General features: G+C 65.5%; 60 protein-coding genes (2 of these 60 cut by a window edge). 33 read left to right on the forward strand and 27 right to left on the reverse strand.

What is annotated here, in order from left to right:
• Together uvrB and C7I84_RS11335 are read left to right on the forward strand one after the other, a co-directional pair.
• Positions 1 to 3,127 carry the 3' portion of an excinuclease ABC subunit UvrB gene (gene uvrB / locus C7I84_RS11330; protein WP_106772379.1) on the forward strand. It extends 71 nt beyond the left edge of the window, so only the last 3,127 of its 3,198 coding nucleotides appear in the window; its start codon lies off the left edge, out of view; the stop codon is at positions 3,125 to 3,127.
• Positions 3,128 to 3,246: 119 nt separating this feature from the next.
• A complete protein-coding gene (locus C7I84_RS11335; protein WP_106772298.1) occupies positions 3,247 to 4,272 on the forward strand; it encodes a fatty acid desaturase in 1,026 nt (341 codons plus the stop codon).
• 107 nt (positions 4,273 to 4,379) lie between these two features.
• On the opposite strand, the gene C7I84_RS11340 is transcribed toward C7I84_RS11335, so the two are convergent.
• Positions 4,380 to 4,628, reverse strand: coding sequence for a hypothetical protein (locus tag C7I84_RS11340; RefSeq protein WP_245428398.1), 249 nt, complete (start codon positions 4,626 to 4,628; stop codon positions 4,380 to 4,382).
• Positions 4,629 to 4,900: 272 nt separating this feature from the next.
• Here C7I84_RS11340 and C7I84_RS11345 point away from each other — a divergent pair, with 272 nt between their 5' ends.
• On the forward strand, positions 4,901 to 6,664 hold the full coding sequence (locus C7I84_RS11345; RefSeq protein WP_106772381.1) for an adenylate/guanylate cyclase domain-containing protein: 1,764 nt from the start codon (positions 4,901 to 4,903) through the stop codon (positions 6,662 to 6,664).
• Positions 6,665 to 6,849: 185 nt separating this feature from the next.
• A complete protein-coding gene (locus tag C7I84_RS11350) occupies positions 6,850 to 8,709 on the forward strand; it encodes a calcium-binding protein (RefSeq protein ID WP_106772299.1) in 1,860 nt (619 codons plus the stop codon).
• A gap of 53 nt (positions 8,710 to 8,762) precedes the next feature.
• Here C7I84_RS11350 and C7I84_RS11355 read toward each other — a convergent pair whose 3' ends face one another.
• Positions 8,763 to 9,566 (reverse strand): DUF2189 domain-containing protein, encoded by an 804-nt coding sequence (locus C7I84_RS11355; protein ID WP_106772300.1) that lies wholly within the window; start codon positions 9,564 to 9,566, stop codon positions 8,763 to 8,765.
• A gap of 374 nt (positions 9,567 to 9,940) precedes the next feature.
• Between C7I84_RS11355 and C7I84_RS11360 the strand changes: the two genes are divergently transcribed.
• A complete protein-coding gene (locus tag C7I84_RS11360; protein ID WP_106772301.1) occupies positions 9,941 to 10,429 on the forward strand; it encodes a DUF4347 domain-containing protein in 489 nt (162 codons plus the stop codon).
• Between the two features lie 37 nt (positions 10,430 to 10,466).
• On the opposite strand, the gene C7I84_RS11365 is transcribed toward C7I84_RS11360, so the two are convergent.
• Together C7I84_RS11365 and lgt are read right to left on the reverse strand one after the other, a co-directional pair.
• On the reverse strand, positions 10,467 to 11,549 hold the full coding sequence (locus C7I84_RS11365; RefSeq protein ID WP_106772302.1) for a class I SAM-dependent methyltransferase: 1,083 nt from the start codon (positions 11,547 to 11,549) through the stop codon (positions 10,467 to 10,469).
• Positions 11,546 to 12,397, reverse strand: a complete 852-nt coding sequence (gene lgt, locus C7I84_RS11370; RefSeq protein WP_106772303.1) for a prolipoprotein diacylglyceryl transferase — start codon at positions 12,395 to 12,397, stop codon at positions 11,546 to 11,548. Before lgt ends, C7I84_RS11365 begins: the two co-directional genes overlap by 4 nt.
• A gap of 132 nt (positions 12,398 to 12,529) precedes the next feature.
• On the opposite strand from lgt, the gene C7I84_RS11375 reads away from it, so the two are divergent.
• The 5 genes from C7I84_RS11375 to C7I84_RS11395 all read left to right on the forward strand — a co-directional run bounded on the left by C7I84_RS11375 (position 12,530) and on the right by C7I84_RS11395 (position 16,448).
• Positions 12,530 to 12,874, forward strand: a complete 345-nt coding sequence (locus C7I84_RS11375; RefSeq protein WP_106772304.1) for an accessory factor UbiK family protein — start codon at positions 12,530 to 12,532, stop codon at positions 12,872 to 12,874.
• Between the two features lie 302 nt (positions 12,875 to 13,176).
• Entirely contained in the window at positions 13,177 to 13,677 is a 501-nt protein-coding gene (locus tag C7I84_RS11380) for a type III secretion system chaperone family protein (RefSeq protein WP_106772305.1), read from the forward strand.
• Positions 13,677 to 14,033 carry a tRNA-binding protein gene (locus C7I84_RS11385; protein WP_106772306.1) on the forward strand — a complete coding sequence of 119 codons (357 nt, stop codon included), beginning with the start codon at positions 13,677 to 13,679 and terminating at the stop codon, positions 14,031 to 14,033. The genes C7I84_RS11380 and C7I84_RS11385 overlap by 1 nt, the downstream gene beginning before the upstream one ends.
• 56 nt (positions 14,034 to 14,089) lie before the next feature.
• Positions 14,090 to 15,169: a DNA topoisomerase IB gene (locus C7I84_RS11390; protein ID WP_106772307.1), complete on the forward strand. Its 1,080-nt coding sequence runs from the start codon at positions 14,090 to 14,092 to the stop codon at positions 15,167 to 15,169.
• 94 nt (positions 15,170 to 15,263) lie between these two features.
• The gene (locus tag C7I84_RS11395) at positions 15,264 to 16,448 is read left to right on the forward strand and encodes a TMEM43 family protein (protein ID WP_106772308.1); all 1,185 of its coding nucleotides are present in this window, start codon (positions 15,264 to 15,266) and stop codon (positions 16,446 to 16,448) included.
• Here the strand turns inward: C7I84_RS11395 and C7I84_RS11400 are convergent.
• The 5 genes from C7I84_RS11400 to C7I84_RS11420 form a co-directional block, all read right to left on the reverse strand.
• Positions 16,445 to 17,503: a glycosyltransferase family 4 protein gene (locus tag C7I84_RS11400; RefSeq protein ID WP_106772382.1), complete on the reverse strand. Its 1,059-nt coding sequence runs from the start codon at positions 17,501 to 17,503 to the stop codon at positions 16,445 to 16,447. The two genes, C7I84_RS11395 and C7I84_RS11400, sit on opposite strands and share 4 nt — an antisense overlap.
• A gap of 125 nt (positions 17,504 to 17,628) precedes the next feature.
• On the reverse strand, positions 17,629 to 19,044 hold the full coding sequence (locus C7I84_RS11405) for an ATP-binding protein (RefSeq protein ID WP_106772309.1): 1,416 nt from the start codon (positions 19,042 to 19,044) through the stop codon (positions 17,629 to 17,631).
• 105 nt (positions 19,045 to 19,149) lie between these two features.
• Positions 19,150 to 19,416 carry a DUF6074 family protein gene (locus C7I84_RS11410; protein ID WP_106772310.1) on the reverse strand — a complete coding sequence of 89 codons (267 nt, stop codon included), beginning with the start codon at positions 19,414 to 19,416 and terminating at the stop codon, positions 19,150 to 19,152.
• A gap of 99 nt (positions 19,417 to 19,515) precedes the next feature.
• Positions 19,516 to 20,220, reverse strand: a complete 705-nt coding sequence (locus tag C7I84_RS11415) for a response regulator (protein ID WP_106772311.1) — start codon at positions 20,218 to 20,220, stop codon at positions 19,516 to 19,518.
• Positions 20,220 to 20,762 carry a MarR family winged helix-turn-helix transcriptional regulator gene (locus C7I84_RS11420; RefSeq protein WP_106772312.1) on the reverse strand — a complete coding sequence of 181 codons (543 nt, stop codon included), beginning with the start codon at positions 20,760 to 20,762 and terminating at the stop codon, positions 20,220 to 20,222. Before C7I84_RS11420 ends, C7I84_RS11415 begins: the two co-directional genes overlap by 1 nt.
• 241 nt (positions 20,763 to 21,003) lie before the next feature.
• On the opposite strand from C7I84_RS11420, the gene C7I84_RS11425 reads away from it, so the two are divergent.
• The 3 genes from C7I84_RS11425 to C7I84_RS11435 all read left to right on the forward strand — a co-directional run bounded on the left by C7I84_RS11425 (position 21,004) and on the right by C7I84_RS11435 (position 23,266).
• The gene (locus C7I84_RS11425; protein ID WP_106772313.1) at positions 21,004 to 21,897 is read left to right on the forward strand and encodes a branched-chain amino acid aminotransferase; all 894 of its coding nucleotides are present in this window, start codon (positions 21,004 to 21,006) and stop codon (positions 21,895 to 21,897) included.
• Positions 21,898 to 22,044: 147 nt separating this feature from the next.
• Positions 22,045 to 22,329, forward strand: coding sequence for a hypothetical protein (locus C7I84_RS11430; protein WP_106772383.1), 285 nt, complete (start codon positions 22,045 to 22,047; stop codon positions 22,327 to 22,329).
• Positions 22,330 to 22,624: 295 nt separating this feature from the next.
• Entirely contained in the window at positions 22,625 to 23,266 is a 642-nt protein-coding gene (locus tag C7I84_RS11435) for an MBL fold metallo-hydrolase (RefSeq protein WP_106772314.1), read from the forward strand.
• A gap of 120 nt (positions 23,267 to 23,386) precedes the next feature.
• Here the strand turns inward: C7I84_RS11435 and C7I84_RS11440 are convergent, their stop codons facing one another.
• The 3 genes from C7I84_RS11440 to C7I84_RS11450 form a co-directional block, all read right to left on the reverse strand.
• Positions 23,387 to 23,845: a BA14K family protein gene (locus tag C7I84_RS11440; protein ID WP_106772315.1), complete on the reverse strand. Its 459-nt coding sequence runs from the start codon at positions 23,843 to 23,845 to the stop codon at positions 23,387 to 23,389.
• A gap of 316 nt (positions 23,846 to 24,161) precedes the next feature.
• Entirely contained in the window at positions 24,162 to 24,374 is a 213-nt protein-coding gene (locus C7I84_RS11445) for a cold-shock protein (protein WP_106772316.1), read from the reverse strand.
• Positions 24,375 to 24,897: 523 nt separating this feature from the next.
• On the reverse strand, positions 24,898 to 25,116 hold the full coding sequence (locus C7I84_RS11450; RefSeq protein ID WP_106772317.1) for a cold-shock protein: 219 nt from the start codon (positions 25,114 to 25,116) through the stop codon (positions 24,898 to 24,900).
• Between the two features lie 402 nt (positions 25,117 to 25,518).
• Between C7I84_RS11450 and C7I84_RS11455 the strand changes: the two genes are divergently transcribed.
• Positions 25,519 to 26,061, forward strand: coding sequence for a Kazal-type serine protease inhibitor domain-containing protein (locus tag C7I84_RS11455; protein ID WP_106772318.1), 543 nt, complete (start codon positions 25,519 to 25,521; stop codon positions 26,059 to 26,061).
• Between the two features lie 41 nt (positions 26,062 to 26,102).
• On the opposite strand, the gene C7I84_RS11460 is transcribed toward C7I84_RS11455, so the two are convergent.
• Positions 26,103 to 26,438 carry a hypothetical protein gene (locus tag C7I84_RS11460; protein WP_106772319.1) on the reverse strand — a complete coding sequence of 112 codons (336 nt, stop codon included), beginning with the start codon at positions 26,436 to 26,438 and terminating at the stop codon, positions 26,103 to 26,105.
• A 240-nt stretch (positions 26,439 to 26,678) separates the two neighbouring features.
• Here C7I84_RS11460 and pgeF point away from each other — a divergent pair, with 240 nt between their 5' ends.
• The 4 genes from pgeF (at position 26,679) to C7I84_RS11480 (ending at position 30,411) form a co-directional block, all read left to right on the forward strand.
• On the forward strand, positions 26,679 to 27,473 hold the full coding sequence (gene pgeF / locus C7I84_RS11465; protein ID WP_106772320.1) for a peptidoglycan editing factor PgeF: 795 nt from the start codon (positions 26,679 to 26,681) through the stop codon (positions 27,471 to 27,473).
• Positions 27,473 to 28,624 carry a M24 family metallopeptidase gene (locus C7I84_RS11470; RefSeq protein ID WP_106772321.1) on the forward strand — a complete coding sequence of 384 codons (1,152 nt, stop codon included), beginning with the start codon at positions 27,473 to 27,475 and terminating at the stop codon, positions 28,622 to 28,624. The genes pgeF and C7I84_RS11470 overlap by 1 nt, the downstream gene beginning before the upstream one ends.
• A 52-nt stretch (positions 28,625 to 28,676) precedes the next feature.
• Positions 28,677 to 29,258, forward strand: coding sequence for a hypothetical protein (locus C7I84_RS11475; RefSeq protein WP_106772322.1), 582 nt, complete (start codon positions 28,677 to 28,679; stop codon positions 29,256 to 29,258).
• Between the two features lie 217 nt (positions 29,259 to 29,475).
• Positions 29,476 to 30,411 (forward strand): ribose-phosphate pyrophosphokinase, encoded by a 936-nt coding sequence (locus C7I84_RS11480; protein ID WP_106772323.1) that lies wholly within the window; start codon positions 29,476 to 29,478, stop codon positions 30,409 to 30,411.
• Between the two features lie 42 nt (positions 30,412 to 30,453).
• Here the strand turns inward: C7I84_RS11480 and chrA are convergent, their stop codons facing one another.
• Positions 30,454 to 31,791 (reverse strand): chromate efflux transporter, encoded by a 1,338-nt coding sequence (gene chrA / locus C7I84_RS11485; RefSeq protein ID WP_106772324.1) that lies wholly within the window; start codon positions 31,789 to 31,791, stop codon positions 30,454 to 30,456.
• A gap of 1 nt (position 31,792) precedes the next feature.
• A complete protein-coding gene (locus C7I84_RS11490; protein ID WP_106772325.1) occupies positions 31,793 to 32,599 on the reverse strand; it encodes a chromate resistance protein ChrB domain-containing protein in 807 nt (268 codons plus the stop codon).
• Between the two features lie 433 nt (positions 32,600 to 33,032).
• On the opposite strand from C7I84_RS11490, the gene C7I84_RS11495 reads away from it, so the two are divergent.
• Both C7I84_RS11495 and pth read left to right on the forward strand, forming a co-directional pair.
• The gene (locus tag C7I84_RS11495) at positions 33,033 to 33,659 is read left to right on the forward strand and encodes a 50S ribosomal protein L25/general stress protein Ctc (protein ID WP_106772326.1); all 627 of its coding nucleotides are present in this window, start codon (positions 33,033 to 33,035) and stop codon (positions 33,657 to 33,659) included.
• 25 nt (positions 33,660 to 33,684) lie between these two features.
• Positions 33,685 to 34,431, forward strand: coding sequence for an aminoacyl-tRNA hydrolase (gene pth, locus C7I84_RS11500; protein WP_106772327.1), 747 nt, complete (start codon positions 33,685 to 33,687; stop codon positions 34,429 to 34,431).
• Between the two features lie 26 nt (positions 34,432 to 34,457).
• Here pth and ku read toward each other — a convergent pair whose 3' ends face one another.
• Positions 34,458 to 35,291, reverse strand: a complete 834-nt coding sequence (gene ku, locus C7I84_RS11505; protein WP_106772328.1) for a non-homologous end joining protein Ku — start codon at positions 35,289 to 35,291, stop codon at positions 34,458 to 34,460.
• Positions 35,292 to 35,423: 132 nt separating this feature from the next.
• Between ku and C7I84_RS11510 the strand changes: the two genes are divergently transcribed.
• From C7I84_RS11510 to ychF, 3 genes are all read left to right on the forward strand, one after another.
• Positions 35,424 to 35,672 (forward strand): ribbon-helix-helix protein, CopG family, encoded by a 249-nt coding sequence (locus tag C7I84_RS11510; RefSeq protein ID WP_106772329.1) that lies wholly within the window; start codon positions 35,424 to 35,426, stop codon positions 35,670 to 35,672.
• Positions 35,673 to 35,747: 75 nt separating this feature from the next.
• Complete coding sequence (locus C7I84_RS11515; RefSeq protein WP_106772330.1) at positions 35,748 to 36,107, forward strand: PIN domain-containing protein; 360 nt, start codon at positions 35,748 to 35,750, stop codon at positions 36,105 to 36,107.
• 11 nt (positions 36,108 to 36,118) lie between these two features.
• Positions 36,119 to 37,222, forward strand: a complete 1,104-nt coding sequence (gene ychF, locus C7I84_RS11520) for a redox-regulated ATPase YchF (protein WP_106772331.1) — start codon at positions 36,119 to 36,121, stop codon at positions 37,220 to 37,222.
• 47 nt (positions 37,223 to 37,269) lie between these two features.
• On the opposite strand, the gene C7I84_RS11525 is transcribed toward ychF, so the two are convergent.
• A complete protein-coding gene (locus tag C7I84_RS11525) occupies positions 37,270 to 37,704 on the reverse strand; it encodes a GNAT family N-acetyltransferase (protein WP_106772332.1) in 435 nt (144 codons plus the stop codon).
• Between the two features lie 231 nt (positions 37,705 to 37,935).
• On the opposite strand from C7I84_RS11525, the gene corA reads away from it, so the two are divergent.
• The 3 genes from corA to C7I84_RS11540 are packed head-to-tail and all read left to right on the forward strand — an operon-like array spanning position 37,936 to position 39,892.
• On the forward strand, positions 37,936 to 38,910 hold the full coding sequence (gene corA / locus C7I84_RS11530; RefSeq protein WP_106772333.1) for a magnesium/cobalt transporter CorA: 975 nt from the start codon (positions 37,936 to 37,938) through the stop codon (positions 38,908 to 38,910).
• A gap of 59 nt (positions 38,911 to 38,969) precedes the next feature.
• Positions 38,970 to 39,428: a MaoC family dehydratase gene (locus tag C7I84_RS11535; RefSeq protein WP_106772384.1), complete on the forward strand. Its 459-nt coding sequence runs from the start codon at positions 38,970 to 38,972 to the stop codon at positions 39,426 to 39,428.
• Positions 39,425 to 39,892: a MaoC family dehydratase gene (locus C7I84_RS11540; RefSeq protein ID WP_106772334.1), complete on the forward strand. Its 468-nt coding sequence runs from the start codon at positions 39,425 to 39,427 to the stop codon at positions 39,890 to 39,892. Before C7I84_RS11535 ends, C7I84_RS11540 begins: the two co-directional genes overlap by 4 nt.
• Positions 39,893 to 39,935: 43 nt before the next feature.
• Here the strand turns inward: C7I84_RS11540 and C7I84_RS11545 are convergent, their stop codons facing one another.
• Positions 39,936 to 40,481 (reverse strand): adenine phosphoribosyltransferase, encoded by a 546-nt coding sequence (locus C7I84_RS11545; protein WP_106772335.1) that lies wholly within the window; start codon positions 40,479 to 40,481, stop codon positions 39,936 to 39,938.
• Positions 40,482 to 40,632: 151 nt separating this feature from the next.
• Here C7I84_RS11545 and C7I84_RS11550 point away from each other — a divergent pair, with 151 nt between their 5' ends.
• Both C7I84_RS11550 and C7I84_RS31020 read left to right on the forward strand, forming a co-directional pair.
• Positions 40,633 to 40,986 carry a hypothetical protein gene (locus tag C7I84_RS11550; protein WP_106772336.1) on the forward strand — a complete coding sequence of 118 codons (354 nt, stop codon included), beginning with the start codon at positions 40,633 to 40,635 and terminating at the stop codon, positions 40,984 to 40,986.
• Positions 40,976 to 41,308 (forward strand): type II toxin-antitoxin system PemK/MazF family toxin, encoded by a 333-nt coding sequence (locus C7I84_RS31020; protein WP_106772337.1) that lies wholly within the window; start codon positions 40,976 to 40,978, stop codon positions 41,306 to 41,308. The genes C7I84_RS11550 and C7I84_RS31020 overlap by 11 nt, the downstream gene beginning before the upstream one ends.
• A 57-nt stretch (positions 41,309 to 41,365) precedes the next feature.
• Here C7I84_RS31020 and C7I84_RS11560 read toward each other — a convergent pair whose 3' ends face one another.
• The 6 genes from C7I84_RS11560 to C7I84_RS11585 all read right to left on the reverse strand — a co-directional run bounded on the left by C7I84_RS11560 (position 41,366) and on the right by C7I84_RS11585 (position 47,265).
• Complete coding sequence (locus tag C7I84_RS11560) at positions 41,366 to 42,232, reverse strand: cytochrome c1 (protein WP_106772338.1); 867 nt, start codon at positions 42,230 to 42,232, stop codon at positions 41,366 to 41,368.
• Positions 42,233 to 42,261: 29 nt separating this feature from the next.
• The gene (locus C7I84_RS11565; RefSeq protein ID WP_106772339.1) at positions 42,262 to 43,605 is read right to left on the reverse strand and encodes a cytochrome b; all 1,344 of its coding nucleotides are present in this window, start codon (positions 43,603 to 43,605) and stop codon (positions 42,262 to 42,264) included.
• Between the two features lie 19 nt (positions 43,606 to 43,624).
• Positions 43,625 to 44,188: a ubiquinol-cytochrome c reductase iron-sulfur subunit gene (gene petA, locus C7I84_RS11570; protein WP_106772340.1), complete on the reverse strand. Its 564-nt coding sequence runs from the start codon at positions 44,186 to 44,188 to the stop codon at positions 43,625 to 43,627.
• A gap of 309 nt (positions 44,189 to 44,497) precedes the next feature.
• Positions 44,498 to 44,812 carry a DUF6665 family protein gene (locus C7I84_RS11575; protein WP_106772341.1) on the reverse strand — a complete coding sequence of 105 codons (315 nt, stop codon included), beginning with the start codon at positions 44,810 to 44,812 and terminating at the stop codon, positions 44,498 to 44,500.
• A gap of 5 nt (positions 44,813 to 44,817) precedes the next feature.
• On the reverse strand, positions 44,818 to 45,303 hold the full coding sequence (locus C7I84_RS11580; RefSeq protein WP_106772342.1) for a GNAT family N-acetyltransferase: 486 nt from the start codon (positions 45,301 to 45,303) through the stop codon (positions 44,818 to 44,820).
• A gap of 93 nt (positions 45,304 to 45,396) precedes the next feature.
• On the reverse strand, positions 45,397 to 47,265 hold the full coding sequence (locus tag C7I84_RS11585) for an ABC transporter ATP-binding protein (RefSeq protein ID WP_106772343.1): 1,869 nt from the start codon (positions 47,263 to 47,265) through the stop codon (positions 45,397 to 45,399).
• 323 nt (positions 47,266 to 47,588) lie between these two features.
• On the opposite strand from C7I84_RS11585, the gene C7I84_RS11595 reads away from it, so the two are divergent.
• Positions 47,589 to 48,020 carry a type II toxin-antitoxin system HicB family antitoxin gene (locus C7I84_RS11595; RefSeq protein WP_106772344.1) on the forward strand — a complete coding sequence of 144 codons (432 nt, stop codon included), beginning with the start codon at positions 47,589 to 47,591 and terminating at the stop codon, positions 48,018 to 48,020.
• A gap of 62 nt (positions 48,021 to 48,082) precedes the next feature.
• Here C7I84_RS11595 and C7I84_RS11600 read toward each other — a convergent pair whose 3' ends face one another.
• Both C7I84_RS11600 and C7I84_RS11605 read right to left on the reverse strand, forming a co-directional pair.
• The gene (locus tag C7I84_RS11600; protein ID WP_106772345.1) at positions 48,083 to 49,945 is read right to left on the reverse strand and encodes an ABC transporter ATP-binding protein; all 1,863 of its coding nucleotides are present in this window, start codon (positions 49,943 to 49,945) and stop codon (positions 48,083 to 48,085) included.
• Positions 49,946 to 49,987: 42 nt separating this feature from the next.
• A complete protein-coding gene (locus C7I84_RS11605; RefSeq protein ID WP_106772346.1) occupies positions 49,988 to 50,365 on the reverse strand; it encodes a hypothetical protein in 378 nt (125 codons plus the stop codon).
• A 325-nt stretch (positions 50,366 to 50,690) separates the two neighbouring features.
• Between C7I84_RS11605 and C7I84_RS11610 the strand changes: the two genes are divergently transcribed.
• The 3 genes from C7I84_RS11610 (at position 50,691) to C7I84_RS11620 (ending at position 52,962) form a co-directional block, all read left to right on the forward strand.
• Positions 50,691 to 51,149, forward strand: coding sequence for a tRNA (cytidine(34)-2'-O)-methyltransferase (locus tag C7I84_RS11610; protein ID WP_106772385.1), 459 nt, complete (start codon positions 50,691 to 50,693; stop codon positions 51,147 to 51,149).
• Positions 51,150 to 51,234: 85 nt separating this feature from the next.
• The gene (gene soxR, locus C7I84_RS11615) at positions 51,235 to 51,684 is read left to right on the forward strand and encodes a redox-sensitive transcriptional activator SoxR (RefSeq protein WP_106772347.1); all 450 of its coding nucleotides are present in this window, start codon (positions 51,235 to 51,237) and stop codon (positions 51,682 to 51,684) included.
• Between the two features lie 24 nt (positions 51,685 to 51,708).
• On the forward strand, positions 51,709 to 52,962 hold the full coding sequence (locus C7I84_RS11620; protein ID WP_106772348.1) for a tetratricopeptide repeat protein: 1,254 nt from the start codon (positions 51,709 to 51,711) through the stop codon (positions 52,960 to 52,962).
• Positions 52,963 to 52,968: 6 nt separating this feature from the next.
• On the opposite strand, the gene C7I84_RS11625 is transcribed toward C7I84_RS11620, so the two are convergent.
• Positions 52,969 to 53,226 (reverse strand): hypothetical protein, encoded by a 258-nt coding sequence (locus C7I84_RS11625; RefSeq protein WP_106772349.1) that lies wholly within the window; start codon positions 53,224 to 53,226, stop codon positions 52,969 to 52,971.
• Positions 53,227 to 53,347: 121 nt separating this feature from the next.
• On the opposite strand from C7I84_RS11625, the gene hemF reads away from it, so the two are divergent.
• On the forward strand, positions 53,348 to 54,135 hold the 5' portion of the coding sequence (gene hemF, locus C7I84_RS11630) for an oxygen-dependent coproporphyrinogen oxidase (protein ID WP_106772386.1). It continues 127 nt past the right edge of the window; the window shows 788 of its 915 coding nt (coding positions 1-788); its start codon is at positions 53,348 to 53,350; its stop codon lies beyond the right edge, outside the window.

The following is a 54,135-nucleotide window of genomic DNA, read 5'->3' on the forward strand; positions in this document are numbered from 1 at the left end:
GACCGATTACCTCGACGCGTCGGAACCGCTGCATCGCGGCGGCTTCGACGAAGCGCCGCAGCCGCAACTGTCCGGCACGCCGCTCTCCGGGTCGGTGTCGGACTGGGCGGAGCAGATTGCCCGGGAGGCGGAGCAGGACGGGCGCCGGATCTCCCCCCTTGAGGGGGAGATGGCCGCGAAGCGGCCAGAGGGGGCCTCGGAAGGCACCTCCAGGACTCCGGGCACTGCCGAAACGACCCCACCCGACCGCTCCGCGGCCACCCTCCCCTCAAGGGGGAGGGAAAACAAGAAAATCCCCGAGCGCTCTTCCGCCCCGACAAAAACCGCACGCGGCACCTCGATGGGCGGCGCGGCGAGCGCGCGCGAGCGCACGGCGGCCGGGCTCAATCCGATCCCGGGCCTCGACATCAGCCTGGAGGACGCCGAGGCGATGCCGAAATCCGGCGTCACCGCCACGGTGGAAGCACTGTCGGCACTGATCGAGAGCGGCAATCCGCTACACAAGAACGGCCAGATCTGGACGCCGCACCGCCCCGCCCGCCCTGACAAATCGGAAGGCGGCATAACGATCAAGATGGTGTCGGACTTCGAGCCGGCCGGCGACCAGCCAACCGCCATCAAGGACCTCGTCGAAGGCGTCGACAACGCCGACCGCACCCAGGTGCTGCTCGGCGTCACCGGCTCGGGCAAAACCTTCACCATGGCCAAGGTGATCGAGGAGACGCAGCGCCCCGCCCTCATCCTGGCGCCCAACAAGACGCTGGCCGCGCAGCTCTATTCCGAGTTCAAGAAATTCTTCCCCGAGAACGCGGTCGAGTATTTCGTCTCCTACTACGACTATTACCAGCCGGAGGCCTACGTCCCGCGCACCGACACCTATATCGAGAAGGAATCCTCGATCAACGAGCAGATCGACCGCATGCGCCACTCGGCGACGCGCTCGCTGCTGGAGCGCGACGACGTCATCATCGTCGCCTCGGTGTCCTGCATATACGGTATCGGCTCGGTCGAGACCTATACGGCGATGACGTTCCAGATGACGGTCGGCGACCGCATCGACCAGCGCCAGCTTCTCGCCGACCTCGTCGCCCAGCAGTACAAGCGCCAGGACATCAACTTCGTGCGCGGTTCCTTCCGGGTGCGCGGCGATACGATCGAACTGTTCCCTGCCCACCTCGAGGACCGCGCCTGGCGCGTCACGCTCTTCGGCGACGAGATCGAGTCGATCACCGAGTTCGATCCGCTCACCGGCCAGAAGACCGGCGACCTGAAGAGCGTGAAGATCTACGCCAACTCGCACTACGTGACGCCTCGGCCGACCTTGAATCAGGCCATCAAGTCGATCAAGGAAGAGTTGCAGCAGCGCCTGCAAGAGCTTGAAAAGGCGGGGCGCCTGCTGGAGGCGCAGCGGCTGGAGCAGCGCTGCCGCTTCGACCTGGAGATGCTGGAGGCGACCGGCTCCTGCGCCGGCATCGAGAACTATTCGCGGTATCTGACCGGCCGCATGCCTGGCGACCCGCCGCCGACGCTGTTCGAATACGTGCCCGACAATGCGCTGATCTTCATCGACGAAAGCCACGTCACCATTCCGCAGATCGGCGGCATGTATCGCGGCGACTTCCGGCGCAAGGCGACGCTGGCCGAGTACGGCTTCCGCCTGCCCTCCTGCATGGACAACCGGCCGCTGCGCTTCGAGGAATGGGACGCCATGCGCCCGCTCTCGGTCGCGGTTTCGGCGACGCCGGGCGGCTGGGAGATGGAACAGGCCGGCGGCGTCTTCGCCGAGCAGGTGATCCGCCCGACCGGCCTGATCGATCCGCCCGTCGAGGTGCGTCCGGCCAAGACGCAGGTCGATGACGTACTCGGCGAAATCCGCGACACCACGCGCGCCGGCTACCGGACGCTGGTCACGGTGCTGACCAAGCGCATGGCCGAGGACCTCACCGAATACCTGCACGAGCAAGGCGTGCGCGTGCGCTACATGCACTCGGACATCGACACGCTGGAGCGTATCGAGATTCTGCGCGACCTGCGCCTCGGCGCCTTCGACTGCCTGGTCGGCATCAACCTGCTGCGCGAGGGCCTCGACATCCCGGAATGCGGCTTCGTCGCCATCCTCGACGCCGACAAGGAAGGATTTTTGCGTTCCGAAACCTCACTGATCCAGACGATCGGCCGCGCGGCCCGCAACGTCGACGGCAAGGTGATCCTCTATGCCGACAACATCACCGGCTCGATGGAGCGGGCGATGGCGGAGACCAACCGCCGCCGCGAGAAGCAATTGGAATACAACGAGGCCAATGGCATCACGCCGGAGAGCGTGAAGTCCCGCATCGCCGACATTCTCGATTCCGTCTACGAGAAGGACCACGTCCGCCCCGACATCTCCGGCTTCGCCGAGAGCGGCGCGATGATGGGCAACAATCTGAAGTCCCATCTCGAGCATTTGGAAAAGGAGATGCGCAACGCCGCGGCCGATCTCGACTTCGAGCGCGCCGCCCGGCTGCGCGACGAGATCAAGCGGCTGCGCGAGATGGAACTGTCGATCGCCGACGATCCGCTGGCGAAATACGCGGATATGGAGAGCCCGGTTTCAGGCCGAGAGAAAGGCAAGCACAACAAGGGCATCGCCAAGCACCGCACGGCCGAGGAGCAGGAACGGTTCCGCAAGCTCGATGCGGCGCGCGCCGCTGAAGCCGCGGAAAAGGCCGCGCGGCCGAACCTGTTCCGCAAACCGGAACTCGACGAGATGGGCCGCGCCGGCGACTACGCAACGCCGGCCGGAAGAGAAAAGCCGGGCAAGCCGCTGTTCCAGAAACCGTCGATCGACGACATGGGACCGGGCACCGACATGCCGACGCCGGCCGGCGCGGTGTCGCGCTCGCTGTTCAAGAAGCAGAGCGCGCGCGAGGCGCACGGCGCCGACTATGGCACGCCGGACGACGGCGGAAAGTCGCTGTTCCGCAAGAACACGCTGGACGAGATGACGGTGCGGCGGACCGAGAAGCCGGTGGAAGGCGCCAAGCCGGTGAAGCGCGAGAAGATCGGCATCGGCAGCTACGAAGATCCGGCCGAGGAGCGCGCCCACGGCCGGCGGTCGAAGAAGAGCGGCCGGCCGGGACAATAGCGCTTTTCACTTAATCGACGTTGGTGCGAGGCAGATTGCACGACGACTTGATCGGCCTTGGTGGCTTTTGGCCACCACGCGTCCTTGCGCGGCCCTCGCCATCCTGACATTAGTCGCCGATGCAATCAGCCGTCGCCAAGCCTCAGACAGACCAGGCCTCCCCCGCTTGGCCGAAAATCCTGTCCTCCTACGCCAAGCCGGATCGAGGCAGGAGTCTGTTCGAACTGGCCGTCACGATCATTCCCTTCTGCGGCCTATGGGCGCTCGCCTCGGTCGCCGTCTACTACGGATGGTGGATCGGCCTGTTCCTGACCATACCGGCGGCCGGTTTCCTTCTGCGGCTGTTCATGATCCAGCACGATTGCGGCCATCGATCCTTCTTCGCGCACCGTCAAGGCGACGACTGGACCGGCCGCGCCCTCGGCGTGCTGACGCTGACCCCCTACGATTACTGGCGCCGCGCTCACGCCGAGCATCATGCATCGACTGGTAACCTAGACCGGCGCGGCATCGGCGACATCACGACGCTCACGATCGGCGAATATCGCGCGCTGTCCCGGTTGGGCAGGCTCGGATACCGGCTCTACCGCAACCCGCTGGTCATGTTCGGCATCGGTCCGGTCTGGCTGTTCCTGCTCAAGCAGCGGCTGCCGATAGGGATGATGCGCGACGGCGCCGAGCCATGGGTGTCGACCATGGCGACCAACGCGGCGATCGTTGTCCTGGCCGGGGGCTTGATGTGGGCGATCGGGCCCTGGGCTTTCCTCGCCGTGCACCTGCCGATCGTCATTCTGGCCGGCGCGGCAGGCATCTGGCTATTCTACGTCCAGCACCAGTTCGAGGACACGCACTGGGACCATAACGCCGACTGGCGGTTCCAGGAGGCGGCGCTGCATGGGTCGTCGCATTACGATTTGCCCGGCATATTGCGCTGGCTCACCGGCAACATAGGTGTCCACCACGTCCATCACCTGTCGAGCCGCGTTCCCTGCTACCGGCTGCCGGAAGTGCTGCACGATCACCCCGAACTTGGCGGCATCGGCCGCATCACGCTGTTGCGCAGCCTCCAATGCGTGAAACTCGTGCTGTGGTGCGAGACCCGCCGAAAACTGGTCTCCTTCCGCGAGGCTCGCGTGCTTGCATGACATCCGCTTCTTGAGACGGTCTGCCACCGGGCGCCCGACCGCATCTCAAGGAATCCGGCTAAAGCAGGTCGCGTGAAAAGAATTCACGCACTTTCGGCAGACATGCCTTACGCCCCGACCGCCTCGAAGCCGGCGCTGACGAGATTGAGCGGCTGCCGCCTACCGTCCCGCCAGGTAGAGGTGATTCCGAAAGTGATCCGGGCGCGGCGCTCGTCCGGGCGCTGACCGAGGCCGAGTTCGGCGCAGACCGCTTCGATGGCACGCTCGATCTCGGCGCGTTCCACCGAGTCCAAAGTGATGTCGCGTTCGATGGCATCGGCATCCAGGCCCGCAGGCGTAATCCGGTGACGTGTCATGGCCGAGGCCTCCTTTCGCACGTTCGGCACAGGCATTTCCCCCGGCCGCTCTGACCGTCAGCCTTCCCTATAGGGAACCCCCTGATTCGGGATTTACCAAGTCCCAAAAAATCACTTTTGAAATCGTTCCGTAACCTTTCGTGACAATTGCGTTACCGCAGCGTTACCGCGAACCGTCGTCGGCGGCGTGGTCGGCCGTGTCCGCCGAATGGACTTGCCGACGGCGCGCCGATAGACTCGGCGGCCAAACGGTCCCGAAGGTGATCGCCGAGATGACCAACGAACAAGTCCGGCGCCGGCTCGCGGCCATCCTGGCCGCCGACGTCGTCGGCTACAGCCGCCTCATGGAGCGGGACGAGGCGGGCACGCATGCCTTGCTCACCCGGCGGTGGAAGGACGTGCTCGACCCGCTGGTGGAGCGCCACCAGGGCCGCGTGTTCAAGCGCACGGGGGACGGCGTGTTCGTCGAGTTCGCCAGCGCCGTCAACGCGGTCGACTGCGCGGCGGCGCTGCAGCGGGACATGGCGGCGGCCAATGCGGACATGCCGGACGAGCGGCGCATCGTGCTGCGCGTCGGCGTCAATCTCGGCGACGTCATGGTCGACGGCAGCGATCTCTTCGGCGACGGCGTGAACCTGGCGGCCCGCATCGAGACGCTGGCGCATCCCGGCGGCGTGGCGATCTCGGACGCCGTCCGCCAGCATGTCGAGGGGCGAGTCGGCATCGATTTTGCCGACGGCGGCCGCCATGAGGTGAAGAACATAGAGCGGCCGGTGCATATCTGGGTCTGGGCCCCAGGCGGGACGGCGCGCCCGCCGGCAACCGCGCTCCCGGAAACGCCCCCTGCCCTTCCGGACAAGCCCTCGATCGCCGTTCTGCCCTTCGACAACATGTCGGGCGACGCCGAGCAGGGCTATTTCGCCGACGGCATCACCGAGGACATCATCACCGACCTGTCGAAGGTGTCGGGCCTGTTCGTGATCGCACGCAACTCCTCCTTCGCCTACAAGGGCAGGTCGACGGACATCCGCCAGGTCAGCCGCGAGCTCGGCGTCCGCTACGTGCTGGAAGGCAGCGTGCGGCGGGTCGCCGGGCGCGTGCGCATCAACGCGCAGATGATCGACGGCAGCAATGGCGGCCATCTCTGGGCGGATCGCTTCGACCGCGACATCTCCGATATTTTTTCCGTGCAGGACGAGGTGACCCGCACCATCGTCGGCGCCCTCAAGGTCAAGCTCACGGCCGGCGAGGAAATCCGCCGCGAAAGCCGCGGCAAGATCGACCCGGAGGTGTACGACCTGCTGGTGCGCTCGCGCCAGACGCTGATGCAGCTCAACCCGGCTTCCGCCGTGGAGGCGCGCAGGATGCTGGAGCACGTGCTCGCCATCGACCCCGGCCAGGCGCTCGCCCATGCGCGGCTGTCCATCATCGCCTTCGCCGACTATGCCAACCAGTGGAACGGCGCCACGCCGGAAAACCTCGATCAGGCGCTGGTACTGGCGCGCAAGGCGATCGACCTGGACGAGACCGAGCCGATGGGCCACATCGCCCTGGCGCTCGCCCTGTCCTGGCTGAAGCGCCTCGACGAGGCGGCGGCCGCGGCGGAACGCGCGGTCGAGCTCGGCCCCAGCCTGGCGGACGCCTATGCCGGGCTCGGCAACGTCCGCGACTTCCAGGGACGGCACGAGGAGGCGGCGGCGCTGTACACGCGGGCGCATCGGCTTGATCCGCAGTTCGACATGGCGCTGCATTTCCTCGGGCGGGCGCTGCTGGCGCTGGGTCGCTACGACGAGGCCGAGATCGCTTTCAAGCGCCGGCTCATGCTGTCGCCGCGCTCCGACATGACGCGTTTCTATCTCGCCTGCCTCTACGGCCTTTCCGGCCGCCCGGACGAGGCGCGGCGCTGGTGGCAGGACACGCTCAAGGTGAACCCGAACTTCTCGGTCGCTCATCTGAAGCGCGCTTTGCCCTACAAGGATCCGTCGCTGATCGACCGGCTGGCGAGCGGCCTGCGCGACGCCGGGGTGGAGATTTGAGCATCCATCGGAAGTTGTGGACGCGGTATCATTGATAAACCAAGGGTTTCCAAAAAGTATCCGTCGCTTACCATGTACGCTTTTTCTTGCGTTCTGCTTCCTATGCTCTGGTAGGGTGGAGCCGGACGGGGTTCTGCACATGGCCGGGCGGCGTGACCGCGACGGCCTCTGAGGAGGATAACCCAATGGCAACTACGCTCGCTGCGGGCGACATCGCCGTCGTCAACTACAATGCCGACGATCCCGACACCTTCGCCTTCGTGTTGCTACGCGACATCGAGGCAGGCACGACCATCAACTTCACCGACAATGGCTGGAAAGCCGCCGGCGGATTCCTGGCGAGCGAAGGCACCACCACCTACACGGCCGGAGCGGACGTCGCGGCCGGCACGGTCATCGAGATCACCGCGCCGGGAATCGGCGCCGTTGCCTTCAACGTCAACGGCGACCAGATCATCGCCTATCAGGGCACGGCGGGATCTCCGACCTTCATCTATGCCGCCGATTTCGCCGACAGCAATGAAACATTCGCCGGCGACGCCACCGACACGCTGACCTCGGCGCTGCCGACCGGGCTGACGCTGGGCGAGACCGCCCTCGCCTTCGGCTCCGACAACGGCACCTATACCGGTCCGACCAGCGGCACGCGCGCCGAACTCCTGGCCGCCATAGCGGACCCGACCAACTGGACGCTCAACAGCACGACGCGGCAGCCGGCGCCGGCCGGCCCGTTCACCATCACCGGAGCGCTGGCGCAGGACGACGACGTGACGACCGCCGAGAACGCGCCGGTCAGCGGCGATGTCTTCGCCGACAACGGTTCCGGAGAGGACACCGATACCGGCGGCGGCACCCTGGTGATCGCCGAGGTCAACGGCGTCGCGGCCGATGTCGGCGCCGAGATCACGCTGGCCTCCGGTGCGCTGCTGACGCTGAATGCCGACGGCACGTTCAGCTACGACCCGAACGGCAAGTTCGACCACCTGCCCGGGTCGGCCTCCGGCGCCACCAACGCAACGGCCGAGGACAGCTTCACCTACACGCTCGACGGCGGCAACACCGCGACCGTCACGGTAACCGTGTCGGGGGTGGACACCGACGGCGACGTGCTGGCCGGCGATGCGTCCGACAACACGCTCGACGGCGGCATCGGCGCCGACACGATGGACGGCGGCGCCGGCAACGACCTTTATTACGTCAATCACGCCGGCGACACCGTGATCGAGGCGGCCGCCGGCGGCACCGACCGCATCGCCGTCAAGGGTATCAGCTACACCCTTGCCGACGGCCTCGAGATCGAACTGCTGACCACCAACAGCACCAGCTCCACGCTGGCGATCGATCTTCGTGGCAACGCCCTGTCGCAGACCATCGTCGGCAACAACGGCAACAACTTCCTGCATGACGGCGGCACCGGCCCCGGCCCGGACGACGGCTCGCCCGACACGCTGCGCGGGCTGGGCGGCAACGACACCTATGCCGTCTACGACTCCGAGGCCGTGGTGATAGAGCTTGCCGACCAAGGAACGGACAGGGTGGCGGCCGGCGTCGACTACGTGCTGGCCGAGGGCGTGCATGTCGAGCTTCTCAACACCACCGCGCTGCACGCGACCTACTCGGTCGACCTGACCGGCAACTCCTTCGTGCAGGTCGTACGCGGCAATGACGGCACCAACCGGCTCGACGGCGGCGGCGGCTCGGACACGCTGCATGGCGGGCTCGGCGCCGACACATTCGTGTTCTCGACGGCGCTCGGCAGCGGCAATGTCGACACCATCGGCGACTTCACCGTCGCCGACGACACGATCGAGCTTTCCGCGGCGATCTTCACCGCGCTCGGCGGATCGCTGGATCCGGCCGCCTTCCTGGCCAACAGCACCGGCCTGGCGGAAGCTTCGGACGATCGGATCATCTACAACATGAGCACGGGCGAACTCTTCTACGACGCCGACGGCAGCGGCGGCGGCGCCGGCATCCACTTCGCCACGCTGAACGGTCTTCCAGGACTTACAGCCACGGACTTCACGGTGTCTGCGCTGGTTTGACCTTCAGTGAATGCAGAAAGGGGCGCGCCGATCGCGGCGCGCCCCTTTTGCGTTTACTCGTGCGGCGGCTCGACAAGCTTGCGGTAGAGATGCCAGGTCGCATGGCCGAGCACCGGGATCACGATGATCAGTCCGGCGAAGACCGGCAGCGAGCCTATGGCAAGCAGCGCCGCCACGATCAAGCCCCAGGCGGCCATCGTCACCGGATTGGCCGCCACCGCGCGAAAGGACGTCGCCATCGCTTCGTAGGCTCCAACGTCGCGGTCGAGCAGAAGCGGGAAAGCAATTACCGTCGTGCACAATACGAAGGCGGCGAACACGAAGCCGGCGAGGCAGCCGAAGATGATCAATTGCCAGCCTTGCCCGGTGGTCAGCACTTCCGAGATGAAGCCGCCCAGCGAGGGCGGCGCTACGTCGCCGTAGACAGCCATGTAGACACCGCGCGCCACGAGCAGCCAGGCGATAAACACGACGAGCAGGAAGGCGCCGACGGCGACGATCGCCGGTATGGCCGGCGAATGCCGGACGTCGAGCGTGTGCCACCACGACGCCTCGAGCCCCGCCTCGCGGCGGCGGCTGATCTCGTAGAGACCGATCGCGGCGATGGGACCGATCAGCGCGAAGCCGGACATCAGCGGGAACAGCATAGGCAACGCGTTGCTGCCGGACGTCCAGGCGGCCAGGACGACACCCACAAGAGGGTAGACGATGCAGATGAACATGATGTGCGAGGGCTTCGCCATGAAGTCGTCGAGGCCGCGCCGCAACGCGTCCGTCAGATCCGAAAAGCCGATCCGGCGAATGTCCGGATGGACGATCCTGTCGTCCGGGCCTGCGATGACGTGAAATCCTGCCATGACCGTTCCTCCTGTCGGGTCGGATCGGTCGCGCCACGGCGGGCCGTGATCTGGTCGCTCGGCCACCAAGGACGCGACCTAAGGTCGCAGTATAGCGTCTTTGCACGGAAAGTCGCGTGTTCTTCCAAAACTTCGTTCGCAAAAACCGAACGTACGGACCTGGAGATCTCGGACCCATGCCAAGGGCAATCGCTTGAAGAGGTTGCCCTTGGGGGCAATGCTCACGCTTGCATGCCTGCCATATGATCCAGTATTGTTGAGGTGCTATCTGATAGTGCTTTTTGTATATTTTCTACAATTCCTGTTTGAGATTGAGTTCCATATTCAATTTCTGATTGTAGCTGCTGAATATTTCCAACGGGTTGGGAAAAGAGATGGCAGCAGACGGGCGCGAAGTAACCGCCATCACAATCGAGCGCGGTTGGAAGCTCAATACCATGCTGGCGAAATACGGGACCGGCTTCAAATGCTTCGCATTTGCGCCGAAGGACCCGTACGACTTTGTCGATATGACGATCGCCTACGGTCACGACGCCGGCGACCTGATTCAAAAGGTGATCATCATCGGCCACGGAAACGCCAGCGGAATCCAGATCGGCGGTCATTTTGTCGAACTGAGCAATTTCAAGGACTATGAAGGCCATTTCGCCAAGATTCGCGAGGTGATCAGCGGCGAAAGTTTCGTATATCTTCGCGGCTGCACCGTCGGCCAGAACGAGAGGCTGCTGGCAAGCTTCGCGCGTGCCTTCGGGGTTCCCACCTACGCCGGAACAAGCGCGGAGAACGTCTTGTGGGATTTCAATTTCGGGGACATCATGGTTGCTTATCCGGGCGGCAGCGTGTCCAAGGCATCGCGTCCGTAAAGCCTCGGAACAATTTGACAAATCATTCCATCGGCAGTCAGGAACGCGCGAACGGCGGCACCGCAACGCCGCGCGGCAGCACGGCAAGCACCTTGAACAGCTCGCCCATCTGGTCCGGCCCGGCCAGGCGCTCGACGGCGGCGCGGATTTCCTCGCGGCCGGCCTCGTCGGCGGCGGCGCCGAGCCGGCCGGCACGATCGAGCAGCCCGAGGCCGAGCAGGAACTCACCCTGGGTCGCGAAATGGGTATCCAGCCCCGCAACCCTTGCCCGGTCGGCGAGGGCGGAGAAATCGACGTGCGCGGTGAGATCGGCCTCGCCGGGATTTTCCAACGGGTCCTCCGGCTTGTGCCTGCGCACCGCCTGCAGCGTGTCGCCGAAACCGTGCCGGAAATGGCCGTAGTCGATGAACAGGCCGGCGCCGGCGGCGGCGATGCGCTCGGCGATGCCCTGCATCACCGCCTCGCGTGCCGGTGCGGTCTCGAAGACGGTGCCCTCCGGCACCTCGGCCGCGTCCGGCGGCAGCAAGGCAGGATCGAGCGAGCCGGCGCCGGCGACGAAGGCCAGCTTTCCGCTATCGCTCAGGCCGATCGCGCGCTCGCGCCAGCCGCCGCCCGCCTTGACGAACTGCCGGATGGGGATCGCGTCGAACAGTTCGTTTCCGACGATGAGCAGAGGCCGGTCCGGCAGGTCGTCGAGGCTGTCGTGCCATTGGATGTCGACGCCCGTTCCCTCCAAGGTCACCCTCTGCACGGTCTTGAGTCTCGGGCTGGTCTCGACCAGCCGGAAGGAGGCGGAGGAGCGGAGGCCGGGCTCGACCTTTTCCAGTGTGCGCAGCATATCCCTCGCCAGGGTGCCCCTGCCCGGCCCGATCTCGACGACCAGCGGGCGCTCTGGCCGGCCGACCGCCCGCCACGCCAGAGCAAGCCAGACGCCGACCAGTTCGCCGAACATCTGGCTGATCTCCGGCGCCGTGGTGAAGTCGCCGGCGCGGCCGAACGGCTCGCGCGCCATGTAGTAGCCGTGTCGCGGATCGGAGAGGCAGAGCGCGAAGTAGCTGGCGACACTGATCGGCCCGTCGACGGCGATCAGCCGGGCGATCCGCTCCGTCAGCGCGGTCATGCCGGCTGCGGCGTCTCGGTTCGGCGCGCCGTCGCCATCGCCCAGATGCCGAAGAGCACCATCGGCGTCGACAAGATCATGCCCATGGTCAGCCAGCCGCCGAGGAGATAGCCGAGTTGGGGGTCCGGCTCGCGGAAGAACTCGGCGAAGATGCGCGCCGCGCCATAGCCGGCGACGAAGGCGCCGGAGACGAAGCCGGGGCTTTTCAGCTTGCCGAAGGAGTGGGTGAGGACCCTGAGCAGCACGAACAGCACCAGCCCCTCCAGCAGCGCCTCGTAGAGCTGGCTCGGATGGCGCGTGAACGGACCCCCATTCGGGAACTCGATGGCCCAGGGCAAGTCCGTCGGCCGCCCCCACAGCTCGGAATTGATGAAGTTGGTGCAGCGCACCAGGCCGATCGCCACCGGCACGCCGGCCGCGATCACGTCGAACAGCGTCCACACGCGGATGCCCCGCTTGCGGGCGAACAGGATCATCGCGAGCGTCGTGCCGGCGAAGCCGCCATGGAAGGACATGCCGCCCTGCCAGACCGCGAAGATGTCGAGCGGGTTCTGCAGGTAGCGGGCAAGGTCGTAGAACAGAACGTAGCCGATACGCCCGCCGAGCACGATGCCGACCGCCGCCCAGACGAGGAAATCGTCGATGTCCTCCGGCCGCATCGGCCGCTGCCCACCGGCCCACAGGCGCTCGTCGGAGACCAGGCGCTTGGAATACCACCAGCCGAAGAGGATGCCGACGACATAAGCGATGCCGTACCAGTGGACCGCCAGCGGGCCGAGCCGGATGGCGACCGGATCGATGTTGGGAAAAGGCAGCGCCGCGAGCGGCAAAAGCAGGAAGTCGGGCAAATCGGCCTCGCGGTCGGGGTGCGGACGGCGCGGACCATGTGCCAGCCTTGGGGCGGGGTCAAGGCGGCTTGCCGTCACCCTTGCATTGGCGGCAGAGCGGGATTACCTCGAATGAAACGAAGGAGCTTCGCCATGGCCGCCGGACCGAATCGCATCCTCGACGAATTCGCCAAGCTGCTGACCGATGCCGCCGGCGCCGCTCAGGGCGTGCGACGCGAGGTGGAGACGGCGTTCCGCTCGCAGGCCGAAAGAATCCTCAACACGATGGAGGTCGTCCAGCGTGAGGAGTTCGAGGCCGTCCGCGACATGGCGGTGAAGGCGCGCGCCGAGAACAAGAAGCTTACCGCGCTGGTCGATGCGCTGGCGGCCAGGGTGGCCGCGCTCGAGGCAGGGGCCGATGTCATCCCGGGAGAGGAGCCGCTGGAGACGCCGCGCGGCCGGGTAAGACGCTCCACCAAAAGCGATCCCCAGAAATAATTCAGTAGATTTTCCACAGCCGCGGCCGAGAAAAAGCGCTTTGCCGTGAATCGTTTAAGCCGTTTGCGTGAATCTGTTCCGCAACTGCTTTCCACATCTGGCGGCCTCTTCCGGAAAAAAGGGGCTGGTCACGCGACTCCCGATCAATACACTGAATTTGCTGCATGATTCGGGACGGATCATGCGCCGGCAGGCGGAGCCCGGCTCGGGGTAGGTTGCGCCAGCGTCCCTGTCGCTTCGGTTTGACGAAACATAACCTGCTGCCGGTCCGCCGGCAGGCGTGGGGACACAGGGAACGCATGATGGAATTGGTCGAACTCGACGTCGGACGTGACATTCACCCCGTCGATGTCATCGAGCAGGTCGCGCACAACAACGACTGGGCGTTCGAGCGCACGGGCGACGACGAGATCGCGATCTCCGTGGTCGGAAGCTGGACCGACTACCATGTCTCCTTCTCCTGGATGGAGGATTTCGAGGCGCTGCATCTCGCCTGCGCCTTCGACATCAAGGTGCCGGAGAACCGTACGCTGGAGATCCTGCGGCTCCTCTCGCAGATCAATGAGCAGCTGCTGTTCGGTCATTTCGATCTGTGGGAGCAGGAAGGCGCGATCATGTTCCGGCAGTCGCTGCTGCTCGCCGGCGGCGTCGAGCCGTCCAGCCAGCAGGTCGAGGTGCTGCTGTCGAGCGCGCTCGAAGCCTGCGAGGGCTATTTCCAAGCCTTCCAGTTCGTGATCTGGTCGGGCATCTCGGCCAAGGATGCGCTGTCGGCGGTGCTGTTCGAGACCCAGGGCAACGCCTGATGGCCGGCGGGCCGGCCAAGCCGGAGATCACCTACGCGGATTTCGACAAGGTCGACATCCGCGCCGGCACCATCGTCGAAGCCGAGCCCTATCCGGAGGCGCGCAAGCCGTCGATCAAGCTGAAGATCGATTTCGGGACCGAGATCGGCGTGAAGAAATCGTCGGCGCAGGTCACCAAATATTATACGCCCGAGACGCTGGTCGGCCGCCAGGTCTTCGCGGTCGTGAATTTTCCGCCGCGCCAGATCGGCAAGTTCATGTCGGAGGTGCTGACGCTGGGCTTTCCCGACGGCGAGGGCGACGTCGTGCTGGGCGCCATCGAGCGCAGGGTGCCGGACGGCGGCCGTCTGTTCTGATCTCCCGACGAGGAACCGTTTTGACACCTTGATGCTTTCCGTTCCGCTTGTCGCGAATGGAGCGGAAGGTGTTGAAGCAGCCCGACGCGGCGGATCTTTCCGCCAGGCCTGATCCCGAGATCTCCGCCAGGGAGGCATCGCTGGTCTATGTCAGCGATGAGGAGCCCGGCATCCGGCGGATGCGCGCCGGCAAGGGATTTTTCTATCGCGGTCCCGATGGCAACCGGGTCGGCGACGCTGGCACGCTCGATCGGATCAGGATGCTGGCGATTCCCCCCGCATGGACGGACGTGTGGATCGCTCCGGTCGAGAGCGGCCACATCCAGGCGACCGGCCGCGACGCCAGGGGACGCAAGCAGTACCGCTACCACGAACGCTGGGCGCTCTGCCGCGACGAGGCGAAATTCTCCAGCCTCGCCGCCTTCGCCGAAGCCCTGCCCGCCCTGCGGGCGCAGGTGGACGCCGACCTGCGCCGCCACAACCTGCCGCGCGAGAAGGTGGTGGCGGCGGTCGTCTGGCTGCTCGACAACACGCTGATCCGCGTCGGCAATGCCGCCTATGCGCGCGACAACAAAAGCTTCGGCCTCACCACGCTGAAGGACCGGCATGTCGACATCGAGGGCTCGCGCCTGCGCTTCGCCTTCAAGGGCAAGTCCGGCAAGGAATGGCGCCTCCAACTCGTCGACCGGCGCATCGCGAAAGTCGTGCGGCGCGCGCAGGATCTGCCAGGCCAGCAGCTCTTCCAGTATGTGGATGCCGAAGGCAGCCGGCATCCCATCGGGTCGCAGGACATCAACCGCTACATCCAGGACGTCTGCGGCCGCGACTTCACCTCGAAGCATTTTCGTACATGGGGCGGGACGATCCACGCCGTCTCGCTGTTCGCGCAAACGCCGGTGCCGGGCTCGGCTGCCGCGCAGAAACGGGCGATCAACGCCGTGATCGATGCGGTCGCGGCCCGGCTGGTCAACACCCGCGCCGTCTGCCGCGCCTGCTACATCCATCCGCGCGTGCTGGAGAGCTGGAGCTCCGGTCGGCTTGCCGGGGAACTCGCCGCCGCCCGCCGGTCGCGCCGCAAGGCGGACGGGCTCGACGAGCAGGAAGTGCTGGTCCGCAATTGGCTGGCGGGCTGCTGATCTTCCGATTCAACGTCGACCGCTCTCTTTTGCTTCGGCGTTGCTAGCCCACCGAAAATGCCCGATAGATTAGGCGGGCTGTTGGAGGGGTTGGATGAGCGATTCGGTTCGCGAGGTTACGTCCGTATCTTGGTTCGGGCGCATCTGGCGCTCCCTGGCGGGGCTGATCATCGGTCCGCTGCTGGTCCTTGGCATGATCGTGCTGCTGTTCTGGAACGAGGGCCGGGCGGTAACGACCGCGGAGGCGCTCGATGAGGGCGCCGGCCTCGTCGTCTCCGTCCAGGCCGGCACGATCGATCCCGCCAATGACGGCAGGCTGGTGCATGTCGCCGGCAAAGCCACGACCGACGTCAGCCTGACCGATCCGGACTTCGGCGTTTCGGCCGCGGGGCTTCGCCTCGTCCGGTCGGTGGAGATGTATCAGTGGCGGGAGGACTCCAAGTCCGAGACCACCACCAAGCTGGGCGGCGGCGAGGAGACGGTCACGACCTACACCTACTCCAAGAAATGGTCGGATCGTGCGATCGACTCGACGGACTTCAAGCAGCCGGCGGGGCACGCCAACCCGTCGATGGAGATCGAGGGCCGGCGCTTCCAGGTGGATCGGGCGCGGCTCGGTGCCTTCGACCTCGACGAACCGGTCCTCGACCTTGTCGGCGGCGAAAGGGCATTGCCGATGGCGCCGGCCCAGAAGGACGCGATCCGCGACGCCTTCTCCGGCTCCGCCAAGGTGAGCATCGTCGACGGTCGCATCTTCATCGGTCGCGATCCGGCGTCTCCGGCGGTCGGCGACTACCGAATTCGTTATTCGGTGGCGCCGGCGGGAGACCTCAGCATCGTCGGCCGGCAGGCGGGCGACAGGTTCGAGCCTTACCAAACCAAGGCTGGCCGCAATCTGCTGATGGTCGAAACCGGCTCGGTGCCGGCCGAGAAGATGTTCGCCGATGCCGTCACGGAAAATACCGTCGTGACCTGGATCGTGCGCATTGCCGGACTGCTGTTCCTGTTCGTCGGCTTCGCCTTGTTGCTCGGCCCCCTCGGCGTGATCGCCGACGTGCTGCCCTTCCTCGGAAGCATCGTGCGCCTCGGCACCGGGGCGCTCGCCCTGGTGCTGGCGCTGCTGGCCGGCTTCGTCACCATCGCCGTTGCCTGGTTCTGGTACCGACCGCTGCTGTCGCTCGGCCTGGTAGCCATCGCGCTAGCCGTGGCCTTCGTGCTGTCGAAACTCGGCAGGGCCCGTGCGACCGCCGCCGCTCCCACCCCGGCGGCAGGGCCTTAGGACAACTTCATCTTGCCGACCGTGCCGGGTGCCCGCAGCGTCGCCGGCTGCGCGTGCGCATCGCGAGCATGCCGCAGGAACAGGCCGGCACAGGCGGCCCAGCTGAAGGTTTCCGCCTTGCGCCGCGCGGTGTCGCGGCCGATCGACAGGGCGGCCAGCGCCGCATGGCGCAGATCGTCCGAAAGCACACCGCCGATACCGTCGGCCAAAACATCGGCCGGCCCGGTGACCGGATAGGCGGCAACCGGCAGGCCGCTGGCGAGCGCTTCCAGCAGCACGATGCCGAAGGTGTCGGTACGGCTGGGAAAGACGAAGACGTCGGCGGACGCGTAGATGTCGGCGAGATCCGTGCCAGTCCGCGTGCCGAGGAACGTCACGTCGGGGTGGCTTTCGCGCAGTGTTGCAAGCGCGGGACCGCTGCCGACGACGACCTTGCTGCCGGGCAGGTCGAGGTCGAGGAAGGCCTGCAAGTTCTTCTCCACCGCGACCCGGCCCACCGACAGGAAGATCGGCCGCGGCAGGTCGAGCACTTGCGGGCGGTCGGGCCGGTAGAGCTCGGTGTCGACACCGCGCGTCCACAGCCGCGCCTTGGTGAACCTCCGGTCTGTCAGCTCGCGCGCCAGCGACGGCGTGGCGACCAGCATGCCGTCTCCGGCATTATGGAAGCGCCGCAGCAAGGCATAGACCCAGCTTTCGGGGAACGGCGCACGGCTGCTCACATATTCCGGGAAGCGCGTGTGGTAGCTCGTCGTGAAGACCAGTCCGCGCGACAGGCAGTAGCGCCGCGCCAAAATTCCGAGCGGGCCTTCGGTGGCGATGTGGACATGATCGGGCCGGAACGCCTCGATCCGGCGCGCGACCCGGCCAGGGCCAGGCAGGGCAAGCCGGATGGCCGGATAGGAGGGAAGCGGCACCGTGCGGAAGCCGGCAGGGGTCAGGAACTCGACCGTAACGCCGGCCTTGGCCAGATGCTCGGCCAGGTTCTGCAGCGTGCGCACCACGCCGTTGACCTGCGGATGCCAGGCATCGGTGACGATGAGGATGCGCTTGAGCATGCCGGTCGCAGCCTCCGCGGCCGGCGCCGTTTCGGCTCCGAAGGTGGCGTTCTGCGCGGCTGGCCGTGGCATGCCGCCTTATTGTGCAGATTCCGTGACAGGGGGATGACGCTGCCGGCGGCTCTCTATGCCGGTATGCGAACGATCACCCTCAGCCCGCCCAGCGGGCTGTCCTCCAGCTTGATATCGCCGCCGTGGCTGCGCGCGATGTCGCGGGCGATCGACAGACCGAGCCCGGTACCGCTGGCATCGAGATTACGCGCATTGTCCAGCCGCACGAAGGGCTTGAAAACCTCCTCCCGCTTGTCCGCCGGGATGCCCGGCCCGTCGTCGTCGATCGTGAGGCGCAGCGTGCCGCGTGTCCGCGATGCCTTGACCTCGATCGTCTTGGCATAGCGGAAGGCATTGCCCGTCAGGTTCGACAGCAGCCGGCCGAAAGCGTTCGGCCGCACATGGATTTCGGTGATGCCGGAGAGCGTCGTGGCGAGCTTGCGTTTGCGCAGCTTCGCCTCGTCGCCGAGTTTTTCGAAATAGCCGGCGAGATCGAAGCGGCCGGGATCCTCCAGCGCCTCGCCGCGCGCGAAGGCGAGATAGCCCTCGAGCATCGCCTGCATGTCGTTGACGTCCTGGTTGAGCGCCTCGGTGTCCGGCTTGGATCCGCTCAGCGCCAGTTGCAGCTTGAAGCGCGTCAGGATGGTGCGCAGGTCGTGGCTGACGCCGGTCAGCATCGCGGTGCGCTGCTCGATCTGCCGCTCGATGCGCTCGCGCATCTGGATGAAGGCATAGCCGGCGCGCCGCACCTCCTCGGCGCCGCGCGGGCGGAAGTCCGGCGGCAGCGGCCTGCCCTTGCCGAAGCTCTCGGCCGCCTCCGCCAGTTGGGTGATCGGCTTGATCTGGTTGCGCAGGAACGGGATGGCGATGCCGAGCAGCAACAGCGAGGTGCCGACCATCCAGACGAGGAAGATATGCGAGTTGGAGGCATAGGCCTGGTTGCGGCGCACGAAGACGCGCAGCACCTTGTCCTCGAGCTGGATGCGCAGTTCGACGATCTTGGACTCGCCGACCGTGTCGATCCAGAACGGCCGCCTGATCTGGTCGCGGATTTCCTCCGACAGCGCCTGATCGAGGATCGAGAAGAACGGTTTTGGCCCGGGCGCCGGCAGCGGGTCCGGCGGCAGGATGTCGATCTTCATGTCGAGCCGGTTCTGCGCGATGCGGACGAGCTCGGAATAGTCCCCGTCGGGATGCGGATAGGTCTCGATCAGGTCGATCATCGCCGCGACGTCGCGCACCACCGCCGTCGACAGGCGCTGCGTCACCAACTGCCAGTGGCGTTCCATGAACACCAGCGTCACCACCGACTGCAGCAGGATCATCGGGGCGATGACGATGATCAGCGAGCGTGCGTAGAGCCGCTTCGGCAGATAGGCCGAGATCCGCCGCCAGAACACGTTCCAGACCTTCTGGACGAGCCTGTAGGCCGGCCTGCCGCGACGGCGCCAGTCGGCATAGGCCGTCCGATCGGTGTCCGAAGTCGCCATTGCGCCTTTCCATGCGAGCGACGGGACCATCCCGGCCGCGCCGCCTATTCTAGGGCGTAGGCGGGCCGGAGGAAACCGTGCGCCTGATGGTCAGGCGGATAGGCCTCAGGCGGATGCGCTCGAGCGGCGCTGCGCCAGTTCCTTGCGGAACTCGGCCTGCACGGCCTCGAAGAAGCGCAGCACCTCCCGGCGTGCGGCGTCCATGTCGCGCCCCTGCTCGGTCAGTTCCTGCAACAGCCGGCGCGCGGTTGCGCGCCAATAGCCGTTCGCAGCCTCGCCGCTCAGCGCCGACAGTTCCCCTGCCGCCCGCTTGACGAGCGCCATCCGCCGGTCGATCGGAAAGGCGATCAGCTCGGCCGTTTGTTCATGCATTACGAAAATCCCCACCACTCACACGCGGCGAATCATCCCCTGCCGCGCGGCGAGAGTGGGGGTCGGGTTCAAACAAATGCTTAACGCAGCGACGGCCGCCTATTCGACGCTCAGCCGGTAGCCGACGCCGCGCACCGTCTGCAGCCATATCGGATTGGCGGGGTCGCGCTCGATCTTGCGGCGCAACCGGTTGATCTGCACGTCGATGGTGCGCTCGCTGACCTCCGAATCGCCGGCGACCAGCTCGTGGCGCGGAATGGTCTCGCCGGCGCGCGCCGCGAAGATCGCGAGAATCTCCTGCTCGCGGTCGGTGAGCTTCAGCGGCTCGCCGCTCTTCTTTAGCTCGCGCCGCGCGATCTGGAACGTGTAGGGGCCGAAGACGAGTTGCTCGACCTTGGGCGTCGGTGACGGCCCGCCGCGGCGCAGGATGTTGTTGATGCGCAGGATGAGCTCGCGCGGATCGAACGGCTTGGGCAGATAGTCGTCGGCGCCGGCCTCAAGGCCGGCGATGCGGCTGTCGGTCTCCGAGAGCGCGGTCAGCATCAGGATCGGCACCGACTTCTGCTCGCGCAGCGATCTGGTCAGTTCCACTCCCGATTCGCCCGGCATCATGATGTCGAGGATGAGCAGGTCGAAATCGAGGCCGGAAAGCTGTCGCCGCGCCTCGTCGGCGTTGCCGGCGACGGTGACGCGAAATCCGTTCTCGGTGAGATATTGCTTGAGCAGGTTGCGGATGCGGGTGTCGTCGTCGATCACCAGCAGATGCGGCGCATCGTCGTCCGGAGCCGAAGATAGATCCGTCATCAGCCTTCCCCCTCGTTCAACCCACGCGCGTCCTGCCGGCGATCGGAGATCTGGTCGATCTGCTGCCTGAGATCGCTGTTGACCATGGCTTTCAGGAATTCTTCCACCGTCTGCCTTTCGTCCGCCGAGAGCGCCTTCAATGCGGCATCGATGCGGCGCGACTGTGGCCGCGCAAGGTCCAGAGCGAGCTGCCTGCCCGTCTGCGTCGGATAGAGTTCGCGCTGCCGCCGGTCGCGCGGTCCGGGCACCTGGATGATGTAGCCGGCGTCGACAAGCTGCTTGAGCACGCGCGCCAGGCTCTGCTTGGTGATCTGCAGCACGTCCAGCAGTTCCGCCACCGTAAGTCCGGGCTTGCGGTTGACGAAATGCAGGACGCGATGGTGCGCCCGGCCGAAACCGTAAGCTTCCAGGATCTGGTCTGGATCGGAGGTAAAGTCGCGATATGCGAAGAAGAATAGCTCTATGATGGAGAGATCGATCCCGTCCTCGCCGCTGAGCGGCGTACGGATTGGTCTGGGTGTGGTCTGGATCCGATCAGCCATCAGGGCCTGCGCTCGCAAATTTATGTCAGCCTTATTGACATATTTTACCCGCCTTGATAATTTTTGCCAAGCTTTTCGGCGGATTGCGATCGAAAAGGCAAGCCGGAGCGGAGATATCCGACACTTCGTGAGTTTGCCTTGGGTCGCGCATCGCCCTAATCTTTCACCATCAAGGACGGTAGCCGCAACGGCTGCCGCCACTGCAAGAAACGACAAGGGCTGCGGCCCGCGGGAGGCAGAAATGGCATCCGTTCCCTTCGACCAGCTCGATGGCTTCATCTGGATCAACGGCCAGTTCGTCAAATGGGCCGACGCTAAGATTCATGTGCTGACACACGGCCTGCATTACGCGAGCGCCGTCTTCGAGGGCGAGCGCGCCTATGGCGGCGAGATCTTCAAGCTGACCGAGCACACCGAACGCCTGCACGAATCGGCGCGGATCCTCGGCTTCACCATTCCCTGGTCGGTCGCCGAGATCGACGAGGCCTGCCGCCAACTGCTGAAGAAGCAGGGTTTCGCCGACGCCTATGTCCGGCCGATCGCCTGGCGCGGCAGCGAGCAGATGGGCGTCTCGGCGCAGAACAACAAGATCAACTGCGCCATCGCCATCTGGCAGTGGCCGAGCTATTTCGACCCCGCGCAGAAGCTGAAGGGCATCCGCCTCGACATCGCCGAATGGCGCCGCCCCGATCCGCGCACCGCGCCGTCCCGGGCCAAGGCCGCCGGTCTCTACATGATCTGCACGCTGTCCAAGCATGCGGCCGAGGCCAAGGGCTATGCCGACGCCCTGATGTTCGACTGGCGCGGCTACGTGGCCGAGGCGACCGGCGCCAACATTTTCTTCGTCAAGGACGGCAAGATCCACACGCCGGCCGCCGACTGCTTCCTTAACGGCATCACCCGGCAGACGGTGATCGATCTTGCCCGGCGGCGCGGCTTCGAGGTCAACGAGCGGATCATCGAGGCGTCGGAGCTGGAAGGCTTCGAACAGTGCTTCCTGACCGGCACCGCCGCCGAGGTGACGCCCGTCTCCGAGATCGGCCCGTACCGATTCGAAGTCGGCGAGATCACCAGGACGCTTCTGGAGGATTATACGGCCGCCGTGCAGCCGAAACGGGCAATCGCTGCCGAGTAACCCCGGCATATCAGCCCTGAACCCATAAAAAGCGGTGGACGGCGTCGACGTCCACCTTTCCCTCACGTCAAGTGAATTGACTGCGGCCCCGATCCGAGTCTCTCATCCGTTGCCGGCACATGCCGGTGTCCGAGGAGGGAAATGGACATGGAAGCTCTTCTTCCCATCATCATCCAGGCAGTCACCGGTGCGATCGGCGGATACGGTGTCAGCGCCGCGATGAAGCAGGTGGCGATGAGCGCAGTCACCAAGGTCATCTCCGGTGTGATCGGCGGTGTGGCCGGCGGCCAGATCCTGACCAACGTGCTCAGCGATCCGACGATGGCCAGCGCCTTCTCCGGCTCGCTCGGCGATGCGGTGGGTGGCGTCGTCGGCGGCGGCATCCTGACGGGTATCGTCGGCGCGGTGATGAAGTCGATGAGCAAGGCCTGAGGCCTTCCAGGGCAAGGCGCTTCGGCGCCTTGCCCTCTAAAGCGTGACCCGAAAAGTTGCAGACTTTTCGGGCAAGGTTCCTGCGACAAAGCAAATAGATGGAGGGGCATTGCCGTCCATCTTGATCGGGTTTTGCTTTCGGTGTTCGGCCGGCACAGGACCGGTGGAACGTATACGGACCGGCACGTTTGGACGGGCTCAGGGTATTGCCTGCTCCGCAGAGAAAGCTTTCAAAGCCCGGCGCTCCGGTGCATAGGAACGGCTCGCGTTCCGACCGGTGAGCACGAGGAGCAGCATGGGCAAGCTGAATGCGGGCATCGTCCCGGTGACCCCTTTCGAGCAGAACTGCACGATCCTGTTCGACGACGAGAGCAAGCATGGCGTCGTGGTCGATCCGGGCGGCGACGTCGACCGCATCCTCGCCGCCATCCGCGACAACGGCCTGGAAGTCGGGCAGATCTGGATCACCCACGGCCATCTCGACCACGCCGGCGGCGCCATGGACCTGAAGGACGCGCTCGGCATCGACATCGTCGGCCCGCACGAGGCCGACCGCCCCTTGCTGGAGAATCTGGCGAAGCAGGCGCAGCGCTTCGGCCTGCCCGGCGCCTTCCGCAACTGCGTGCCCGACCGCTACCTCGCCGAAGGCGACGAGGTCTGCTTCGGCGATCACAGGTTCGAGGTGCTGCACTGCCCCGGCCATGCGCCGGGCCACGTCGTGTTCTACAACCGCGCGGCGCAGTTCGCGCATGTCGGCGACGTGCTGTTCCGCGGATCGATCGGCCGCACCGATCTTCCCGGCGGCGACCATGCCGCGCTGATCGCGTCCATCAAGGACAAGCTGCTGCCGCTCGGCGACGACATCGGCTTCCTGTGCGGACACGGTCCCGGCGGCCGTTTCGGCGAGGAACGGCGCAGCAATCCGTTCCTGGTGTGACGTCGAGCCGGCATTCCAAGGACCAGCAACAGGCAAACGGCATCGAGTTCGCTCTGCCCCGCAAGCGAAACGGCGCCGCTCCGAGAGCAGCGCCGCCCGATCCTGCAACCGAAATGTCGCTCAGTTCGCCTGGCAGAAGCGCTTCACGCCGTCATAGCCGGTGAAGGTGCCTGTGCGCGCGTTGAACGAGCGATATCGCGACGAGCAGTAGTCGTACCATTCGGGCGACCAGGGCTCGAGCGCGCCGCGATAGGCGTAGTAGTCGCGGGCCGGCTCCACTTCGCGATAAACCCGCACGCGCTCGCGATAGACGGGCTCGCGGTATACCGGCTCCCGATAGACCGGCACGGGCTCGCGATAGACCGGCTCGTAGTAGTCGGGCTCGGGAGCGGTCGCCACGCCGGCGGCGAGTGCCCCGACCGCAAGGCCGAGCACGCCCGCCGCGACCATGTCGCCGGAATCGTAGCGATTGTGGTGATGGCGGCGCCAGCCGTCGCCGGCCTGGGCCGCCGGCAACGTCGCAAGCGTGGTCGCCGCAACGGCAAGGCCGAGCACGGCGGACTTCAGCAAACGGTTCATGTCGAATCTCCTTCGGCGATCCGGGCGGGCGTCGAGGCTCCGCCCTCACGTCGGATCAAGCAGTAGGCGCCTGCACCTGAACGCAGGCTGAACGGCGGATTCGGCAAAAAGATGTCGCGCCACGGCGCCGTAGGATGTCGCGTCGGCACATCGTTCCCGCTCGACGTGACTGCCGCGGCATATTTCCGGCGTGGGTACGGACATCTCGACCGTCCGCAAACAGCCCACAGCAAGACCGCCACACACAGCCCACTAGAACACTGGCCATGCCGGCGCCCAAAGGAAGGCGCCGGAGGTACGGAGCAAGCGGCGCCGCTTATCCGACCTGGAGGTTGACCGCTTTCGGCCCCTTGCCGCGCTTGTCGGGCTCGGTATCGAACGTGACCTTCTGGCCGTCCTCCAGGCCTGGCAGGCCCGAAGCCTGCACGGCCGAGATGTGGACGAACACGTCCTTCGCGCCGTCGTCGGGCGTGATGAATCCGAAGCCCTTGGCATGGTTGAAGAACTTGACGGTGCCGTGCTGCGGCATGGGTAGCTCCTTATCGCCCCATCAATAGAAGTCCGACGGGGATCCACCCGCACGGCTCCCGGTCATCTGGTGGAGGAGAAGAAAGGTCGCGCCGGGCTTCAATGCCTATTCCGGGGCTTCGAGCGCCCTCTTCTCGTTCGCTTACGCTTCGCCGACTAGTCTTCCGACGCCGTCGGCGCATGCCACTCCCATCTCCGGGCCCGCAAATGCCCGAGGTGGAAATTAGTCCTTCATTTTTTGACAACGGGCAAGCGAAAGTTTCTCCGCCCGCCCGCATGCGCGACGAAGAACCCGAGAAACATTCGAATATGGCGGCCGAACGGGAGTGGTTTCGGCTGGAGTATGATTATGGCTGCCGTTTCAGCCATAAAAAAGGCGCGGCGGTCAAACCGCCACGCCTTTCCTGTCATTGGGCCAATCCGGCGCACTCGGCGCTAGCCACAAACCATCGTGTCGGTCGACGACGACCGCACCCGATGGCACGCCGCGCGTGTGCGCCGGAACGGCCGGCACAGTTCGTGGGTCAGTCGCCGGCGACGCGCAGATTGACCGCCTTGGGGCCCTTGCCCATGCGGTCAGGTTCGATGTCGAAGCTCACCTTCTGGCCGTCCACCAGAGTGCGCAGGCCCGACTTCTCGATCGCCGAGATATGGACGAAAACGTCCTTGGCGCCCCCATCCGGGGTGATGAAGCCGAAGCCCTTGGCTGCGTTGAAGAATTTGACGGTTCCGGTCTGAGACATGGGGGAAGCTCCTTCACCCGCTGCAGTTGGTCGGGCGGTGCGGGCCCGGGCGGACCCGGAGCTCGAACACCGGTGACTTGGCGGCAGTGCATGGCGCACCATCGGCCCACCGCCATGGGGCCGTCAGATATTTACGAGAGCGGGGAAAGGTTTCGTCCAAGAACGTCCAGTCTCCGGGTCAGCAAATGCCCGAACACGAAATATATCGCACGGAAATCCTCCTTGCGCAAGCGAGGTTCATACCGGTTCATACCGCTCCGCATACGTCCAGGCGGTCAAGGCATTTGCCGGATCGCGGAGCCGCCCGAAAGGTGTGGTCTGGAGAAGGTGGATTGCCTTCTGCAAGAGAATCGCGATCATCACCGATGCGTCCGGCTGCAGGACGGTTCTGGAGGGGTCACTATGCTGTCAACGATCTGGTCGCGCTGCGCGATGCTTTTCGCGGTACTCGCCGTGCTCACGTCCTGCACCGTCGTGGTCGACGAGCCGGGTCCCGGCCCCCGCCCGATCCCGGACGACAGGTTCTGCACCCAGCAATACGATCCCGTCTGCGCCCGCCGCGGCGACAACCGCCGCACCTTCGCCAACGCCTGCATGGCCGACGCGGCCGGCTACAGGGTCATCCGCCGCGGCGAGTGCGGCCGCGGCAGCGATGAACCTCGTGCCTGCACGCGCGAATACCGCCCGGTCTGCGCCCGGCGCGGCGGCGACCGCCAGACCTTCAACAATCCCTGCCTGGCCGAGCAGGCCGGCTATCGCGTCCTAGGCGACGGCGAGTGCCGACGCGGCGGCGGTGGCGGCGATGACGACGGCGACCGGCCGCGTTTTTGCACCCGCGAATACGCGCCGGTCTGCGCCCGCCGCGGCGGCGACAGGCGCACCTTCCCGAATGCCTGCGAGGCACGCTCGGCGGATTACCGGATCCTCGGCGAAGGCCCGTGCTGATGGTGCGGCCGGCACGCTGCCGGCCGCCTCACCGCAAAAGATCAGTTGAACCGCCGGACCACACGCACGGCGCAGTAAGGACCGACATGGCGGTGGCGCACCAGGACGCCGTTGATGCGGTGCACGCGAACGTCGCGGTGGCAGTCGCGGCGGATCGGCGGGGCCATGCCTGCGCGCACCGGCCGGCAGTTGCGGCGATGGTAGTGCGCGACCGACCTGCCGTATTGGGGTACGTAGTGACGACGGACGTCGGCATGGCAGCCGCGCACCTGAACGACGTCGGTCTGGCCGGCGCCGGCCAGCGGCGCCGGCGGAGCCGCACCTGCCGGAGCCAGCGTCGCGAGCAGCAGAGCGGCAGCGAGGCACAACTTTCTCATGGAATCCTCCACATGATGCATGCCGCACGGTTTCGCACCCCGTTCGGCGGCAGCTAGATAACGCGCAAGCCTGTTAAAACTTTCCTCCGGAAGTTGTTCGCATGTCCTCGATTCCCGCGGATCGGGACGACGGTTGACTTGATCAGACCGCTGGCTCACTTTTCGCGCCTGATCGGCGGCCGGGACCGTGCGGCGAATTTCGCCTTGACGATTCAGGCCTCGCGGAGAACAAGGCGGCGGATGACAGACGATGACAAGCCAGATCCGCTGCGCTCGCCCCTGCTCGAGGAGGCACGACGGCGCGGCATCCGCCACGGCTTCTTCACGCGCGCCGGCGGCGTGTCCGAGGGCATCTACCGCGGCCTCAACATCGGTAACGGGTCGAACGACGATCCCGAGAAGGTCGCGGAAAATCGCCGGCGCGTCGCCACCTGGATGGGAGTCGCGCCGGAAGCGCTGCTTTCGGCCTACCAGATCCACTCTCCCGACGTGATTGTGGCGACCGGCCCCCTCCCCTCGCCGCGACCGCAGGCCGACGCCGTCGTCACCGACCGGCCGGGCCTCGCGGTGAGCGCGACCTCGGCCGATTGCGGACCGGTGCTGTTCGCCGACGCGGATGCCCGCGTCGTCGGCGCGGCCCATGCCGGATGGAAGGGAGCGTTCACCGGCGTGCTGGAGAACACGGTAGCCGCCATGGAGACCTTGGGCGCCGAACGCGGCCGCATCGTCGCCGTGCTCGGCCCCTCCATCGGCCCGAAAAACTACGAGGTCGGCCCGGAATTCGTCGCGCGCTTCACCGATGCCGACCCCGACAACGCCGCCTGGTTCGTGCCGTCGGCAAAACCCGGTCACGCCCTTTTCGATCTCAACGGCTACACGATCGACCGGCTGCGCAAGGCCGGCGTGACGGCCGAGGCGCTCAATCGCTGCACCTATGCCGAAGAGGATCTCTTCTATTCCTACCGCCGCACCACGCACCGCGGCGAGGCGGATTATGGGCGCCTGATATCCGCTATCGTGCTGGAGGAGTTGTGATGGCCCTGCATTTCGAACGCAGCGAATTCGACGCCCGTCGCGACCGTCTGGTCATCGAGATGGCGGAGAAGAAGCTCGACGCGCTGCTGCTGTTTGCGCAGGAGAGCATGTATTGGCTGACAGGCTACGACAGTTTCGGCTTCTGCTTCTTCCAGTGCCTGGTGGTGAAGGCGGACGGCTCGATGCTGCTGCTCACCCGCTCGGCCGACCTGCGCCAGGCCAGACACACCTCGACCCTCGACAACATCGTGCTATGGCTCGACCGCGAAAAGGCCAACCCTTCGCTCGACCTGCGCAACCTGCTCAACGATCTCGACCTGCTCGGCGCGCGCATCGGCGTGGAATACGACACGCACGGTCTGACCGCCTACGAAGGCCGGCGGCTGGACGAGCAGTTGCATACCTTCGGCCAGGTGGTCGACGCCTCGGGCATGGTGGCGCGGCTCAGGCAGTTCAAGAGCCCGGCCGAGATCGAGAAGGCCGAACGCGCCGCCGCTCTGTCGGACGAGGCGCTCGACGCGGCGCTGCCGCTCATCAAGCAGGGCGGCGACGAAGGCGCCATCCTGGCGGCGATGCAGGGCGCGATCTTTGCCGGCGGCGGCGACTACCCGGCCAACGAGTTCATCATCGGCTCCGGCGCCGACGCGCTGCTCTGCCGCTACAAGGCGGGACGGCGCAAGCTGACCAAGAACGACCAGCTCACGCTCGAATGGGCCGGCGTCTTCCACCACTACCATGCGCCGATGATGCGCACGATCCTCACCGGCAAGGCCTCGAAGCGGCATCAGGAGCTGTTCGAGGCGGCACGCGACGCGCTGACGGCGGTCGAGCGGGCGATGACGCCCGGCAACACCTTCGGCGATGTCTTCGACGCCCATGCCAAGGCGATGGAAGCGCACGACCTGACGCGGCACAGGCTGAATGCCTGCGGCTACTCCGTCGGCGCCCGCTTCGCGCCGAGCTGGATGGACACGCCGATGTTCTACCAGGGCAACGCCGAGCCGATCGCGCCCAACATGACGCTGTTCGCCCACATGATCATCATGGATTCGGAGACCGAGACGGCAATGACGCTGGGCCGCACCTATCTCACCACCGAAACGCAGCCCAGGCCCCTTTCCCGCCATGATCTCGACTTGATCGTGCAGTGAATCGGCAGTCGGCAAAAGGGTACGCGCATTGAACGATACGGTTGAGGGTAGGATGCGTAAGCCGCTGCTGGCCGGCGCCGTGATGGCGATGGCGGTCCTGGCGGCATGCAGCAGCACCCAGGACGTGCTGGAGCCCTCGGCGATCACCCCGCCGGCGCAGGGATCGACATCCTCGACCGCGCCCGACCCGTCGCAATCGGCGGCCGCGCCAGCGGCTGCCTCCTCCACGCCGGCGCCGCCCACGGGACCGTCAGCCGCGCTGGTCGCCAATGCCCGCATCCAGTTCGCGCCGATCGTCGGCACCTCGGTCGAGGCCGCGACCGCGCTGTCGGAGCGGCTGGCCAGCCGCGCGCGCGAACGCGGCATGCGGCTGACCGGCAGCGCCGACACCAGCACCACCCATATGCTCAAGGGCTATTTCACGCCGCTGGTCGAGGGCAAGGAAACGACCGTCATCTACGTCTGGGACGTCTACGACCCGACCGGCAACCGCATCCACCGCATCTCCGGCCAGCAGAAGGCGGCCTCGGCCGACGGCGACGGCTGGGCCTCCGTTCCCTCCACGGCCATGCAGGCGATCGCCGATCAGACCATCGACCAGTTGGCGAACTGGCTTGCAGGCGCCAGCGGCTGAGCACGATCCCGAACCGAACGCCAGCGCAGCGAAAACTGCAGGCTTTTCGGATAAGATCATGCGATGAAACAAAGAGTTGAAGCAGGATGAACGACTCTGTCCCGATTCATCCCGCTCCGAGACAAATGCGCTTTTGTCGGGAACACGGCCGCCTCGCGCTTGCAATAGCGCGGAAGGCGGTTAAAAGCCCGCTCAACTATCCCTTCGGAACCGACACATGAAACTTTTTGCGGGCAACTCCAACCGGACGCTGGCAGAGGGGGTGGCCCGCTATCTCAACATTCCGATCGGCAAGGCGACCGTCAGGCGGTTCGCCGACCAGGAAATCTTCGTCGAGATCCAGGAGAACGTGCGCGGCGAGGATGTCTTCATCCTGCAGTCCACCTCCTTCCCGACCAACGACAACCTGATGGAAATCTTGATCATGATCGATGCGTTCATGCGCTCCTCGGCGCGGCGCATCACGGCGGTCATCCCCTATTTCGGCTATGCCCGCCAGGACCGCCGCGCCTCCGGCCGTACGCCGATCTCAGCCAAGCTGGTCGCCAACATGATCACCCGCGCCGGGGCCAACCGCGTGCTCACGCTCGACCTTCATGCCGGCCAGATCCAGGGATTTTTCGACATCCCCACCGACAATCTGTTCTCGGTGCCGGTGATGGCCCGCGACGTGAAGTCCAAATACAAGCAGCTCGCCAACGTCATGGTGGTGTCGCCGGACGTCGGCGGCGTGGTCCGCGCGCGCGCGCTTGCCAAACGCCTCGACGCGCAGCTCGCCATCGTCGACAAGCGCCGCGAGAGGCCCGGCGAATCCGAGGTCATGAACGTCATCGGCGACGTGCGCGGCAAGGACTGCCTACTGATCGATGACATCGTCGATTCCGGCGGCACGCTGTGCAATGCCGCCGACGCGCTGCTGGCCAACGGCGCCACCAGCGTCACCGCTTACATCACCCACGGCGTGCTGTCGGGCGGCGCCGTCGCCCGCATCACCGGCTCGAAGCTGCAGGAGCTGGTCATCACCGATTCCATCCAGCCGACGCAGACCGTCATGGACGCCCGCAACATCCGCGTCGTCTCGATCGCCGACCTGATCGGCGAGGCCATCTCGCGCACCGCGACGGAGGAATCCGTGTCGAGCCTGTTCGACTGAGCGTTTTCGCGCGGCCCGGTTCAGCTCCTGCGTCGCTCGATTTCAGGCCATCGTCCACGCGGCGCCGGCGAGCGCTGCGAATACCAGAACGGCGATCATATTCGCCTTCAGCCAAAGCAAGGCAACTGCCGCGGCAACCGCGATGGCCAAGGCCACCCAGTCGAGCGTCGCGAAGTCGGGCACCGGTACGGTGAACGGCCCCGCCGCCCTCGCCTCGCCGACCGTGCCGAACAGCACATGCAGGCCGAACCAGACGGCCAGGTTGGCGATGACGCCGACTACCGCCGCGGTGACCGCCGACAGTGCCCCGGACAGCCAGCGCACGCGCCGCAGCGTCTCGACATAAGGCGCGCCGACGAAGATCCACAGGAAGCAGGGCACGAAGGTGAACCACAGCGTCACCGCCGCGCCGGCCAGCCCGCCGAGCAACGGATCGAGGCCGGAGAGCCGCGCCCCGCCGAGAAAGCCGACATAGACCAGCACCAGGATCAGCGGGCCGGGCGTCGTCTCGGCCAGCCCAAGCCCGGTCAGCATCTCGTCCGGTTTCAGCCAGCCATAGACGTCGACCGCCTGCTGGGCGACATAGGCGAGCACCGCATAGGCGCCGCCGAAGGTGACCGCCGCCATCTTGGAGAAGAAAAGCGCCTCGGCGGCGAAGACGTGGTCCCGGCCGAGCCACGCCACCAGAAAGGCGAGCGGCAGGAACCAGATCGCCACCCACACGGCCAAGGTCCGCGCAAACCGTGCCGGACTCGGCCGCGTCCATTCCGGCATCGGCGTAGCCGCCGCCTGTTCGTCCTCCAGCCGGACCGTCCGGGCTGCCGGGCGGAAATAATGCCAGAGCGCTCCGAACAGGGCGGCCGCAAAAATGATAGCCGGGAAAGGCACCTTCAGGAAGGCGATCGCCACGAAGGCGACGACCGCGAGGATCGCGGCCACGCGGCCGGTCAGCGCCCGCCTGGAGACCTTGATCAGCGCCTCCAGCACGACCGCGAGCACCGCCGCCTTCAGCCCGAAAAGCAATCCCTGCACCAGGGGCACGCCGCCAAAGGCGAGGTAGACCGCCGAGAGCGCGGTGATCACCACCGCGCCCGGCAGCACGAACAGCAGCCCGGCGATCAGCCCGCCGCGCACGCCATGCAGCAGCCAGCCGGCATAGGTGGCGAGCTGCATGGCCTCCGGCCCGGGCAGGAGCATGCAGTAGTTCAGCGCATGCAGGAACCGCGGCTCGTCGAGCCAGCGTTTCTCCTCGACCAGGATGCGGTGCATAAGCGCGATCTGCCCGGCCGGCCCACCGAAGGACAGCAGACCGATCTTCGCAAACACGCTCGTCGCTTCGGCGAAGGAGACGGGCTGCGGCTGCGATGACATCTGATCCATCTCACGCCGCCTTTGCCGGCCAGTTGTGGGTTTCCGCGGTCGCATGGCGGCACCACCCATAGAGGGCGTCATACAGGATCATGCCTTTTTCCAGTTGGCCGAGGTCATCGGCCTCGATCGCCGAGAGGCCGAGCGAGAGGGCCAGCAGTCCCGCCGCCCGAGGTTCGAGATCGAGGCGCGCGGTATCCGCGCCCCGGACGATCCGCGCCAGGTGCAGCAGCGCCGGGTCGGTCAGGCCGAGTTCTGCGATCAGCGTGTCGAAGCTGCACTCCTCGCCGCGATGCGAGTAGAACGCGTCCTTGATGTCGAAGGGAATCCAGCCGGTTTCCGCGGCTATGTCGGCGACCCATTCGGCGGCGACGAAATGAAACACGGCCAGCGGATCGACGAAGCGGCGGATCAGCCACGGGCAGGCTATGCGATCGATCTTCGGCCGCTCGCGCGTGACCCAGACGCTGGGCCTGGGCAAGCCTGTCTCGATGCCAGGCGCTTCGCGCAAAACCGTTGGTCCGCCGGCGGCGATCCAGGCCTCGATGCCGCCATCCAGCATGGCGGCGTCGGCGCCCGCCATGCGCGCCAGCGCGATCTCGCTGACATTGTGACCATGCGTGCAATAGACGACGATCCGGCGGCCAGCCGGCAGACGCGGCAGCCATTCTTCGACCGCCATGTGATCGCGCCAAAGCGCGGCGGCGATCCGCACCGGCGAGGCGGCAAGCGCGTTCGGCCGGCGCACGTCGATGAACAAGGGGCTGCGGGCGGTGCCGACAAGCGGGATCAAGTCTTGAGGGGAAAGACGTCCGGGCATGGTTTTCCTCCGCATGCATAGCGAAGGCGGAGCTTGGGCAAAACGCCTCACGGGGAGTCCACCATGCCCCCGACGGTGCGAGCATACGCTCCAGTCGGCACCTTTGCCAACATTCTTTGTGAAATCACAGTCCTGCGCCCTATGGCTCGCCCGCACATTGCCACCATCATCCCCGAAGCTTACGCGCGCATGACAATCCGTGGAGACCGCTTATCGCCTTGTGTGCGAACCTTGCGCCGTTCCGCCCCTTCCGCTATAGAGCCGCCACCCGCGCAGACACCCTTGGAGGCAACGCGGGCGATCGCCGCCATCCTCGCATGGTCTTCCTTCCGGTTCCCGGAAGGGGCCACGCGCGAAGAAGGCGGCTTTCGACGTTTTTCGGGTTCCGCGCAGCGGTGCCCGGAGGCGCTCCAGCAACGTGAAAGGAAATGCCATGAGCGAGACTTACGAGCTCACGGCCGAGGCGCGCGAACAGGTCGGTAAGGGGTCCGCCCGTGCAGTTCGCCGCGACGGCAAAGTGCCAGCAGTCATCTATGGAGATAAGCAGCCTCCCCTGGCGATCGCTCTCCCCTACAAGGACGTCTACTACAAGATTCACGGCGGCGGCTTCCTGACCACCATCGCCACGATCGACGTCGGCGGCAAGAAGATCCAGGTCCTGCCCAAGGACTATCAGCTCGATCCGGTGAAGGACATGCCGGTTCATGTCGACTTCCTGCGGGTCGGCAAGGATACCGAGGTCAATGTCGAGGTGCCCGTCCACTTCGTCAACGAGGACAAGTCGCCCGGCATCAAGCGCGGCGGCGTGCTCAACATCGTGCGTCACGAGGTCGAGTTCCACTGCCCGGCCAACGCCATCCCGGAGTTCATCACGGTCGACCTCACCGGCGCCGACATCGGCGACTCCATCCACATCTCGGCGGTCAAACTGCCGGCTGGCGTGCGTCCGGTCATCCATGACCGCGACTTCACCATCGCCACCATCGCCGGCTCCGCCGCGATGAAGCCGGAGGTCGAAGAGACCGAAGCCGCCGAGCCGGCGGCGGAAGCCGAGGAATAATCCTCCCGCGCTCGGAGGCTGTGCCGTGCTGATCTTCGCTGGCCTCGGCAATCCGGGCGCGCAATACGCAAAAAACCGACACAATGTCGGCTTCATGGCGGCGGATGCGATCCACCGCCGCCATAATTTTTCTCCCTGGTCGAAGAAATTCCGCGGCCTCGTCGCCGACGGAACGATCGACGGCGAGAAGATCCTTCTCATCAAGCCGCAGACCTTCATGAATCTCTCCGGCCAGTCGGTCGGCGAAGCCATGCGCTTCTACAAGCTGGCGCCTGCCGACCTCTCCGTCTTCTACGACGAGCTCGATCTCGTCGCCGGAAAGGTCCGGGTCAAGACCGGCGGCAGCGCCGGCGGCCACAACGGCATCCGCTCGCTAGACCAGCATCTCGGCAGGGATTACCGCCGCGTGCGTGTCGGCATCGGCCATCCCGGCGTGAAGGAGCTCGTGCACGGACATGTGCTCGGCGACTTCGCCAAGGCCGACGCCGCTTGGCTCGAGCCGCTGCTGGAAGCTGTCGCCGACAACGCCGGCTATCTCGTGAAGGGTGACGAAAACGGTTTCATGAACCGGCTGAGCTTGGCGGTTCCGACAGTGGATCCCGCAGCTAAAGCCAGCGCTCGCAGCCAGTCCTTGCCGGCCGACGACAAGCCCGCCGCCAAGGGCCGCAGCCACATCCGCCAGGCCCGTTCGCAGCAGCCCGCCGTCCAGGTGCCGGAAACCGGCCCGATGGCCGCCATGCTGAAGAAGCTGTTCGGCGGCAAGGGTTCGTAGAAGCCTTTTGCGTCAGACCGTCGCACTCACGCCGCCTTCTTTCGTCCTTTCTTCGGCGTGGCCTTGTCCTTGCGCGAAATCCCTTCCTTCTCCAGGCTCTTGCGCAGCACGTCGGCGAGATTGACCACATTCTCCTTCGGCCGCGGCGCCGCCCTGGGAGGTGCCTTGCCCTGCTGCTTGGCGCGGATCATCTCGATCAGCGCATTCTCGTAGGTGTCCTCGAACTTCGACGGATCGAACGTCGTCGCCTTCTTGTCGATCAAAAGTTCGGCGATCTCGATCATCTCGGCATCGGTCTTGACCTTCTTGAGCTCGTCGAAGACCGCATCAGCGTCGAGCACCTCGTTGCGGCTGCGCAGGGTGGTCATCAGCAGCCCGCCGTCCTCCGGCTGGATCACCACCTCGCGGCCGCGCTGGTAGAGCACGATGCAGGAGCGTGCCGCTGCCTTCTTCCGCAGCAAGGCCTCGCGGATAACGGCGAAGGGCTCGCGCGCCACCTTGTCGGCCGGCACCATGTGATAGGGTTTTTCGAGATAGCGCTGGTCGATGGCATCGATGTCGACGAACGCGTCGACTTCGAGCGTATGCTCGGAGGTGAGCTTGAGCCGCTTGATCTCGTCGGGCTCGATTACCAGGAACTCGCCATTGTCGAGTTCGAAACCCTTCACCTGGTCCTCGGTTTCGACGATCTTGTCCGTCCCTTCGTCGACATAGGCGCTCTTCACCGGCTCGCGGGTCTTGCGGTTGAGGATGCGGAAATGGACCTTCTCCGCCTCCGACGTGGCTCCGACCAGCTTCACCGCGCAGGCCACGGAGCCGAATTTCAGAAAACCCTTCCAGACCGCGCGCGGAGCCGCCATCGCATCATTCCCGTGCTGACCAATTCTCGAACGGGAGGTGGGAGGATTCGTTCCAAGGGGTGTCACGCCCGTTTGCCGCGCGGCGCATCCATGCCATATTGCACGAGATTTGTGTTTTCGTGAGTCCGTGAGATGAAGAACGTTACCATTTCAATGGATGACGAGCTTGCCCGTCGCACTCGCGTCGCGGCGGCACGGGCCGGCAAGAGCGTTTCCAAATATTTGGCCGAGGCCGCCCGGGAAAAGATGAATGCCGAGGAGACCGCGGAACTGCGAAACCCGCAGCTTGAGGCGCTGGAGCGACTGTGGGCAAGTCCCAAATGGAACGTAACGGAAAACGGCAGGATGCCGACGGCCGAAGAACGCAATGCCAGACGTTAAGGTCTTCATCGACACGAACGTCCTTCTCTATTCGCACGACAGGAGAGATGTTCAGAAACTGGAGACGGCCCGGCAATGGTTGCGAGAACTCGGCGCCATTCAGGGTCTATCGTCAACCTCCAGGTTCTCAACGAACTGACCGACGTCCTTCTCCGGAAAAAATGGCTTGCGGACGCCGAAGCCGTCTTTTCGCTGACAGGCCAGCTATCTGCTCTTGGCGACAGGCCGTTGACGCGGCGCGAGGTGGCTGTGGCCCGTGGCCTCCACATCGCTCATCGCTACTCGTGGTGGGATTGTCTATTACTAGCCTCCGCGCTGGAGCTCGGCTGCACGCATTTCCTGTCGGAGGATTTGCAGGACGGCCAGGCCATCGAAGGCTTGACGATCGTGGACCCGTTCGCCCATACGCCAGAGCAAATCCTGGTCTCCCGGTAGGAAAGAGAAAAATGGGCTTCAAATGCGGCATCGTTGGCTTGCCCAACGTCGGCAAGTCGACGCTGTTCAACGCGCTGACGCGCACCGCCGCCGCGCAGGCGGCGAACTATCCCTTCTGCACCATCGAGCCGAACACCGGCGAGGTGGCCGTGCCAGATCCGCGGCTGGACAAGATCGCGGCCATCGCCAAGTCGAAGGAGATCATCCCGACCCGCATCTCCTTCGTCGACATCGCCGGGCTGGTGCGCGGCGCGTCCAAGGGCGAAGGGCTGGGCAACCAGTTCCTCGCCAACATCCGCGAGGTCGACGCGATCGTGCATGTGCTGCGCTGTTTCGAGGACGACGACATCACCCATGTCGAAGGCCGCATCGATCCGGTCGCCGACGCCGAGACGGTCGAGACCGAGCTTATGCTGGCTGATCTCGAAAGCCTGGAACGCCGCATCGTCCAGTTCCGCAAACGCGCCCAGGGCAAGGACAAGGAGGCGCTCACGCTGCTTCCGGTCATGGAGAAGGCGCTGGAGTTGTTGCAGGCCGGCCGGCCGGCCCGCGTCATGCTGCAAGGGATCGCCGCCGAGGATCTGCGAACCCTGCAGGGCCTGAACCTGCTCACCGCGCATCCAGTGCTCTATGTCTGCAACGTCGCCGAGGCTGACGCCGCGACCGGCAACGAGCATACCAGGGCCGTGGAGGCGATGGCGGCGACGCAAGGTGCGGGAACCGTGGTGATCTCCGCCGCCATAGAGGCCGAGGTGGCGCAGCTTCCTGACGACGAGGAGCTGGAGTTTCTCGCCTCGATGGGGCTGGAGGAGCCCGGCTTGGACAAGCTGATCCGCGCCGGCTACGACCTGCTCCACCTCATCACCTATTTCACCGCCGGCCCGAAGGAGACGCGCGCCTGGACGATCCTCAAGGGCACCAAGGCGCCGCAGGCGGCGGGCGTCATCCACACCGATTTCGAGCGCGGCTTCATCCGCGCCCAAACCATCGCCTATGACGACTTCGTCGCGCTGGGCGGCGAGGTCGCGGCCAAGGAGGCCGGCAAGGCGCGCGACGAAGGCAAGGAGTACGTCGTCCAGGACGGCGACGTGCTCTTGTTCAAGTTCAACACCTGAGGGACTCGCTCCCGGCGGCGCATCGTCCGCTTCCGCGCCGCCGTCGCTCACTCCAGTTCCTTGCGCAGGAATATCCTGGCGTGTCCGCCGGTGCCGAAAGCGACCCGGCCGAATTCCTCGTAGCCGTGTCGTTCGTAGAATCCCGGCGCCTGGAAGCTGCTGGTCTCCACGACCGCTCGCTTGCAGCCGCGGCGCCTCGCCTCGGCCTCCACGGCGGCGAGCAGGCGGCTTCCGAATGCCTGTCCGCGCAGTTCCTCCGGCAGGTAGAACATGTCCATGAACAGCAGGCCGAGCTCGGTCCTGCCCCACAGCCCGCCGAGGATTTGCCCCGTCTCCGGATCGGAGAGGCCGGCGCCGATCGGGATGCGGTCGTCCAGCCCCGTCCGTTCTACATTGTAGCGGTAAAGCGCTTCGCCCGCCGCTGCTTTGGCTTCGCGGTCATGGCTGTCGGCGAGCCTGACTGTGAGTTGCCGCCCGGTCATGTCTTTCGATCTCCTGCTGGGAGAACAGGTGGCGCCCGACATGCGGAAGAAAAGGGCCGGCGGAACGATGGGCATTTCTGCGCGTCATCCGCCGGCTTGACGTGGAACGTCGGCGGGTCTATCGGGCTCGTGCGCGCGGCCGCCGTTGCTGAACCGCCCGTCGTCGTGCAATCCACGTAGCCGCGTCACGTTCGACGCCCACTCTTGGCTGAAATCAAGGGAGTCTTGGCGATGATCAGAGCCTTCGTCATGGACAACGAGCGGCTGCGCGAAGTGCCGGATCTGCTCGCCGACCAGCAAAGGGTGATCTGGGCCGACCTGTTCGAACCGACGGACGCCGAGGAAGCGCTCATCGAACGGTGGATCGGCGTCGACGTGCCGACCCGCGAGGAAATGGAGGAGATCGAGATCTCCTCGCGCCTCTACGCCGAGGCCGGGGCCTATTTCATGACGGCGACGCTGCCCGCCCATGCGGAGGGCGACAATCACGTGATCGGCCCGGTCACTTTCGTGATCGCCAAGGACCGCCTGGTGACGGTGCGCTATCACGAGCCCCGCGCCTTCCAGACCTTTCCGATGCGCGCCGAAAGCGCCGATCTCAACTGCGTCGACGGGAAGGCGATCCTGATCGCCCTGCTCGAAGCAATCGTCGACCGCCTGGCCGACCTTCTGGAACGCGCCAGCCGCGACGTCGTCGACCTCGCCCGCGAGATCTTCCATCCGACCGAGAAGAAGGCTTCGAAGCGGGATGTCAATTTCCAGATCATCCTGCGCCGTATCGGCCGCAAGGAGCAGTTCATCTCCAACGTCCAGGACAGTCTGGTCAGCCTGCAGCGCCTCTCCACCTTCCTGGGCAACGTCGCCATGGCCGGCAATGGCGGCAAAGATCTGCGCGGCCGGGTGAAGACGCTGTCGCGGGACGTGCAGTCCCTGGTGTCGCATGCCGAGTCGCTGTCGCAGAAGGTCACCTTCCTGCTCGACGCCACCCTCGGCATGATCAACATCGAGCAGAACGCCATCATCAAGATCGTCTCGGTGGCGGCGGTGGTGTTCCTGCCGCCCACGCTGGTCGCCTCGGTCTACGGCATGAACTTCTCCCACATGCCCGAACTCGAATGGAGCTTCGGCTACCCGCTGGCGATCGGCGTCATGGTGCTGGCGGCAGTCCTGCCCTTCTGGTGGTTCAAGCAGCGCGGCTGGCTGTAGCTGGCCACATCCGGCTGGCTCTGCTAGGTCGTTCAAAGCTGAACAGGATGAACAAGGGCATGTCCGAAAAGCGCTGGGCCTTCGAGGATTTCGAGGTGGGAACGACCATCCCCCTCGGCGTCAAGCTGGTGACCGCGGAGGAGATCGTGGCATTCGCTGCCGAGTTCGACCCGCAGCCCATGCATCTCGACGAGGAGGCCGGCAGGGCAAGCATCCTCGGGGGGCTGTCGGCATCCGGCTGGCACACCTGCTGCATCTTCATGCGCATGATGTGCGACGCCTTCCTGCTCGACTCCACCTCGCAAGGGGCTCCCGGCATCGACCACGCCCGCTGGAAGAAGCCGGTTCTGGCCGGCGACACGCTGACGGGCCGGAGCACCGTGCTCGCCAAGCGGACCTCGCAGTCGCGCCCGGCGCTGGGCTTCGTCACCTGCCGGCACGAGCTGCTCAATCAGAAGGGCGAGGTCGTGCTGGAGCTGCAGAACAGCGGCATGTTCCTCAGGCGGAGCGCGGCATGACCCTCGACGATTTTCTCCGGCTGGGCGAAACCGTCGAGATCGGCTCCGTCCATTTTCCGGCGGACGAGATCAAGGCATTTGCCCAGAAGTTCGACCCGCAGCGCTTTCACGTCGATGAGGCCGCGGCCGAGCATTCGGTCTTCGGCCGCCTCTGCGCCTCGGGCTGGCACACCGCCGCCGGCTGGATGAAACGCAACGTCGCCGTCCCCGTCGGCGGCGCCACATCCTGGGAAGGGCCGGGGCCGAAGCCGGAGCTCGGCCCCTCCCCCGGCTTCACCGATCTCAAATGGCTGAAGCCGGTCTATGCCGGCGAGACGGTTTCCTATACCCGCACGATACTCAACCACCGCCCCTTGGCGACACGGCCCGGTTGGCGGCTGGTGTCGCTGCGCTCGGAGGGCTTCGACTCGACCGGCGACAAGGTGATCGCGTTCGACAGCACCATGCTGGTGAAGGCGGAGTAGGCGACGGGCGCCTCTCGATAGCGGTGCGTCCTTCCTGTCGCCCTCAATGCCCCTCGAAGCCGATCAGCGTCCTGACCGGCACGCCCAGCGCCTCCAGCTTGGCGCGGCCGCCGAGATCGGGCAGATCGATGACGAAGCAGGCCGCGACGATGTCGGCGCCAATCTGGCGCAGCAGCTTGACCGCCGCCTCAGCGGTGCCGCCGGTGGCGATCAGGTCGTCGACCAGGATCACCTTCTCGCCGGTCGCCACGCCGTCCTTGTGCATCTCCATCTCGTCGATGCCGTATTCCAGGCTGTAGGCGACGCGCACGGTCTCGTGCGGCAGCTTGCCTTTCTTGCGGATCGGCACGAAACCGGCCGACAGCTGGTGCGCGATGGCGCCGCCGAGAATGAAGCCGCGCGCCTCGATGCCGGCGATCTTCTCGATCTTGGTCCCGGCATACGGATGCACCAACTCGTCGATCGCCCGCCGGAAGGCTCGGGCGTCACCGAGCAGCGTGGTGATGTCGCGGAACAGGATGCCCGGCCTGGGATAATCCGGAATGGTGCGGATCGCCGCAAGCAGCGTGTCTTCGAGGGAGGCTTTCATGACTCCAGATAATACGCGAACAGATGCCTGCACAATGCCAAAGCGCAAGCTGCAACAGGCAGGGTCCTGTCGGGGGGCCTGTAGGCTAAGCTTGCCACCCCCTTGATACCCCCCCTGTTCGAGATTATTGTCGCCTGAGCGGAGAATGCCCATGCAGCCGACCATATCCATAGAAGACACCACCATTTGGATTAGCCACGTCAAGGACGCAAAGCTCAAGCAGCGCTTGGATCAAATGGAAGAAAACGACACAATCCACCTCGTGGCTGATGGGGTCGTAGGACGATGGGTTAAAATGAGACGCGGCAGGGACGGTAGGCCGACACGCGGGATCAGGCCGGATGGCGAGATGAAGAGCATCTGGAACGAATGGTTCCGCCAGCGCAAAGGCGACCGGATCATCGTCCACGAAGTCCGGTTGGCCGACGACTATCTGAGGGAAGGCTCGGTTCTCTTCTCCGAATGGGAAAGCCCGGAGGACGAAGAGGCTTTCCGTGATCTTTGATCGTTACCAGGTCGTCGTCGTTCCCTATCCATTCCATGAAAGGCCGATCACAAAGCGGCGGCCGGCGTTGGTTCTGTCGGGCAGGCGGTTCAATGAGGAAAACGACCAGACGTGGGTTGCGATGATCACTACGGCAAGGGAAACGAGATGGCCAAGCGATGTTGCGATCAAGGATCTGGAGACCGCAGGACTTAAGCATCCATGCGTACTGCGGTTCCGCTTCCAGACGTTGCCAAACCAGATCTTCGTCAGGGCAATCGGCCAACTCGCCGGTCTCGACCGACTGGCCTGCGAGAGACAACTCGCTAGTATGCTACTCTAGCGGAACGAAAAGGGCGCCTTCCGGCGCCCTCGGTTCGCGAACGCCCGACCGATCCGATCAGTGCGGCACGGCCGACCACACCTTGCGCTTGGTGAGATAGACCAGCCCGGCGAACAGGATCAGGAAGGCGATGACGCTGAAGCCCGTCTGCTTGCGCGCCACCATGTGCGGCTCGGCCGCCCACATCAGGAAGGCCGCGACGTCGCGCGAATACTGGTCGACCGTCTCCGGCGAGCCGTCCTCGTAACTGACCTGGCCGTCGGTGATCGGCTGCGCCATGGCCAGCGACTTGCCGGCGATGAAATACGGGTTGTAGTGCGTGCCCGCGGCGATCTCCATGCCTTCCGGCGCCTCGTGACCGTAGCCCGTCAGCAGCGCGTGGATGTAGTCCGGCCCGCCCTCGGCATATTGCGTGAAGATGTCGAACACGAAGGTCGGGAAGCCGCGCTCCACCGCGCGCGCCTTGGCGATCAGCGAAAAATCTGGCGGCACGGCGCCGTTGTTGGCGGCGGCCGCCGCCGCGCTGTTCGGATAGGGCGACGGGAAATGGTCGGACGGGATCGCCGGCCGCTGGAACATCTCGCCGTCGGCATTCGGTCCGTCCTCGACCTCGTACTCGGCGGCGAGCGTCTTAACCTGCGCCTCGGAATAGCCGAGATCCTCCAGCGTGCGGAACGCCACCAGTTCCATCGAATGGCAGGCCGAGCAGACCTCGCGGTAGATCTTGAGGCCGCGCTGCAGCTGTGCCTTGTCGTAGGTGCCGAACGGCCCGGCGAAGGACCAGTCCATCTCGGCCGGCTTGTGGATCGGGAAATGCGTCGGCTCGGCCGCGCTGTGCCCTTCCTCTTCCGCGGCAGCCGCCACGCCGAGCGTGCAGGCGAACGCCAGGGAGGCCGCGGCTACGCCTTTGAGAATCTTGTTCATGCGGAAAGTCCCTCTCGAGATTCTCTGGCTCAGACCTTGGTTTCCGGCGCGGCGGTGGCGCCGGCGAGTTGGCCGGCTCCGGCCTTGTTCTTCTCCAGCACCGCCTCGGTGATCGAGTTCGGCAGGCGGCGCGGCGTCTCGATCAGGCCGAGGACGGGCATGATCACGATGAAGAAGCCGAAGTAGTAGAGCGTGGATAGCTGGGAGTAGCCGACATAGTTGCCCCTGAACTCGCCGGCGAACAGCAGCGTCAGCAGTCCGCCGCCTTCCGCCGGCCGCGAGCCGAGCCAGCCGAGGAAGATGGCATTGGCCACGAAGAGCCAGAAGAACAGCTTGTACCAGGGGCGGTAGACGGCCGAGCGCACCTTCGACGTGTCGAGCCACGGCACGATGAACAGCACCGCGATCGAGCCGAACATGGCCAGCACGCCGCCGAGCTTGGAGTCGATCGGCCCGATGTTGAAGGTGATGGCGCGCAGGATCGCGTAGAACGGCAGGTAGTACCATTCCGGAACGATGTGCGCCGGCGTCTTCAGCGGATCGGCCACGATATAGTTGTCGGGGTGGCCGAGATAGTTCGGGATGTAGAACACGAACCAGGCGAAGAACAGCAGGAACAGCACCATGGCGAAGCCGTCCTTGATCGTCGCATAGGGCGTGAAGGCGACGGTGTCGGTCTTGGACTTCACCTCGATGCCGGTCGGGTTGGTCTGGCCGACGACGTGCAGCGCCCAGACGTGCAGCACGACGACGCCGGCGATCATGAACGGCAGCAGGTAATGCAGCGCGAAGAAGCGGTTGAGCGTCGGGTTGTCCACGGCGAAGCCGCCGAGCAGCAGCTGCTGGATCCAGTCGCCAACCAGCGGGATGGCGGTGAAGAAGCCGGTGATGACGGTGGCGCCCCAGAAGGACATCTGGCCCCAGGGCAGCACGTAGCCCATGAAGCCCGTCGCCATCATCAGCAGGTAGATGATGCAGCCGAGGATCCACAGGAGCTCGCGCGGCGCCTTGTAGGAGCCGTAATAGAGGCCGCGGAAGATGTGGATGTAGACGGCGATGAAGAACATCGAGGCGCCGTTGGAATGCAGGTAGCGCAGCAGCCAGCCCGAATTCACGTCGCGCATGATCTTCTCGACCGAGTGGAAGGCCAGCGTCGTGTCCGCGGTGTAGTGCATGGCCAGCACCACGCCGGTCAGGATCTGCGACACCAGCATGATCGCGAGAATGCCGCCGAAGGTGTAGGCGTAGTTCAGGTTGCGCGGCACCGGATAGGCGATGAAGGAATCATACACCAGCCGCGGCAGCGGCATGCGTGCGTCGATCCACTTTCCAAGGCCAGACTTCGGCGTATAGGTCGAGTGTCCACCGCTCATGATGTGTCCCCCTGCAGCCTCAGCCGATGCGGATCTTGGTGTCGGAAACGAAGGCGAAGACCGGGACGGCAAGGTTCTCCGGAGCCGGGCCTTTGCGGATGCGTCCGGCAGTGTCGTAGTGCGAGCCATGGCAGGGGCAGAACCAGCCGCCGAAATCGCCCTGCTGGCCCAGCGGCACGCAGCCGAGATGCGTGCACACGCCGATCATCACAAGCCAGTTTTCCTTGCCGTCGCCCGCCGCGCGATCCTGGTCGGTTGCCGGTGCGTCGGCCGGCAGGTTGGCGTTGCGAGCGACCGGGTCCTTGAGCTCCGCCACCGGCACGGCCTTCGCTGCCTCGATCTCCTGAGGCGTGCGGTTGCGGATGAAGACCGGCCTGCCGCGCCACTTCGCCGTCAGCGACATGCCGGGCTCGAGCGCCGTCACGTCGACCTCGATCGAGGCCAGTGCAAGCGTGGAAGCGTCCGGGCGCATCTGGTCGATGAAAGGCCATGCCACGGCACCGGCGCCGACGACACCCGCCATGCCCGTTGCAATGTAGAGAAAATCGCGGCGGGTGGGTTCGATCGTATCGTTAGCGCTCACGGAACTGGCATCCTTTCGCCTTACCCCTTGCCGGTGGCAGAGCCTTGGTTCCGCTCAATACGCCGACCCGCATTCGCGTGGCGAAACGGGCTGGCGAAGTCCTCCGGCATTCGCGGTTGGTTTATGCGCGAAGATATCGCTTGTCCAGACGGTGGACCCCGGGACGGCAGATTGTCGCGGGGATAGCCTTGACGGCCACTGGTTTGACGCACAGTTGAGAATGAAGCATCGTAGCGTATGCCCGGGGCGCCCATGAATGCACCCTCCAAAACCCCAACCATCACCATGGTCGTCAGGGTGCCGGCAGGCTCACTTCGCCCCCAGCCTCGCCAGCACCTCGCGCGGAATGCCGTAGTCGCGGATGACGTCGTCGTGGCGCCTGAGGCCGCACAACTCGCGCTGGACGAAATAGCCATAGACCGCCTCGGCCGCTTCGCTGAGCAGCGCCCTGCGTTGGTCGGCCTCACCCTGGTGGGCGCGAAGCCGCGCCATGACCGCCTCGACCTTGCGTCCGGCCGTGCCGAGCGAGGTAGCCATCTCGGCGACGATCTCGTAGTCGAGCACCTCGAGGCCGGTGTGGCCGCGCGCCGCGAGATCGGTGCTGCCGGGCAGTTTCAACGCCATGACGGTCAGTTCCCCTGCCGTCCGCGCGTCGGGGGTCGCGCCAATCGCATGCGGTGCGTGGCGAATTCCTCGCCCTCCACCGGCTCAAAGCCTAGCGCCTCGTAGAAGCCGAAGGCTGTTTGCGCCGACCGCGTGTTGAGCACAGGAAAATGCTTCCGGGCCTTGTCGATGGCACTCCACACCAGCTGCCGGCCGACACCATTCATGCGGTGCGCCGTGCCGACATAGAGATGTCGCACGCGGCCCTCGCGTCGTCCTTTCACGTAGGGATCGACATTGAGCCCGCACACACCGGCAAGTTCTTTCTCCAGCCACGCCCCGAACAGCGCCTCGCCGCGCTTGTCGAATCGGTTGCGGCCATCCTCCCAGTTGTTCGCGAGGGTAACGAGCATCCAAAACCCTTCCTTCCGGCTTTCCTCCGCCAGCGCGGCGAACGCCTCGTGATCTGGGTCCAGGCGCTTGATTCGGTAGCGTGGTGTGCGGGCCAGCATGGCATCGCTCCATGAAAATCGGCATGCAGGTAAATGGGCATCGGCGGCGGGGAAAACCACCGCCTCCGCCCGCCCACGTGAGTTTCGGCAGACCTATTCTGCCGCCAACCGGTCGGGCAGGAAGCCACCAGACTGCCTCTTCCACAATTGCGCATAGAGGCCGCCCCTGGCGATCAGCGCCTCATGCGTGCCCTCCTCGACGACCCGGCCCCGGTCGAGCACGATCAGTCGGTCGAGAGCCGCGATGGTCGAGAGCCGATGCGCGATGGCGATGACCGTCTTGCCTTCCATCAGCCGGTAGAGATTGTCCTGGATGGCCGCCTCGACCTCCGAATCGAGCGCCGAGGTCGCCTCGTCGAGGATGAGGATCGGCGCGTCCTTCAGCATCATGCGGGCAATCGCGATGCGCTGGCGCTGGCCGCCGGAAAGCTTGACGCCGCGCTCGCCGACATGCGCGTCGTAGCCTTTGCGGCCGCGTGGATCGGCCACGCCCTTGATGAACTCATGGGCGGCCGCGCGCTTCGCCGCGTCCTCGATCTCGGCATGACCAGCGCCGGCGCGGCCGTAGCCGATATTGTCGTGGATGGAGCGGTGCATCAGCATCGCCTCCTGGCTGACCACGCCGAACTGGGCGCGCAGCGACGCTTGCGTTACCGAGCGCACGTCCTCGCCGTCGATCAGCACCCTGCCCTTCTCGACATCGAACAGGCGCAACGCCAGGTTGACGATGGTCGTCTTGCCGGCGCCCGACGGCCCGACCAGCGCCACCCGTTCACCGGAACGGATGTGCAGGTTCAGGTTCTCGATCACCCCGCCCCCCTTGCCGTAATGGAAGGAGACGTTTTCGAAACGGATGTCGCCCTTGGCCCGCGGCAGCACGGCTGCGTCGGTCGTGTCGCGGATCGCCGGCTCGACCGAGATGGTGCGCGTCGCGTCCTGCACGGTGGCGTAGTTGCGGATCAGCCCGTTGATGTTGAACATCATCCAGCCCGACATCTGGTTCAGCCGGAACACCAGGCCCATCGCCGCCGCGACGGCTCCCGTGGAAATCTCGCCGCGCGAAAAACTAAGCATGCACAGCGCCGCGATCACGCTCATCATGATGCCGTTGAGCAGTGCCACGGAGGAACGGACGGTGGTGACGGCCCGGGTCAGCCTTTTCACCGCGGCAAGAAAACGCTCCAGCCCGTCGCGGATATAGGCGTGCTCGCGCCGGCCGCTGTCGAACAGCTTTACCGCCATGATGTTGGTGAAGGCATCGACCAGGCGGCCGTTGAAGATCGAGCGCTCGTCGGCGGTCGCCCGGCCCGCCCGTCGCATCTCCGGCAGCAGGAAGTAGACGATCGCCGCATAGCCGGCGAACCACAGCGCCACCACCACGCCCATCCACGGATCAACGGAAACCAGGATCGTGATCGCCAGCACGATGAAGGTCAGGAACGACCACATGGTCTGCAGCACGTTGAGGATGAAGTCGCCGACGGCCTCGCCGCCTTGCATGATCTTGGTGGCGATCCGCCCGGCGAAGTCGTTCTGGTAGAAATCGTAGGGCTGCTCGATGACCCGGCGGAACGCCTGCCAGCGCACCATCGAGAAGAAGCCCGGCACCACCACCTGCTGCTCGACCACGGCGGAGGCGATCATGACGATGGTGCGCACCACGAGCAGTAGAGCGAGCAGGCCTGCGAGTTCCCGCCAATGGTCGGTGAACAGCGTTGCCGGATTGGCGTGGTCGAGCAGGTCGATCAGCCAGCCGACGGCCCAGTAGAGCGCAGCGTCCACCGCGCCGGCCGCACCGCCGACGAGGAGCAGCAGCACGAACGGCCAGCGCGCCTGGTTGGCGAAATACAGGATGAAACGCCACGCATCCTGCGGCAGCACCTCGCGGTCGGTGTCCTGGAACGCGTCGACGGAATTCTCGACCCGCTGCCACAGCCGTTCGCGAAAGCCGGTCTCATTCATGCAGCAGCCTTTCGCGGGCTCGAGTCGCAGTTCGCACAAAAATGTGCGATACTTCTGCCTGGGCAACGGGTGGCGACATGAAACGTGAAGCCTTAATTCGCGAGCTTCGCAAATGGGCCAGGAAGAAGGGCGTATATTTCGAGGTCATCGACGACAAGGGCAGGGCTCCCACTGTCGAGTTGAGCTAGGCCCCAGAACGACCATTATCAAGTCGGGCGAGTTGAGGCCCGGCTATGTGGCACTTATCAAGAGGCAATTAGGTGTCGAGTGAGCCGCCTTTCGCAGCTATCTGCCAAGGGAGCCAGACGGAGAGTATTATCCCCATGAACTATGTCTATCCTGCGATCTTCCATCCGGAATCCGATGGCGGCTTTCTTGTAACCTTCCCGGATGTGCCGGGGGCGATTACCCAGGGTGACGATTTTCTGGATGCCAAAGCCAGCGCTTCCGATGCCCTGGGATTAGCGCTGCGTGGGTACCTTGTGCACGACAAACCGCTGCCGATTCCCTCTAAGCGCAAAGCCAGCCAAGTCGACGTGCCCGTCGAAATGGCCAACGCCCTGAAAATTGCCGTCATCGAAGCCTTTCGCGCTTCCGGCATGTCCAAGTCTGAGTTCGCCAGACGGCTCGGAAAGGCGGAGAACGAGGCGCGCCGTATCCTCGACCCCGACCACCCTACCAAGCTCGCCACGCTTGATGCGGCACTCAAGCTGTTCGGTAAGCAAGTGTTTGTCTCGATCGGAGACGCGGCGTGAAGTGCCGTCCCGAACGGCAGCGTCGGCCGCCGTCACCAGCGGAGCGGGGTCTCTCATAAACCTCACTCCGCCGCCGCCTTTTCCACCTCGCCGGCCTCGTCGTCAGGCAGGAACCCGCCGGACTGCCGCTGCCAGAGCTGCGCATAGAGGCCCTGCCTGGCGATCAGCTCGTCATGCGTGCCGTCCTCGATCACCGACCCCTTGTCCATGACGATCAGCCGGTCCATCGCCGCGATGGTGGAGAGCCGGTGCGCGATGGCGATCACCGTCTTGCCCTCCATCAGCCGGTAGAGGTTCTCCTGGATCGCCGCCTCGACCTCGGAATCCAGCGCCGAGGTCGCCTCGTCGAGGATGAGGATAGGCGCGTCCTTCAGCATGACGCGGGCAATGGCGATGCGCTGGCGCTGGCCGCCGGACAGCTTTACGCCGCGCTCGCCGACATGCGCGTCGAAGCCCCTCCGCCCCTTCGGATCGCTCAGCGCCGCGATGAAGTCGAGCGCCTCGGCCTTGCGCGCCGCCTCGACCACCATCGCCTCGGTGGCGTCCGGACGACCGTAGAGGACGTTCTCGCGGACCGAGCGATGCAGCAGCGAGGTATCCTGCGTGACCATGCCGATATTGGCCCGCAGCGTATCTTGCTTGACCGCCGAGATGTCCTGCCCGTCGATGAGGATGCGCCCGCTCTCCAGGTCGTAGAAGCGCAGCAGCAGGTTGACCAGCGTCGACTTGCCGGCGCCCGAGCGGCCGACGATGCCGACCTTCTCGCCCGGCCGCACCTGGATCGACAGGTTGTCGATGACGCCCTTGCCCTTGCCGTAATGGAAGCCGACGCGGTCGAAGACGATGTCGCCCTCGGTGACGGTGATGTCCTTGGCGTCCGGCTTGTCCTCGACGAGGCGCGGCAGCGAGATCGAGTTGATGCCGTCCTGCACCGTGCCGATATTCTCGAACAGGCTCGACATTTCCCACATCACCCAGTGCGACATGCCCCACATTCTCAGCACCACGCCGATGGCCACCGCCACGGCGCCGACCGACACCAGGTTCTCGAGCCAAAGCCAGATCGCGACAGCGCTGACGCCGACCAGCAGCGCCGCGTTCAGCAGACCGAGCAGCACGAACAGCGTGGTCACCAGCCGCATCGACCTGTAGACGGTGTCCATGAAGCCGCTCATCGCGTCCCGCGCATAGGTGGCTTCGCGCCGCGCATGCGAGAACAGCTTCACCGTCTGGATGTTGGCGTAGCTGTCGGCAATGCGGCCGGTCATGGTCGAGCGCGCGTCGGCCTGCTCCTCGCCGACCTTGCCGAGGCGCGGAATGAAATAGCGCAGCAGCCAGACGTAGCCCGCCAGCCAGACGAGCAGCGGCAGCATCAGCCGCCAGTCGGCCGAGCCCACCAAGACCAGCACGCTGACGAAATAGATGCTGACATAGTTCAGCACCTCGAACAGCTTTATGATGCAGTCGCGCACCGCCAGCGCCGTCTGCATCAGCTTGGTCGCGATGCGGCCGGCGAATTCGTCCTGGTAGAAGGTCATCGACTGCTTGAGCAGGTAGCGGTGGACCTGCCAGCGGATGCGCATGGGATAGTTGCCCATCACCGTCTGCTGGGTCAGCATCTGGCGCACCAGATCGAGCCCCGGCGAGATCACCAGGATGATCAGGGCCATGCCGGCGAGCTTCCAGCCCTCCGTCTGCAGGAACGTCGCCCGATCGGCGTTGGACAGCCAGTCGACGATGCTGCCCATGAAGCCGAACAGCCAGACTTCGATGACGGCGAGCACCGCCGACAGCACCGTCGAGACGATGATGTAAGGCCACGAGCCCCTGGTGTAGTGCAGGCAGAAGGCGATCAGCGTCTTCGGCGGCTCAGTCGGCTCGGCTGCCGGGAACGGATTGAGCCTCTTTTCAAACCAGGCGTACATGGACTTGGTCTTTCTCGAACGAATCGATGCCGGAGCGCGCTTTCAAAGGGCGCGCCCCCTCGGTCTGTTGCCGGCCGGCGATCCCGGCTCGAATCTGTGCTCCACGACGCTGCGCGCAAGATAGGATGTCCGGGACGCGCCGCCGAGAGCCGCACTGCGCGTTCCTGACATTTCGCCTCCGGCCGCGCGGATCGGCGCGCCGGCGATGCTCCGCCGGAACGCCAGCAGCAGCCGTTTCAGCAGCGCCGGCCGGTACGGCGCCCGCTCGGCGCGGGAGAAGTCCACGTCCGGCAGGGCGCCGCGATGCGGCCGCCGCTGCGCCCCATCGCCGGCCCGCCCCTGCCCGAGCGCCAGCGCCCAGGCGGCGAGCCGCGCCTCGTCGAGTCGGATAGGATCGTCCGGATCACGGACGAGAAGCATGTGCGGGCCTGCTTGCCCGCGAACGGAAAGGAAAGACATCGCAAAATCCTTCGAGAACCAGGAATGGGTTCCGGCGGGAATCGCGACGATCAGGTTTTTGCAGAGCTGATTTGAAACGTCGAACCGATGCCGCCGTCAGGCGAAAAGCCCACGATTGGGGCGGTGGATATCTACGGTCATCATGAATTCCATATCCGCCTCCGTCGGTTCGAGTTGACAATGCCCGCCCTATAGCCGCATTCGGCCGAAAATGCCACCCAGAAAAGCCGACAGGACCAACCTGCGGCTGCGGTGTGGCCGTCCGGCAACGCGCCTTCGGAACCAGATCTTGGCCACGCTCCGCATCGCCCTCTACCAGCCCGACATCGCCGGCAACACCGGCACCATCCTGCGCATGGCCGCCTGCTTGGGGCTCGCCGTCGACATCATCGAGCCGGCCGGCTTCGACCTCTCCGATCGGGCGCTCCGGCGCGCGGGCATGGACTATCTGGAAATGGCCGCGCTGACCCGCCACCTCGACTTCGCCAGTTTCGACGCCTGGCGCCATCACGAACACAGGCGGCTCGTGCTGCTGTCGACCAGGGCGGCGAGGCCCTACACGCAATTCTGTTTCGCCCCGTCCGACATTCTTCTGTTCGGCCGCGAATCGGCCGGGGTTCCGGACGCTGTCCATGATACGGCCGACGCGCGCCTGCTGATCCCGATGCCGGGCGGGGGCCGCAGCCTCAACGTGGCGCTTGCCGCGGCCATGACCGTCGGAGAGGCGATCCGCCAGGTGGGCTGAGTTCGACACGTCGTTCCTCATGATTTGCAATCGTCAGGAGTCCTTGATAAGACCTAAACTAATATTGAGGTCAAGGGAGAGCTGCATGGCGCGGGAACTGACCGTCGGACAGGTTGCCGAGCGCAGCGGCGTCGCGGTCTCGGCGCTGCATTTCTACGAGGCCAAGGGGCTGATCAGGAGCCAGCGCACCGCCGGCAACCAGCGCCGCTACGGCGGCGACGTGCTGCGCCGGGTCGCGGTGATCCGCATCGCCCAGGAGGTCGGCATCTCGCTGGCCGACATCGGCAAGGCGCTCGATTCCCTGCCGGAGGGGCGCACGCCCACCCGCCAGGATTGGAGTCTGCTTTCAAAGGGCTGGCGCGAAGATCTCGACCGTCGCATCAGGCAATTGGAGGCCCTGCGCGACGGCCTGGACGACTGCATCGGCTGCGGCTGCCTGTCGATCGACCGCTGCCGGCTGCGCAACCCGGACGACCGGCTCGGCAAGGAAGGCGCCGGAGCGCGCAGGCTTGTCGACGGGCGGTCGACAAGTTAAGCCGGCCCCCGATAGGACCTGTCGATGAGCCAACCGACCGCTCTAAGCGGACCCAGCTTTCATCTCCGCACGGTAAGGGACTCGACAAAGCTCGTCTTGTTCTTCGGCGGCATCGGCGCCCGCGACGGCCGTTTCCAGTACTGGAAGGTCGGCAAGGCGCTCGACGCGCATTGCCTCTTCCTCAGCGACGCACGCAAGCACTGGTACCAGGGGGGCGTGCCGGGGCTCGGCGACGACCTCGAGGCGACCCTCGACAGCATCCGCCGGTGGGCCGTCGTGCTCGGAACCGACGAAATCTACGCTTTCGGCCAGAGCATGGGGGCGCATGGCGCGATTCTCTACGGCGCCAGGCTCGGCGCGAGGGTGATAGCGTTCGGCGCCGAGACCATCCTGCGGCTGGAGAGCAGCCGCAGCATGAGGATGCTCGCCGCCGACGCGCATATCGCCCACCCTGACCTGCTCGATGCGATAATCGCGGCGGAGAAGCCCATCCTCACCTTCGCCAGCGAAGAGGATCCGATCGACCTCTATTGCATCGACCGCGTTAACGGCCTGCCCAACTGCCGGGCGCGAACCATCACCGGATACAAGCACGATCTGGCAACCCACCTGCATCGGGCCGACCAGTTGGTGCCCATGCTCAGGACGTTCGTCGACAATCGGCCGATCCCCCTGCTCCAGAACGAAGGCCGCGCGCTTTCTCATCCCGGCTTCGCCGAGGCCTTCTACGATCTCTTCCGTCACGTCAGGGCCGGCCGTTACGACGAGGCCGCAGCGGCCGGGACGTTCGCCGTTTCACTCTACCCGCGCTCCGCCTATGCCTCCTACCTGACCGGCAAGGCGCTGTTCGCCATGAAGCAGATCGGCCCGGCGCGGCCGCATCTGGAGAATGCGCTCACCCTCGCCCCGAGCGAGCCCGGCTATCGATTTCTGATGGGCCGGTGCCTGGCGCAGCTTCGGGAATACGATCGGGCGATCGCCATCTTCGACGGCATCATCGCTGAGCGGCCGGACTCCGCCGGCGCCTTCCACCAGATAGCCGGCATCCGCTACCGGCAATGCGATCTTCTGCAGGCGCTGGCGGCGTCGCGACGCGCCGTGGCGCTTGCGCCCGCTATCAAGGTCTACGCCACCCTGCGCGACAAGATCGAGGCCAGGCTGGCCGTGTCGCCGGCACAGGCCGCGCCTGCTCTGCCCGACGATCCCATGCAGCCGGACCAAACCAAACTGTCCGGCTTGTATCGATCCGTCGTGGAGGTCGTGTCGCGGCGCCGGTGACCACAATCAGTCCGCGGCCGGCAGCCGCCGGATCGTGAACTCGATGATGTCGTTCGGCCGCTCGAACCAGCTCTCGATTGCCGTCCAGTAGGCCTGCTTCGGCCAGCGGTCGAACCATTCCTGTGCCTTCTGCCGGGCGTCGGGTCGCGGCAGCACGAAGGTCTCGCGGATAAAACCGTCGCCAAGTCTCGTCCGACCTTCCGCGCGGGCGCGGTCGAGCTGCCTCCTAAGGCCGTCGAGCGGCGGTCTTTTCGGCGCGGGCACCGGTAAACCTCCTGCGACTAAGACGCTCACTTGCATGAGATTAGGGATCGCCGGCAAAAATACGAGTCATTTTGTGCCGCCCGGCGTGTATGTCGTCCGGCGTGGCAAACGGAGAATGATCATGGAGCGTCCACAGCTCGCGCCTGGCCTGCCGGCCGACATCGAGGATCGCAAGGCAACGGCGAAAGCCTGGTTCGAAGAGCTGCGCGACCGCATCTGCGCCGCCTTCGAGACGATCGAGGACGATCTTGCCGGCCCCCTCGCCGATCGCCCCGCAGGCCGTTTCGAACGCACGCCCTGGCAGCGCGAGGCCGGCGCGGGCGGCGGCGGGGTGATGTCGGTGATCCACGGCCGCGTCTTCGAGAAGGCGGGAGTGCACACCTCGACCGTCCATGGGGAATTCTCGCCGGAGTTCCGAAAGCAGATACCGGGCGCCGAGGAGGACCCGCGCTTCTGGGCGAGCGGCATCTCGCTGATCGCCCATCCGCAAAATCCCAATGTGCCGGCCGTCCACATGAACACCCGCATGGTGGCGACCTCGCGCTGGTGGTTCGGCGGCGGCGCCGACCTGACGCCGGTGCTCGACCGTCGCCGCACGCAGGAGGATCCGGACACCCTCGCCTTCCATGCCGCCATGCAGGGGCCTTGCGGCAAGCACGCGGCCATCGCCGACTATGAGAAGTTCAAGACCTGGTGCGACGAATATTTCTTCCTCAAGCACCGCAACGAGCCGCGCGGCGTCGGCGGCATCTTCTTCGACTGGCTGCAGCCAACACCCGAGCAAGGCGGCTGGGATGCCGGCCTCCGCTTCGTGCAGGATGTCGGCCTCGCCTTCCTCGATATATATCCCCGCCTTGTCCGCGAGAACTTCAACGAGGCGTGGACGGAGGCCGACCGCGACGAGCAGCT

This window comes from Kumtagia ephedrae (assembly GCF_003012745.1).
GTDB classification, from domain to species: Bacteria; Pseudomonadota; Alphaproteobacteria; order Rhizobiales; family Rhizobiaceae; genus Kumtagia; species Kumtagia ephedrae.

Coding starts and splice junctions, on each gene's coding strand:
- C7I84_RS11335 (WP_106772298.1), top strand. CDS start 3,247: ATGCAATCAGCCGTCGCCAAGCCTCAGACAGACCAGGCCTCCCCCGCT.
- C7I84_RS11340 (WP_245428398.1), bottom strand. CDS start 4,628: ATGACACGTCACCGGATTACGCCTGCGGGCCTGGATGCCGATGCCATC.
- C7I84_RS11345 (WP_106772381.1), top strand. CDS start 4,901: ATGACCAACGAACAAGTCCGGCGCCGGCTCGCGGCCATCCTGGCCGCC.
- C7I84_RS11350 (WP_106772299.1), top strand. CDS start 6,850: ATGGCAACTACGCTCGCTGCGGGCGACATCGCCGTCGTCAACTACAAT.
- C7I84_RS11355 (WP_106772300.1), bottom strand. CDS start 9,566: ATGGCAGGATTTCACGTCATCGCAGGCCCGGACGACAGGATCGTCCAT.
- C7I84_RS11360 (WP_106772301.1), top strand. CDS start 9,941: ATGGCAGCAGACGGGCGCGAAGTAACCGCCATCACAATCGAGCGCGGT.
- C7I84_RS11365 (WP_106772302.1), bottom strand. CDS start 11,549: ATGACCGCGCTGACGGAGCGGATCGCCCGGCTGATCGCCGTCGACGGG.
- C7I84_RS11375 (WP_106772304.1), top strand. CDS start 12,530: ATGGCCGCCGGACCGAATCGCATCCTCGACGAATTCGCCAAGCTGCTG.
- C7I84_RS11380 (WP_106772305.1), top strand. CDS start 13,177: ATGGAATTGGTCGAACTCGACGTCGGACGTGACATTCACCCCGTCGAT.
- C7I84_RS11385 (WP_106772306.1), top strand. CDS start 13,677: ATGGCCGGCGGGCCGGCCAAGCCGGAGATCACCTACGCGGATTTCGAC.
- C7I84_RS11390 (WP_106772307.1), top strand. CDS start 14,090: ATGGAGCGGAAGGTGTTGAAGCAGCCCGACGCGGCGGATCTTTCCGCC.
- C7I84_RS11395 (WP_106772308.1), top strand. CDS start 15,264: ATGAGCGATTCGGTTCGCGAGGTTACGTCCGTATCTTGGTTCGGGCGC.
- C7I84_RS11400 (WP_106772382.1), bottom strand. CDS start 17,503: ATGCTCAAGCGCATCCTCATCGTCACCGATGCCTGGCATCCGCAGGTC.
- C7I84_RS11405 (WP_106772309.1), bottom strand. CDS start 19,044: ATGGCGACTTCGGACACCGATCGGACGGCCTATGCCGACTGGCGCCGT.
- C7I84_RS11410 (WP_106772310.1), bottom strand. CDS start 19,416: ATGCATGAACAAACGGCCGAGCTGATCGCCTTTCCGATCGACCGGCGG.
- C7I84_RS11415 (WP_106772311.1), bottom strand. CDS start 20,220: ATGACGGATCTATCTTCGGCTCCGGACGACGATGCGCCGCATCTGCTG.
- C7I84_RS11420 (WP_106772312.1), bottom strand. CDS start 20,762: ATGGCTGATCGGATCCAGACCACACCCAGACCAATCCGTACGCCGCTC.
- C7I84_RS11425 (WP_106772313.1), top strand. CDS start 21,004: ATGGCATCCGTTCCCTTCGACCAGCTCGATGGCTTCATCTGGATCAAC.
- C7I84_RS11430 (WP_106772383.1), top strand. CDS start 22,045: ATGGAAGCTCTTCTTCCCATCATCATCCAGGCAGTCACCGGTGCGATC.
- C7I84_RS11435 (WP_106772314.1), top strand. CDS start 22,625: ATGGGCAAGCTGAATGCGGGCATCGTCCCGGTGACCCCTTTCGAGCAG.
- C7I84_RS11440 (WP_106772315.1), bottom strand. CDS start 23,845: ATGAACCGTTTGCTGAAGTCCGCCGTGCTCGGCCTTGCCGTTGCGGCG.
- C7I84_RS11445 (WP_106772316.1), bottom strand. CDS start 24,374: ATGCCGCAGCACGGCACCGTCAAGTTCTTCAACCATGCCAAGGGCTTC.
- C7I84_RS11450 (WP_106772317.1), bottom strand. CDS start 25,116: ATGTCTCAGACCGGAACCGTCAAATTCTTCAACGCAGCCAAGGGCTTC.
- C7I84_RS11455 (WP_106772318.1), top strand. CDS start 25,519: ATGCTGTCAACGATCTGGTCGCGCTGCGCGATGCTTTTCGCGGTACTC.
- C7I84_RS11460 (WP_106772319.1), bottom strand. CDS start 26,438: ATGAGAAAGTTGTGCCTCGCTGCCGCTCTGCTGCTCGCGACGCTGGCT.
- pgeF (WP_106772320.1), top strand. CDS start 26,679: ATGACAGACGATGACAAGCCAGATCCGCTGCGCTCGCCCCTGCTCGAG.
- C7I84_RS11470 (WP_106772321.1), top strand. CDS start 27,473: ATGGCCCTGCATTTCGAACGCAGCGAATTCGACGCCCGTCGCGACCGT.
- C7I84_RS11475 (WP_106772322.1), top strand. CDS start 28,677: ATGCGTAAGCCGCTGCTGGCCGGCGCCGTGATGGCGATGGCGGTCCTG.
- C7I84_RS11480 (WP_106772323.1), top strand. CDS start 29,476: ATGAAACTTTTTGCGGGCAACTCCAACCGGACGCTGGCAGAGGGGGTG.
- chrA (WP_106772324.1), bottom strand. CDS start 31,791: ATGGATCAGATGTCATCGCAGCCGCAGCCCGTCTCCTTCGCCGAAGCG.
- C7I84_RS11490 (WP_106772325.1), bottom strand. CDS start 32,599: ATGCCCGGACGTCTTTCCCCTCAAGACTTGATCCCGCTTGTCGGCACC.
- C7I84_RS11495 (WP_106772326.1), top strand. CDS start 33,033: ATGAGCGAGACTTACGAGCTCACGGCCGAGGCGCGCGAACAGGTCGGT.
- ku (WP_106772328.1), bottom strand. CDS start 35,291: ATGGCGGCTCCGCGCGCGGTCTGGAAGGGTTTTCTGAAATTCGGCTCC.
- C7I84_RS11510 (WP_106772329.1), top strand. CDS start 35,424: ATGAAGAACGTTACCATTTCAATGGATGACGAGCTTGCCCGTCGCACT.
- C7I84_RS11515 (WP_106772330.1), top strand. CDS start 35,748: ATGGTTGCGAGAACTCGGCGCCATTCAGGGTCTATCGTCAACCTCCAG.
- ychF (WP_106772331.1), top strand. CDS start 36,119: ATGGGCTTCAAATGCGGCATCGTTGGCTTGCCCAACGTCGGCAAGTCG.
- C7I84_RS11525 (WP_106772332.1), bottom strand. CDS start 37,704: ATGACCGGGCGGCAACTCACAGTCAGGCTCGCCGACAGCCATGACCGC.
- corA (WP_106772333.1), top strand. CDS start 37,936: ATGATCAGAGCCTTCGTCATGGACAACGAGCGGCTGCGCGAAGTGCCG.
- C7I84_RS11535 (WP_106772384.1), top strand. CDS start 38,970: ATGTCCGAAAAGCGCTGGGCCTTCGAGGATTTCGAGGTGGGAACGACC.
- C7I84_RS11540 (WP_106772334.1), top strand. CDS start 39,425: ATGACCCTCGACGATTTTCTCCGGCTGGGCGAAACCGTCGAGATCGGC.
- C7I84_RS11545 (WP_106772335.1), bottom strand. CDS start 40,481: ATGAAAGCCTCCCTCGAAGACACGCTGCTTGCGGCGATCCGCACCATT.
- C7I84_RS11550 (WP_106772336.1), top strand. CDS start 40,633: ATGCAGCCGACCATATCCATAGAAGACACCACCATTTGGATTAGCCAC.
- C7I84_RS11560 (WP_106772338.1), bottom strand. CDS start 42,232: ATGAACAAGATTCTCAAAGGCGTAGCCGCGGCCTCCCTGGCGTTCGCC.
- C7I84_RS11565 (WP_106772339.1), bottom strand. CDS start 43,605: ATGAGCGGTGGACACTCGACCTATACGCCGAAGTCTGGCCTTGGAAAG.
- C7I84_RS11575 (WP_106772341.1), bottom strand. CDS start 44,812: ATGGCGTTGAAACTGCCCGGCAGCACCGATCTCGCGGCGCGCGGCCAC.
- C7I84_RS11580 (WP_106772342.1), bottom strand. CDS start 45,303: ATGCTGGCCCGCACACCACGCTACCGAATCAAGCGCCTGGACCCAGAT.
- C7I84_RS11585 (WP_106772343.1), bottom strand. CDS start 47,265: ATGAATGAGACCGGCTTTCGCGAACGGCTGTGGCAGCGGGTCGAGAAT.
- C7I84_RS11595 (WP_106772344.1), top strand. CDS start 47,589: ATGAACTATGTCTATCCTGCGATCTTCCATCCGGAATCCGATGGCGGC.
- C7I84_RS11600 (WP_106772345.1), bottom strand. CDS start 49,945: ATGTACGCCTGGTTTGAAAAGAGGCTCAATCCGTTCCCGGCAGCCGAG.
- C7I84_RS11605 (WP_106772346.1), bottom strand. CDS start 50,365: ATGCTTCTCGTCCGTGATCCGGACGATCCTATCCGACTCGACGAGGCG.
- soxR (WP_106772347.1), top strand. CDS start 51,235: ATGGCGCGGGAACTGACCGTCGGACAGGTTGCCGAGCGCAGCGGCGTC.
- C7I84_RS11620 (WP_106772348.1), top strand. CDS start 51,709: ATGAGCCAACCGACCGCTCTAAGCGGACCCAGCTTTCATCTCCGCACG.